We start from the raw sequence: 57,671 nt of genomic DNA on the forward strand, positions 1-57,671 counted from the left end.
AAAAGTCAAGCAATAAAATCCGTATAACTGCTATCACATAACGCTTCTTCCGTTCAAATTAAAACTATGTTTAGTGTGTTTAGTATCTAGAAAAATGATGAAGCAAACAAAGATACTAGAATGGCAACTAATAAATAGATCGCTGTCAAATTTATCTAGAAAATTCTGGAAAAAGGAATCGAAATAGTTCTATTAATGGGCAACCATTAGGTAAGTTGATTTCACGAATTATGGCTGAGAATAAAAACTATGAACATATAAGATACACTTTCGATAAATGTACTACTCACGATAAGAAAAACTTTTCCGCAAACATTTTATAATTTCTGCAACAGGCAATGTTGCTTCTGTTTTCAATATCACAAAAATATCACTCTCGAGAATGTGTAAACGGATGCATAAGCGTATATCAGCAAGAAAAATGCCAAAAAAGATCTTCTTCCCTAAGAAAAAATCGTTGGATAGAGAAAAAAAGAAATATTAAAATCACCTAAAAAATCAGGAAAGGATAAATAGTCCTATTTGATGATGAAAAGACTAATAAGAAATATACCGTTTCATTTTATGATAGTTTCTATAAAACTCGCTTTTTCCTAATGACGATGGTTATGAACTGAATCTACTTTACTTTTCTAGTTGAGCAATAGCTTGATAATATTGCCGCGATAGAGCGCCGTTTGGGAAATTTAGCAAGAACGATAGCAATAACCACCATGGTAGGAAGGTAATTTAAAAAAAGTGTGGAGGCGGCGGGAATTGAACCCGCGTCCGCAAGTCTAACTCACCTTTGATTCTACATGCTTAGCAGCGTCTATTATTTGACTGACAACTACTCGACGTGCAGAGAAAATTGACAGCGAGCCCTTTTATTTGACTTGCCTTTAAATCATTGGGCTATGATGTAAGGCAGAGCCTACATATATGACCGCTGATAAGGACCTATAAGCGAATCCTAACAACGGAAGAAGCATTATGCGTAAGCTTCTTGGAGATAATTGCTATCGTTTGCAACTATTTTTTTGCAACTGATTGATTTACGAGCCTACGTCGCCGGCTCGGCATGCGTCTCAGGTTTTAGGACCTACGTCGAAGCCTGTCGCCCCCTATGGAACAACTCTGATTATAATCAGCTAGCTAGCTTTGTAAACTACTTATAAAAACGTCTTACATATCCACGGCGTATATATAGGGTTCTTTTATTAACATATTGTAATATATATAGTTTTTCATCAGCTCTCCAAAAATGGTAAGCAGAGAAGCTGACTATGTGATAAAGTGCCCTTAAGTATGCATCGCAGCATTGATATCGAATTTCCGTATGTTGCTCTGACTAAGATCGGGCAGCGTTTTGCCAGTTCTTAGCAATGGTTTCATCAAAATTTGTCTTATCGTAAACTGTGCAGATGAAGTCAAATTTCTCTTACGAATGGAAGGAAGCTCGTTTTCTATTTCCATGAGATTGCAATACCTGATGTTTTTTACGTTCCCATTCACGGCGTTTAATAGTTTCGCGTTTATCCTGCATCTTTTTGCCTTTAGCAAGCGCAATTTCTACTTTTATATTGTTTTTATGCCAATGTAAATCAAGTGGTACCATCGTCAAGCCTCTTTTTTGAACAGCGCCAAAAAATTTTTCAATTTCACTTCTGTTTAAAAGCAGCTTACGTGAGCGCTTAGGGTCGGCTTTAATATATTCAGCCACATTGGAAGTTGGAGAAAAATGAGCCCCGATCAGCCATGCTTCGCCTCCTTTAAAAACTATATAACTATCGCGCAACTGCACCCTCCCCGCGCGAATACTTTTAACTTCCCAGCCTTTTAGTACTAATCCAGCTTCAAAATGCTGTTCAATATGATAATCGTAGAATGCCTTCTTATTTTGGGCAATAAGGTGGGGAGCGGGCTTTTTTGTGATTTGCTTGTTCATGATGTTTAGTTATACTACCGAAGCTATATGCCTAATATCAATAAAACTAAAACTGTGTTCTATAGCGAAAAACAAATGTACGAGTTAGTTAATGACGTCGCATCGTACTCAAAATTCGTTCCTTTTTGCAGCAATAGCCAAATTGACAACCATACCCCAGATGAAATACGCGCCACCCTCTCATTTTCTCGTGGAGTTCTTCATAAATCCTTCACGACATTAAACCGACTCCAACCGCATAAAATGATAGAAATCCGTTTGATTAACGGCCCTTTTAAACAACTTAGGGGATTTTGGCAGTTTGAGTCTTTGGTAGGACATAATCAATGTCGTGTTTCATTAGACCTGGAGTTTGAATTTACTTCACGATGGTTCACCTTAATGTTTGGACCACTGTTTAGTGAGGTGGTAATCATGTTAGTTGATTCGTTTTGCAAACGTGCAGATACGATTTATGGTGAAAAAAATGATTTATATTAGCGTTGCTTATGCTACTCCTGAAAAACAGATTGAGATTCCTTTAGTTGTTGAAGAAAGCTGTACAGCTGCTCTTGCTATTAAACGTTCCGGTATTTTGCAACAATTTTCAGAAATTAATTTAGCCACCGCGATTGTCGGTATTTATAGTAAACGTACTGTGCTCGAGGCAAATTTGGGTGATGGAGATCGCATAGAAATCTATCGTCCTTTATGCATTGATCCTAAAGAAGCCCGATTATTAAGATCGAAACGCGGGGGGCGACGAAGAAGCACCCCATTGCCTCCCAATTAATAGGCATTTTAATTTTAAATTAGAGAATCTCTCGCCCCCACATAAGAATTAGGTAAGACTATCGATGCTGCAATTTTATTTTTTCTGTACAGAAATTAGTAACTCGATTATTGCTCAAATAAATAATTAAATGAAGAGATTGCATTTTTCTGCGACCTGCTTGAAAAGTATAAACGTACACGAGGCGATCATCTGCGTAAATATTGACAAGGATGGGATCTCCAAGCAAGGAGCGTACTTTAGATTTTGACATCCCTTTATGTAGAGTATTCAATTCTCTGTCTGTAATAATATTTCCTTGTTGAACTGAAGGGTGATAAACGCAGGCTGTTGACGTAAATAAAAAATAAATGATCAGCGAGGTGATGGTGATGATGCGTCGCATAAGAAGCTCCTACTGATGTATCGGAAAATAGATTGGGATTATATCGTATCTGTTATCGAATGCCACTTATGCTAAAATTATCGGCGCCCACTTGTGAAGTGATGCGCTTTTTAAGTTAATAGGAGAGTTTTCATTGGGAGATCAAGAATTAAGAAAAGCTGGTCTTAAAGTTACTTTGCCGCGTGCCAAAATACTGAAGATATTAGAAAGTGCAGAGCCTCATCATATGAGCGCTGAAGATGTTTATCGAAAATTAGTAAACATGGGAGAAGATATAGGACTTGCGACTGTGTATCGCGTACTTACGCAGTTTGAAGCAGCAGGGCTTGTAAAACGGCATAATTTCGAGGGCAACCATTCGATTTTTGAAATTGACCAGCGAGAACATCACGATCATTTAGTTTGTGTGAATTGTGGTAAAGTGGAAGAGTTTTTCGATGATATTATAGAAAACTGTCAAGTTGAGATTGCTAAGCAATCAAAATTTAAAATGACCTATCATAATTTAACGATCTATGGTATTTGCCAAGTATGTGAGGAACGCACTTTCTAAAAATAATCGATTAAATAAGGGAATAAAATAAAGACTCTTCAAAAAAATATGATTTTTCCGTTGAGGTTTTTATCTCTAAATTGATGTTGTCAATGAATCATTATGTGCCTTAACCTTAATTAAGTCGTTTCTATCAGGTTAGGGAAAGAACGATAATAATTTAATCTTCCTGAGAAAGATATAAGGATAGGCAAATGAGCTTGAATCCTTTCTTATTCATTTATATCTTTGTTTTATAACGGTTAATTTTGTTAGAATGTATAAACTTATACTACTCTCGTTAAATAATAGCAACAATGAAACCCTAAAAATCCATGAAACTGCGAAATAGTTGGACAGCTGTTAGTTAGGAAAAAACGCAAGTGATGAAAAACAACGTTCCTACAAAAAGTAACCCCCATAAAAAACGCTCTCAGAAGCTTCATCTAAAATTTTCCTGAAAATTGTGCGGCTTTATACTACTTTATCAAAAAAGAAAATGGTTTGTATTTTTTGGTACCTCCGCCAGTTTACTCTTCGAAAATTAAAAATAAAACAATCTTATTCATTTGTTTGTTCAGTTACCTAGTTAAGATTAGATAGATTTTCACTTGTAGACAATACGACGAATAATATTGCTATCTTCCGAAGTGCGGCATCAAGCCATGTTTTTTACTTCGATATCGTCGAAATTGTAAAGCACAAGCCAATGTTAACACCGATTAACACCGGTACGAACAAGGATGTTGGAGCCCACTAAACAAACGGGCGTCAATAATAGCGCCTTCCTCTCACCTGTTTTTCTGGTGAGTATATAAAATTTAGATTAGACATAGAGAGCATCCTACACCTTCGGGGTATACTTTTCCCAATCTAGTTTACGACGTAATATGTCGTAGTAATTGTAGTCTCGGGGATGAATTAAGCGCAGTGAATGTCGGTATTTGTTGATATGAATACTCCCTTCTGGCAAGAGAGGCACGCGAGGCTGTCCATCGTGACTAATGTACGGTGACACATCATTTTTGTGTGAAATATTTATTTTTATTTTGCTATTACCATCTATTACAATAGGGCGACTGCTTAATGCATGGGGAAACATGGGGACTAAAGCGACAGCGTCTAGTTTGGGATGCAAAATGGGTCCACCACCCGATAATGCATAAGCAGTTGAACCTGTAGGCGTGGCGACGATCAATCCATCAGCGCGTTGATGACAGACAAATTCATCATTAATATAAATATCAAATTCAATCATTTTTGCGATATCGCCTGGTAATAACACGACATCATTGAGAGCAATTCCTTGTGCGATTATTCTGTTACTATGTTTGGCCTTCATATCCAATAAGAAACGCGTCTCTTCTTTGTAATTTCCTTTTAAAATATTTTCAATTTTTTAAATTCATTAGGTGGGATATCTGTCAAAAATCCCAGTCGTCCGCGATTAATGCCTAATACTGGAAGCCCTTGTGGGACCGCAATCTGCGCTGCATTTAATAAGCTGCCGTCACCACCAACTACGATTAGCAAGTCTATTTTTTCTTTTAATTGTTCTGCGGGGATAATGGGTAACTGATGCATTTTAATCGTGTGAGCCACATTCTTTTCGAGAATAACTTCTTTTTCAAAGAAAGCAGATAATCAACAAGCGCAGAGAGTGTTTCTGGCACTCCATTAAATCCTTCGCGCCCCATCAAAGCGATTCGATTAAATGATAGCTTTTCCATAACGCCTGAGGATAACTATTTTATCATGAGAATTCTACATTAAATAAAATAATTAGCTTATCCCTTCATTTCATTCTGTTACTTACGGTAAAAGTCGGTAAGGTAATTGACTTCTAATAGTATCTTGGCTTCTAGGTAAAGCCATTAAGGGCAAAATAAAAATTTTTCAAAAAAAATTTACTTTCCTTCTCAGAAACTCTATTTAAAATAAATGCATGTTTTTATCTGAAATTAATTAAAATGCGAATAGGTGTAACACTATAGGAGAATAAATTGGGATAGAACAAAGTTTATATGATTGCAATTATTTATATGATTGCAATTAGATTTGATCTTTGGTTATCTTGACGATTAATTTTTTTATTTTTTAAATTTTTTTCGAAATTTAATCTGTACTCACGCCTCTTGTGAATCTCTGAATTAGTTTTTATAAAAAATGACGATAAAAATAGTCAATCGTTCGATCAGTATTTTGCATAATATCAACTCCTGTTATATTGTTGACATAAGTACAAAAAGAATAGGCAGCCATTTATACTTGGGACTGAGATCAGCAACTTGGAATAAAATTTGGATGAGATAATCTAAAATGTTATGCAAAAAAAGCTGCTTATTTTGTCGGAGTATTTATAGGTTTATTTGAAAATGATTCGGTTTAGTTTTACTAATTTTGGGAACTAGATCTTAAAATGCGATAATTGGTAAGAATTTTTTAAAAAATTTTATAAAAATATTTATCTTGATGTTAGAGAGTCTTAGTTTAGGCATAATATAGTTAGCACTACTCTAGTTGTACTACGCCGAGGGAGCAGCGACATATAAGCAATAGTTTTTATCATTTGCTTAGTTGAAAATTTTTATTTTATTATCGCCAGTTTATTTGTTGCCATAGTGGTAGCCGTTTGTAATATTTAGTTTTAAAGCTTAATTGAGACGATAAACGAAAAGGTTCAAAAGTGTTTTAGAAAAGAAAATAAGATAGAAACTTTTTTCTGGGAAGATGAATTATAGATCGGAGACTGAGAGCAAAATAAGCATGATAGCCACTGAAAAAACGGCTACTACGTTTATATTTATAATTCATAATGAATACCGGGTGCTAAAAAATTACGATATTGTTTTTTGCTGCAAGGGCAAACAGAGTAACGTGATTCATTACGAGATGCCAATTCTCAGATTTTGAAACAGCAGAAATTAAACAGACTACAAAAATTCTCTACCGACTTTGAGAATGAGATAATACGCTTCCGAGATATGGGTCTTAAAACAGCAGGTGCTTTTTTATTTGTGGATATTATTTAGTTATTATTGAGATCCAGATCTAGTCAGATTATGGTAGATAAGAGAACTACTGAAACAGGATAATTAAGTAAGCGGTAGCAGACTTACTTGAATCAGATGGATGGATGGATGTAGATTTATGGCGAAATTTTACAGAAAACCAAATTTTATTGTAGTATTTAATGCTTGACGAGCGGAGAAATAAGAATGAGTAAAAATGATAAAACTATATCTGAACACAAGAATAAGTGTGAAAAAAAGATTGAAACAGAGGAAAAGGAGGTCAAAGTAGAGGAGGATACTCAGCCTGAAATAGAGTCTCCCCTAGAAGAGCCTGAGTTGCCCAGCCGTGAGAAATTGGAAGAACAATTAATTGATTTGGAACACAAAGTAGAGGAATATAAAAATCAATTCCTTCGTGCCAAAGCTGAAATAGATAATTTACGTAAAAGAACGGAGCGAGAAAAATCTGATGCGATAAAATATGGCACAAGTCAATTGCTCACTGACCTTCTTCCTGTCGTTGACAGTTTAATACATGGCCTCAAAAGCCTTGGATCACAAGATCCGTGCGCTAAAAATATGCGAGAGGGTATGAGCTTAACATTAGATTTACTTCACAAAATATTAGTCAAACATGGTGTCGAAGTTATTGATCCTCAATCTGGTGATTTTTTCAACCCTGAATTCCATGAAGCCATGTCGATTCAAAAAATTCTCACTGCAAAAGCTAACACCATCGCTCAGGTTATACAAAAGGGTTATCGACTCAATGGTCGAGTTTTGAGAGCAGCAAGAGTGATAGTTGTTGGTTAGGTAGGCCCATAAGTGTTGTGAACGGTGTTAATACAAGCTTATTTCTTGCTGTTTCTGAATTTAGAAGCAGATGCTTGGGAGCAGTCCTTGTCAATTCGTTAAGGGATTAATGACAACCGGTTGGAGGAAGTAACTCTCTTGTCAAATCGATCGATAAAGGTGTTTCCTGTGGGTGTTTTATTCTAAACGAATCAACATTGGTAGATCTTTAGGTATTTTTATGCGAAGTTATAGCATTAAAAAGAACTCTCCAACTTTATCAGCAGTTTAGTAATAGGAGAGTAAAGATGTGATTGAGAAGAGTCATGTGCTGCAAAGAATCCAGATAGAACTTAAAAAAATCTTCTTCCTAATCCTAAAAATTGAAAGTATAAGATATGCGCGCAATAAAATTAAATGATATACTACTTTTTCCGTCCTACACTAGAATGCTACATTGTTAGAATACTCCCTTGAAATCCAAAACACCGTCCCCACTTACTTTCTTATGGAAAAGAAGGCAACCTTAGAATCTTATTTTTGAGAGGAAAGAGAATGGCAACTATCGGTATTGACTTAGGCACTACAAACTCCTGCATCGCGTTGATGGAGGGCGGAAAAGTGCGTGTGATTGAAAACTCCGAAGGCTCTCGTACCACGCCGTCGATTGTCGCCTATACAAAAGATGGTGAGATATTGGTGGGGGCATCGGCAAAACGCCAAGCAGTAACCAATCCCGATAGGACTTTGTTTGCCATCAAACGATTAATCGGTCGTCGTTTTGACGACAGCATTGTGCAAAAAGATATTAAGATGGTGCCTTACAAGATTGTCAAAGCGAATAATGGTGATGCTTGGGTAGAAATCACCAGTAAGAATGGAAAAGCCGAAAAATTAGCACCTCCCCAAATTTCAGCACAAGTTTTAATAAAGATGAAAAAGACAGCTGAAGATTACCTTGGTCATGAAGTTAAAGATGCAGTGATCACTGTGCCTGCTTATTTTAATGATTCCCAACGACAAGCCACCAAAGACGCTGGCAAAATTGCGGGTCTTGACGTCAAACGGATTATCAACGAACCCACCGCGGCCGCTTTGGCCTATGGTATAGACAAGAACAAAGGTGATCGTAAAATTGCGGTTTATGATTTAGGAGGCGGTACATTCGATATTTCTATTATCGAAATTGCCGAGGTGGATGGCGAGCACCAATTTGAGGTATTAGCCACCAATGGTGATACATTCTTAGGTGGTGAAGATTTTGATTTACGCTTAATTGAATATTTAGCCAGTGAATTCAAAAAAGATGCAGGTATTGATTTACACAGCGACCCCTTAGCTCTGCAACGTCTAAAAGAGGCAGCAGAAAAAGCGAAAATTGAACTCTCTTCAAGTCAGCAAACTGATGTGAATTTGCCATACATTACGGCGGATGCTTTTGGCCCAAAACACTTAAATATCCGTGTTACCCGTACGAAACTCGAATCGCTTGTCGAAGATTTGATTGAGGGTACGATTGAGCCGTGTAAAACTGCCATTAAAGACGCGGGACTCAAGGTTTCTGAAATCGATGACGTGATTTTAGTGGGCGGCCAAACCCGTATGCCTAAAGTGCAAGAAGCTGTAAAAGATTTCTTTGGGAAGGAGGCACGCAAAGACGTAAACCCTGATGAAGCTGTTGCAATTGGCGCTGGAATTCAAGGAGCTGTTTTATCGGGACAGGTAAAAGATGTATTGTTGCTCGATGTCACACCGTTATCTTTGGGAATTGAGACTTTTGGTGGTGTGATGACAAAGCTTATCCAAAAAAACACTACGATTCCAACTAAAGCAAACCAAGTATTCTCAACGGCCGAAGATAGCCAAACAGCCGTTACTGTACACGTATTGCAAGGGGAGCGTGAAATGGCATCAGCGAATAAATCACTGGGTCGATTTGATCTCACTGATATTCCGCCAGCGCCTCGTGGTGTACCGCAAATTGAAGTGACTTTTGATATCGATGCAAATGGTATTTTACATGTGTCCGCAAAAGACAAAGCGACTGGAAAAGAACAATCGATTGTTATTAAAGCATCGAGTGGTTTGTCTGAAGAAGAAGTGCAAAAAATGGTGAAAGACGCGGAAGCGCATAAAGATGTCGATCGTCAATTCCATGACTTGGTTAATGCACGAAACCAGGCAGACGCCATGATTCACGCTACAGAAAAATCTATGAAGGATCTCGGTGGTGAAATCACTTCAGAGGAAAAGGACACCATTGTAAAGGTCATAGAGGAACTTAAAGAAGCGATGAAAGGCAATGGGAAAGAAGCTATTGAAGAAAAAATAAAGGCATTGACGGAACATTACTCGAAACTGGCTGGGCGTGTTTATGCAAAAAAAGGGGGGCCACAGCATCAGGTGTGTCTAGTTCCGAGGCTACTGCTGGAAGCGAAACTGAGGTCAAAGATGGAAAGAAAGAAGATGTCGTCGATGCGGAGTTTGAAGAAATTAAGGATGAAAAGAAAAAAGACGAAGAGAAATGACAATCCTCGTCATTCCTCCGAAAACGGAAATTCAGGATCTCTCCAGTGTCGTTAATTATTTCCATTCGATCCTAACCGCGGCGTGGAGTGACGAGCTTAAAAATCTGGAAAACGAAAATAGTCATGCCATCAAAACGCGATTACTACGAAGTCCTCAGCCTCAGCCGAAATGCGACCGAAGCTGAAGTAAAAAAGGCTTTTCGCCGTTTAGCTATGAAATACCATCCCGATCGCAATCCAGGCGATAAAAATGCTGAAATGAAATTCAAGGAAGTACGAGAGGCTTATGAAGTGCTTTCTGATTCTCGCAAGCGAACCTCCTACGATCAATTTGGCCACGCTGGCGTCGAACAACCGTTTGGTGTGGGAGGCGGCGGTGGAGGTCAGAGTAGTGGATTTGGTTTTGGAGATCTAGGCGATATTTTTGGTGATATATTTGGAGATATTTTCGGTGGTGCCCGTGGGCAATCCCAAGAGCAACGTGGAGGATCAGATCTCGCGTATGATTTAGTCCTATCGCTTGAAGAAGCCGTTCACGGTATTACTCAGACTATAAAAGTTCCTACATGGATGAAGTGTGATATCTGCAATGGTAAAGGTGCTAAAAAAGGAAGTGAGCCGGTTCGCTGTCAACGGTGTGGCGGAACAGGTCAAATGCGTATGAAACATGGTTTCTTACAAGTACAACAAACTTGTTCTATTTGTCGAGGCATAGGGCAGGTTATTAAAAATCCTTGTCTCGATTGTCAAGGACAAGGCCGCCGTCGGCAAACGAAAACCTTATCTGTTAAAATTCCCCCTGGTGTTGATTCAGGAGATCGTATTCGGTTAGCGGGCAAAGGGGAAGCAGGATTATTTGGAGGTCCTCCAGGCGATTTATATGTTCAGATCCGAGTCAAATCACATCCTATTTTTCATCGGGAAGGAAACGATTTGCATTCGGAGGTTCCGATCAGCTTTGTAACTGCTGCGCTAGGTGGCACAGTGGAGATTCCAACGCTTGATGGTACCGTTAAACTAACTATCCCTGCTGAGACGCAAACTGGAAAACAATTCCGCTTACGCGGAAGAGGTGTAAAAGCTCTTCGCATTGGCACTGTTGGCGATTTAATTTGTCACATCACCATCGAAACCCCGATAAAATTAAGCTTTGAACAAAAAGAATCGCTTAAACAATTTGAAGACCTGCTAAAAAAAGATGAAAAAAACCATAGCCCATGCACTCGCAGTTGGTTTGATAGCGTAAAAGATTTTTTTACGGCTAAATAATAAAAACGAAAGAATGATCTTCAGCTCATTATAAATTCGATCAATTTGAGTAGTCTTATTAAGTTTAGGAGAAAGTTCTGATGCCATAATATTTTCAATTTACTTTAATCGTTCCTCAGTCTAATTAATTACGCGACTTGATCTCGATAGGCCAAAATTTTTACGGAGCATATAGTCTAATGTCAAACTCCTTTTATAGGCAGGGAGAGATTTATGCCAATTAGGATGTTTGACTACTCAAAATTTTTTCTTCCCATTTTCTCCAGAATCGCTTATCCTGGGGCATATTTTATATCTTGGATTTCTAAATAAGAGGTACTTTTGCTACGATGGGTGATTTAAATCTACTCAATAAGCGAAAGCCGGCGGTTTTAGCATTAGCTGATGGCAGTTTCTTTTTTGGCAATTCTATTGGAACTGAAGGGAGCACGGTGGGAGAAGTGATCTTTAATACCACTATGACAGGTTACCAAGAAATTTTGACCGATCCCTCTTACGCAGAACAAATTGTTACTTTCACCTATCCGCATATTGGCAACGTAGGTGTTAATTCTAACGATCTAGAATCTTATAAAATTTGGGCAGCTGGCCTCATCATTCGTGAATTGTCTCCTACTGTTAGCAACTGGCGCGCAGAACAATCACTAGATGATTATTTAAAAGCAGAAAGAGTAGTGGCTATCGCTGGTGTTGATACACGACGTTTAACTCGTCTAATTCGTGAACAAGGGGCATTACATGGTTGCATCATAGTATCTGAGAAGATAGACGCTTGCGAAGCGCTTCAACGAGCGCGTGCTTATGCTGGCTTAAAAGGGAAGGATCTCTCTAAATCCGTTTCGACAATAGAAGTAAAAGCATGGATTGGGGGAACTCTGGATCTTGCCTCTACAGGAAAAGCACTACTGAAAAACCAATATCATGTGTTAGTTTATGATTATGGCTTGAAGCAGCAAATCGTGCGATTGCTTACTGATATGGGTTGCTTAGTGACTATTGTGCCTGCGCAAACCTCTGTAGAAACAGTACTTAATCTAAAACCAAATGGTGTGGTATTGTCCAACGGACCAGGAGATCCTGCGGCTTGTGGTTATGCCATCGCAACCGTCCGGCAGTTTTTAGAAAAAGAGATTCCTCTCTTAGGTATTTGTTTAGGCTTCCAATTATTGGCGTTAGCATGCGGCGGAAGAACGGAAAAAATGAAATTAGGCCATCATGGAGCGAATCATCCCGTTCAAAACACAACGAATGGTCGTATTTTTATTACCAGTCAAAATCATAGTTTTTCGCTGAATGAAATAGATTTACCAGAAATATTGCGAGTAACCTATCGCTCTTTATTTGATGGAACACTACAAGGAATTGCGCATAAAACTAAACCTGCAATTGCTTTTCAGGGGCATCCAGAAGCTAGTCCAGGACCTCAAGATATGCGGTGGATTTTTGAAGATTTTATTCAGTTGATGAAATGCCGAAAAGAACAGATATAAAAAGTATATTAATTATCGGGTCAGGTCCCATTATAATTGGACAGGCTTGTGAATTTGATTATTCAGGAACTCAGGCTTGCCGTGCCTTGCGCGAAGAAGGATATCGCGTCATTTTAGTGAATTCTAATCCAGCGACGATCATGACTGATCCAGATATTGCCGATGCTACTTATATCGAACCTGTTTATTGGGAAACAATTGCGAAAATTATCAAAAAAGAAAACCCAGATACCTTATTGCCAACTATGGGTGGACAAACCGGATTAAATTGTGCACTTGATTTGGTACGCGAGGGCATTTTGACAGAACACAATGTGGAATTAATTGGTGCTTCCCGCGAATCTATTGATAAAGCTGAAGATCGCGCCTTATTTCAAAAAGCCATGGAGAAAATTAGTTTAAAAACGCCACGATCGGGTCTTGCTCATTCGATGGAAGAGGCCTGGAAAATTTTAGGCAAGGTTGGATTTCCTGCGATTATTCGTCCTTCATTTACGTTGGGTGGAAGTGGGGGCGGCATCGCATATAATCGTGATGAATTTCTGGAAATTTGCATGCGCGGTCTAGAATTATCTCCCACGACAGAAATATTAATCGATGAATCTATTGTAGGATGGAAAGAATTTGAGTTAGAAGTCGTACGCGATAAAGAAGACAATTGCATTATTGTTTGTAGTATAGAAAATCTCGATCCCGTCGGTATTCACACGGGTGATTCCATTACAGTGGCTCCTGCTCAAACGTTGACTGACAAAGAATATCAACAAATGCGTGACGCCGCGATCGCGATCTTACGTGAAATTGGTGTAGAAACTGGTGGCTCTAACGTACAATTTGCAATTAATCCTGACGATGGTCGTTTGATTGTTATTGAAATGAACCCGCGCGTATCACGTTCGTCCGCATTAGCTTCTAAAGCTACAGGATTTCCTATTGCAAAAATAGCTGCAAAATTAGCCGTCGGATATACTTTAGATGAATTACAAAATGAAATTACTGGCGGCCGTATGCCGGCATCGTTTGAACCCACCATTGATTACGTCGTCACTAAAATTCCGCGATTCAACTTAGAAAAATTTCAACCAGCAGTGCCACGTTTAACTACACAAATGAAATCTGTCGGTGAGGTGATGGCTATTGGCCGTACTTTTCAAGAATCACTACAAAAGGCTATTCGTGGTTTAGAAATTGGGGTTTTTGGATTAGAGCCAAAAATAAGAATTGAAACTCTGGAAATTAAGGATACGCTTCGTGAACAAATTAAAAAAGAATTACGTTTTGCCGGACCCGATCGATTATGGTTTATTGCCGATGCGTTTAGAATGGGTTTTAGTGTAGACCAAGTTCATGATGATAGTAAAATCGATCGTTGGTTTTTAGTACAAATTGAAGAACTTGTCCGACTAGAAAAAATAGTATCGGGTAAATCGCTGAAAAAGTTATCTCATGATGAATTTTTTCATTTAAAACGCAAAGGATTTTCGGATAAGCGTTTAGCTCAATTATTAAAGACTACCGAAAAACAAGTGCGTCGCTATCGGCATAAATTAAAAATTCATCCTGTCTATAAACGCGTGGATACTTGCGCTGCGGAATTTGCAACTGACACTGCCTATCTTTATTCCACTTATGAAGAAGAAAATGAATGTGAACCGACCAAAAGAAATAAAATAATGGTTCTGGGAAGTGGGCCCAATCGGATTGGGCAAGGGATCGAATTTGATTATTGCTGTGTTCATGCCGCATTAGCCATGCGAGAGCTTGGCTATGAAAGCATTATGGTGAATTGTAATCCCGAAACCGTTTCGACCGACTTCGATATTTCTGATCGATTATATTTTGAGCCGTTAACTTTAGAAGATGTTTTGGAAATCGTTGCCATTGAAAAACCTAAAGGTGTTATTGTACAACTTGGCGGGCAAACACCTCTAAAATTAGCAAAAGCGTTGGCAAAGGTGCGTGTGCCTATTATTGGTACAAGTCCAGATTCTATTGATCGCGCTGAAGATCGCGAGCGTTTCCAGACTCTTATTCAACAATTAGGGCTGCAACAACCGCCCAATGGTATTGTTCGGAGTGTTGAAGAGGGGATGCGTTTGGCAAACGTTTTTGCTTATCCACTTATTGTTCGTCCTTCTTATGTTTTAGGAGGAGAGACTATGAAAGTAATTTATAGTAAAAAGAATTGGTTCGCTATATTACCAAGGATGTCATCTTTTCTAAAGACGAACCATTATTGCTAGATCGTTTTTTAGATGATGCCATTGAAGTTGATATCGATGCGATATGTGACGGTAAAGACATTCTTATTGGCGGCATCTTAGAACACATCGAACAAGCGGGTGTTCATTCCGGGGATTCTTCGTGTACTTTCCCCCGCATAGCTTAAGCCAAGAAATTCAAAATCGATTGCGAGAGCAAGTGCGCTTAGTTGCTAAAGAACTCGAGGTCGTTGGATTAATTAACGTCCAATTTGCGATTCAAGGAGATGAAATCTATATCCTTGAGGTGAATCCACGTGCCTCCCGTACCGTCCCTTTTGTTGCTAAAGCAACAGGCTTACCGTTGTCAAAAATAGCTGCGAGATGTATGGTTGGCATCTCTTTGAAGGAACAAGGTTATACGACGGAATGTATCCCCCTTATTTTGCAGTGAAAAAACCGGTTTTTCCTTTTAACAAATTTCCTGGAGTCGACCCTATTTTAGGCCCTGAAATGCGTTCAACGGGTGAAACTATGGGTATTGCTGAAAATCTAGGTCATGCTTTTGCAAAAGGGCAATTGAGTGGCGGAGATATTCTTCCTTCCAGCGGTAAAGCATTTATTAGCGTTCGTGACGCAGACAAAGGGCGTATACTCAAAGTGGCGAAAGCCTTAGTCGACCTGGGATTTGAAGTGGTATCTACACGTGGAACCACAAAAGTTTTACAGGCAGCTGGGATTCCCTGTACTCTCGTCAAGAAAGTTACTGAAGGACGTCCTAACATTCTCGACATGATTAAAAATGACCAAATTAGCTTTATCATCAATACAACTGAAGGTGAACAAGCCATAGAAGATTCTTATACCATCCGTGTCAGCGCGGTCCAACACAAAGTCTGTTATACCACTACCATGTCAGGGGGTGAGGCCACTGTTTTAGCTCTTCAAGCACAAGGTTCCAGTGATGTTTATCGACTCCAAGATTTACACCAGCGCTGCACCAAACAACCTTGACACCTTAGCTTAGTGTGATTGAGTAAGGCGGATATGAGGCCAGACAATGAAAACGATAGCTCCCATCACGATTAACGGCATTACCAAACTACGATTAGAACTTGAGCATTTAAAAATAGTAGAACGTCCGAAGATTATTATGGCTATTGCTGAAGCACGTGCCCATGGTGATCTTAAGGAAAATGCTGAATATCATGCTGCCCGTGAACGCCAATCCTTCCTCGAAGGTCGGATCATGGAAATCGAAAAAACATTAGAAAATTGTCAAGTTATTGATATATCTAAAGTCTTTAATGAAGGAAAAGTCATTTTCGGTTCAACGGTCACCTTATTGAATTTAAAAACGCAAACTCAGGTCACTTATCAAATTGTAGGAATTGATGAAGCTAATCTAAAAGAAAATAAAATCTCTGTCACTTCCCCAATAGCGCGTGCCCTGATCGGCAAATATGCTGAAGAAGTCGTTGAAGTCAATACTCCTTTAGGATCGGTAAAATATGAAATTGTGGATGTAGAATATCTTTAATGCTAGTGTAAATTCACTTAAAAAAGAAAGTATGATTATAAAAAAATAAGGCATATAAAAGTCCACGATGAAAAAAATCGAGATTTTAATTTGGTAACAGGGCATACTCACTTTACGAAACTTTTTATGAGGGATTGTACTATGACGGCAATCAATTTTAGGGAGTGAAAGCATCTTTTGAGCGGTGATCATCTGAAAAGCAAATTGCGTTTAGGATACTAAAAAAGAAAATCTAGGAACAGTTGAAAGCAGCAAAAAATAATAAATCGATACCAATAAGATGCAAACCCATTACTCATCAAAATGACATATCGTCAAGTGGGGGGTACCTTAACTTTTAAAAAGACCGCTCTCCCCTGCCCGCGCGGGCGGGGAGAGCGAAGACGTTGCTAAGGTGTCTATTAACAAAATTTATATAATTCCATTATAAAATCCAGCCCTAAAATTTTTCTATCAAACAAGTAAAATGGTAGCGAGTTTGATTGCTCAAAGTGCCAACGCCAATATGATAAGCTTGTCATCCATGTATAATCAACCCAATTTTTAACGCTTTTTTGTTGATATTTTGGTAATTTTTTGTAAAGAATCGTGAGACAAGCAACACTATCGATGCCAATGCAATCTCAAGAATAGTGGAAATAATCAAACTTGAGAGAATTTCCATGATTCCTGAGATGAAAACTATTTTTTCCATTTTATATTACAGCCTTGACTAGCTTTTTGATCAGGGTTTATGGGTTTTCCAGCAAGAAGGTTATCGAGCGCGCAGCATAAATCTTCGCCTGTTACCGGCACGTTTCGACCGGGGCTCGAAGCATCGAAACGGCCACGATAAACGCAAGCGAGATTTTTGTCGTAAATATAAAAATCAGGCGTACATGCAGCCCGGTAAGCTTTTGCAACTTCTTGAGTTTCATCAAAAAGGTAAGGAAAGGAATAACCAAGCCTTTTTGCAACCTCCTTCATTTTTTCAGGAGAATCTTCCGGATAATTTTTGATATCATTGGAATTAATAGCAATAAATTGAATGCCATCAGATTGATATTTTCTAGCAACTTCAGCTAGTTTTCGCTGAATATGCTGGACGAAAGGACAGTGATTACAAATAAACATAATCACCGTTGCTTTATCTGATTTTAATTGGTCAAGTGACATTATTTTGCCGCTCACCGCATCGGATAATTTAAACTGAGGTGCTTTTGTCTTCAAGTGAATCATTGTGGAAGGGGTTAATACCATGATTTTCTCCTTTAATTTTGTTGTTACCTTATAACTTCAACCGCTTTTAGCTGAATCAGTAATTGTTTTTTATCGATCATGTTCGATTAAATTTGCAGGGATGAGCTAAGAATCTTCTATGCACACCACCTTTAACGAAACATAATCCTGCATATTTTCCTGATTAATGCTGATAGTTGGGCAAAATCGCATTTCTGGAAACATGCTGAAGAAACTGCGCAAAGTTTTCATTCCGCTGTTTAAAATAGCCGGAGCAAATTCAATGAGCAAAAAACTATGTTGGACTCCTAATGATAATTCAGATGGAATTTTAATCGCGGGCATGGGGCATATGTATATATAAGGGATACTTATTTTTAACGCAGCAGTAATCAATTTAGAGGAAATGCCACAAATCATTGCAAAATCAGCACCCGCTATACCCGCTATATATTCGGATAATTTATTTCTTATCGTTTGAATAACACGAAGAAAAACGGATGCGCGTAACGCGATTTTAAGCGTTTTCACACTACCATCAATCAACTCTGTAGCGAGAAGCATGGCATGCTTAATGTCATTTAGTTCGATGACAGGAGCAATAGAAACGCGCGCAAGAATATCTATATCCATTTGCCATCAGATTGTAATACTTAACCGCGCATTAGCACAAGAGTAAAGGTTGCTTCTTAGTCTTATACCTGCTGACTTATCGATAGTGCGCAGGTTGCCATAGTTCTCTTCTGCCTGAGAAAGGTTATCTCAATGTAAAAGATAAACATGGTTTCAGCGTTGATTTTGAGAAAAACTCGTTATAAATATTTTTATGTCCGATAGTTATCTTTGGGCTTCTGAATAAAATGCAGAGAAATAAGATAAAAATACCTATTGCATTACATTAAATTAAAATTTAACCTAAAGACAAGATATTGCTCTGGTTCCTCTCTAAAAATGACGAAAATTTCGCCAGACGACTCGCTTACGATCGCCATTTCATGATTTCTTAATGGCAAAGAACTCAAATTTGTCGTTAAGACCCATTTGTTGAAGTGATTGTATTTATAAAAAACATTCCTTGAGTTTCTTTTTAACTAAATGGTTTTTTAGGGTGATATAATCCGGCATTCCATTTTTATATGGGGGATAAGCCTCACCCTGAATTAGGGGTTCTAGATAGGCGCGGCAAGGTTCAGTAATATTAAAACCATCATCAGAAATATAATCACGTGGCATTTTACATTCGACATTAGCGACAATTGATAATGGGACTGTGCCGATGTTCCATCGGTAATCAGGAATATTTTTTTCGCGTTGGATTGTCAGCATCACATCAGATTGCCCGGCTAGTGCATATTCCACTGCCGCTTTCCCTAACGCATAGGCCTGATCTAAATCTGTTTGCGAAGCAATATGTCGTGCAGCACGTTGCAAATAGTCGACTACAGCCCAATGGTATTTAAGATCGAGATTTTTTTTAATCAGTTTTGCTAGGATAGGGGCGACGCCACCTAATTGTTCGTGGCCAAATGCGTCATGTAAACCTGATTCAGAAATGAAATGACCATCAGGATAGCGAATCCCTTCTGAGGCCACAATGACGCAATAGCCTTGTTTATCGACGAATTCTTTGACTTTGGTTAGGAAAGCTTCCATTTGAAAAGTTACTTCAGGAAATAAGATAATATGAGGAGGATCGTTGTATTGTCGTTTTCCCAATGCTGCAGAGGCAGCAATCCAGCCCGTATGCCGACCCATGACTTCTAAAATAAAGACCTTAGTGGAGCCCGACGCCATGCCATAAACGTCAAGTGCTGCTTCTTTTGTAGAAATAGCAACATATTTAGCAACCGAACCAAAACCGGGGCAATTGTCCGTAAAAGGCAAATCGTTATCGATGGTTTTTGGGATGCCGATACAGACTATTGGATAGTTCATCATTTTACTTGATTGTGAGATTTTATGCGTTGTGTCTTGCGAATCACCTCCACCATTGTACAAAAAATAACCAATATGGTGAGTTTTAAAAACTTCAATCAGACGCTTGTACTGACGACGATCTTTATCAATGTCACTGAGTTTATAACGACAAGAACCAAATGCGCTAGAAGGGGTATGACATAAAGCAGCAATAGCTTCAGGATATTCTAAGCTCGTATCGATAAGATCTTCTTTTAAGGCACCGATAATCCCATTACGTCCAGCCAATACTTTGTTGATTCGAGGAAAATTTTTTCCAGCTGTTTGGATAACCCCACAAGCAGTAGCATTAATGACAGCCGTTGCTCCGCCTGACTGGGCATAAAAAATGTTTTTTTCGCTCATGTGTTTTATGTCCCTTAAGTTTTGGCTAAAACACGAAAGTTATTACATGGAATGAAGTTGATGTCAAAGGAAAATCCATCATATCCTATCTCCATGTCCTGTCTCCATTATCTTGAATCCTCGTTATCCCGCAGACAACTCTATAAGTCAGTGACTCTATCGGCTATTTTTCGTAAAACTCCGCTAATTATTGTTTGGTAATTTTTTTCAGGATAGAATATTCTTCTGTAATCTGCCGGGCTAATGTCTTTTACCCGATTTAGTTGCCAAAATTTTTTCTCTTTTTATGTTTTCAACTCCACATAAAAGCGATTTTAACAATCAATTAGCTTAAATGACTAGTCGCTCTCATTTCAAAAAGTGGTAGCCCGAAAAGTAGATTATTTTTACCTTGATAGCATTTAATTTTTATAAATTTTTTTCTAAATATCTGAGCGATAAGGCACCTAAACAACTTTGACTTCTATTATATCCATAATTTGAGAAACTCCCAACAAAATGAGTAGCTTGGAACAGTAAATTTGCGCATTAAAAAGTTTTTTCATTTCTTTTTCTATTATCAATCTGAAGATGGCAGAAATGGTAATATCATCAGCTACATGCTTTGCACATCACATAGTTGTCTTCGTTTCGGCTCAATCGAGTAGAATCGTGTTCATTGTGCATGTTTAGGCGATTAGTTAATACATTACTATATGAATTATATGAATTTATAGATTATTTACCACTCCAAAGATTATTGATTTTCAACCCAATTAATATGTAGGGAAAGTGACTACAATGGAGACTCAAATGAAACGATACCAAAAGCAACTGTTCAGAAGCAAGAGCTCTCCCTCAGTTAGAAAAGAACTAGTAGCAGAAAAAGAAGATAAAAAGATTGAGCAAAAATGAAGTTTTTCCTTTTTTGTAGCATTTCAGAAGGATTTTCAATTTTCTGATAGCGACTTCAAGCAATGGAAATTTCAGAAATTGATAAAATTGACATAGGACAAAAGTTGAATATCCTAGGTATCAAAATATTATACTAAGGTGAGAAAATCCAGCGACGTATGCTATTCGAAATTTTTTATAAGATTTAGAGTGTATTGAAGGACTATGCCGGTGATATTAACAAGATCCAGATAGATGTCTCAATAATCTATCTATTTGTAAGACAAGAATCTTGTTTGCATAACAAAACAAAGCGAGGTAATTTCCCTCGCTTTGTTGATTCTTTATGATAAAGAATACATTAGAAGTGAGACGAGCCTCTACCGCCACCGCCGTTGCGACCGCGGCCGCTACCGCTGCTACGACCACCGCCACCGACTGGGTTATCCCGTGCGATGTTGACTCGAATTTTACGCCCTTGCATTTCTGTTCCGTCTGCAAGTAACGCGGCTTGTGCTGCGTTTTGGTTAGCAAAAGTAACAAAAGCAAAGCCTTTAGATTTGCCCGTATCGCGATCCATAATTACTCTGGCATCTTCGATGTCGCCATATTGGCCAAAGAAGGATTGAAGGTCTTTAGCCGTCACATCGTATGACAAGCTCCCCACATAGATCTTATTTTGACTCATCGTCATTTTTCCTCAGTTGTAGAAACAAAAACGCTTTCGCAAGAATGTCAGGAACTGTCACTCGAAGAGAAAAAGGTCCGTAACGAATCCATGCTCTGCAGACAGCATTGTACGATAAAATGGGGAAAAAAATACTCTTTGGACAAAAAAGTGTGGCTTCTTTTAAGCTATTCCCTTGAACCTCTCTCTGTTTGCTTTTCATAGTACTCATGAATTCCGTGCATATTACTCTCCTTGATAAGTGACGCGGATTTTTAAAGAAAAGAGTGGATTAAAATGCGATATAATACCTGTCCATGAAGGGAATATATCTTGATAATAATGCCACTACCCCCGTTGCGCCAGAAATAGCTCTGGAGCTTTTTTCTTATTTTTCAAAATATTATGGGAATCCCTCGAGTTTACATCGATTAGGCGTTGAAGCAGAGCGGGCAGTCAGCAAGGCACGGCGCTGTTTAGGTAGGCTGTTGCGGGTAGGCGAACAGGAGATTGTTTTTACATCAGGAGGAACGGAGAGCGTTAATTTAGCAATTAAGGGAGCAGCTCAGGCAATGAAGCGATATGGAAATCACATTGTTACGTCGCCTACAGAGCATAATGCAGTTTTAGCTAGCGTGTCTTCTTTAAAGCAGTTTGGGTTTTCAGTTGATTTTGTTGAGGTGGATTCAACAGGAAAGGTTATACCTGAAGTGGTATCTGATTTAATAAAGTCGGATACAATTCTCGTCGCTATGATGCACATTAACAATGAACTAGGCACAATTAATCCTATTAATAACATTGCTCGTGCAGTAAAAGCAAAAAATAAACAGACCCTCGTTTTTTCGGATGGGGCTCAAGCCTTTGGAAAGCAGGAAATTGATCTCACTGATATCGATCTTTATTCAATCAGTGGCCATAAATTTCACGCATCCAAAGGTAGCGGGGCCTTATATATTAAAGATAAAACACCTCTGCAACCGTTGATTTCAGGTGGCGGACAGGAAAGAGGACTCCGTTCTGGCACTGAAAATGTAGAGGGTATTATTGGTTTAGCAAAAGCAGCTGAGTTGGCCTATAGCCAATTAGCTAATCTTCAGGAACATTGGCAAAAATTGAGAACCTATTTTATACGTGGATTAAAGGCACTTCCTGATGTTGTTATTAATTCGCCATATGATGCCTTGAGGAATACAATCAATGTCTCTTTCGGTTCAATTCCTTCAGAGGTAATGATGTATTCCCTTGAAGAAAAAGGTGTTTATGTTTCTGCAAGTTCAGCATGTGGTAGTACGAAACGAAAACCAAGCCATGTCCTAAAGGCGGTTGGATTACCGGCTAAACGTATTCAATCGGCTATTCGGTTCAGTTTTTCACGATATAATACCGATGAAGAAATTAGGTATACATTAAAGTGTCTCAATGAAATACTCGATAATTTAAAAACAATTATAAGATGAAAAAAGTTATTCTTATTAAATATGGTGAAATTGCACTTAAAGGAAGAAATCGCCATCAGTTTGAATCATTGATAGTGGAAAATATTCGTCTTGCAACTGGTGAAAATACAATAGCTGTTGAAAAACAACGTGGTCGATTTTATCTACATTTAACTGAAGAAAAACAAGTTTTTCATTATAGCAAAGCGTTGAAGCGGGTTTTTGGTATTGTAGGATTTGCTGTAGCTGATCGTCTGACGTTGCATACTAATCTCGAGGCAGTTGAGAAAGCAGTTTTGCAACGTATTGAAATATTAGGATTAAATTCACTAAGCTTTCGAGTTGATGCACGGCGTGCTTCAAAATTATTTCCATTGGACTCAATGGAAATAAACAAAAAAATAGGTGCGATAGTGCTTTCCCGTTTTCCTCATTGGAAAATTAATTTAAATAATCCTGAGTTGTCACTTTTTATTGAAGTGCGAGATGAAGGAATATTTATTTATAGCAGTGAGGATTATGGAAAAGGGCCTGGTGGGTTACCAGTTGGTATAGGAGGAGGTGGCTTGTTGTTATTGTCAGGTGGTATTGATAGCCCGGTGGCAGGATGGACGTTATTAAAACGGGGTATGGCTATCGATGCTATTTATTTTCATAGTTTCCCTTACACAGGAGAAAAAGCAAAGGAGAAGGTAATTGATCTCGCTCAGATTTTGACGCGCTGGAAGTTGCGGGCTATTCATTTGTATGTTCCTTATTTTACTCATGTACAAGAAACTATTAATAAAAATTGTCCTGAATCAACATGGACTATTCTTCATCGGCGTTTTATGATGCGCGTTGCTGAAAAAGTTGCAAAATCCTCGTATCATGCGTTAATAACAGGAGAAAATTTAGGGCAAGTAGCAAGCCAAACTATTCAAAATATTTCGATTATTAATAAGGTGACTGATTTACCGATTTTACGTCCTTTAATCAGTTTTGATAAGCAAGAAATTATTAAAATAGCTCAGAAAATAGGGACGTTTCGTATTTCTAATCGACCTTATCAGGACTGTTGTACATTATTTGCGCCTAAAAATCCAGAAACAAAAGCGAAGGAAAGAGAAATCCTTAAAATAGAAGAAAAATTGCCCTCTGATGCTCTCATTAGCGAGACATTAAAGAAGATGAGAATCATTCGCATTGATCAATGAGATTGTGAGGTAGCTTTTCTATGAACATAACCTCCCCACAGGCGGTTTTGCTTTTACACGTGGAAGAGCAAAACCGCAGTAGGAACGACACCTAACTGACTTTTTTGGTCAATCATTTTTTATTTGATCTTACCACTTTGTTATAGGTGAATCACTATACCTCTCCTATAATTTTGTAGGAAAAGTGTTCCTTTTTACTAATCAATTTTTAAATTTTTATTCCTCAATCTCTATTTTTTTCGAAGTGCTCATAGTCGCTTTGGGAACGGTGATTTCCAGAACGCCATATTTGCTTTTTGCTTTGATATGTTCTGGATCTACCGATTCAGGTAGACTGAACCACCGCATAAATGAACCTTTGGTTCGTTCTACACGTAAATAATTTTCATCTTTTTCTTCGGCTTTTGTCTCTTTTTCGCCTTTAATGGTTAAGACATTATTTTCCATCGAAACTTCGATTTCTTTTGGATCTACGCCGGGGACATCGGCACAAATAAGATAATGAGAACCTTTATCTTTGATATCGATACTAGGAGACCACTCGCTGGGGAAGGTATCCCACAATTCACTTTCAGTTGCCCATCCGAAAGGCTCAAATAAACGATTGATATCCTGTTGTAAATGACCTAAAAGGCTACTGCGAGGTTGTTTTTGGATGATTTTAGTCATTTTTATCTCCCTAAGTTAACTGGATGACCATATAATGGGGCATAAAGCTGAATATTGCAAGTTACGGAATCTCGCGGTTTCCTTTTTACTATGCTAGGATGCTAACCCAGCCGAGTAGGCGCCCGTAGCTCAGTTGGATAGAGTAGCCGGCTTCGAACCGGTTGGTCGGGGGTTCGAATCCCTCCGGGCGCGCTATCTTTCTAATAAACAATTCGTATTTTGTGAAGAAATGAAAGTGTGTGTGTGATCAGCTAAAACAGGGTTTGTAATGGGGAAGATATAGATTGGTTGTCGGCGCAATAGATACAAACACCATTAAGAGTAGTATATAAAAAGTGGATGTAATCCTAATAATTCAATGAAAAAATTCTATTTTGTCGGATTAATTGCCGTTACTAATTTCCATTCTGGCATTATGGCAAATGGTACTGTAGCAGATTCTTGTTTAGCGGAAGCTCTTATGTCCCGCTGTTCGTGGTGAGTTATCCTGAAAAGTTCTTATTCTCAATAATATTGTGGTTTCTTAATGTTGGCAAAGCTTTTCGGTAGATCAAAGAACTTTAACTTTGGGAAACAATGAAGCGCTGCTGTATTCGAGTACTCTACAGCGGGAAATGTAGTAAATAATGAGAGTAATTTATTTAACTGATGACTTTATTTTTATATAAAATTCTATCTTTTGTCCCGCAAGATCTAACCGCAGCACGCTCTTTCGGCAGATAGAGTGGTACATGCGAAGCTGAATGTATTGTAAATTTATACAGTGGCACATAGGTGGATATGTAATTTATTGTTAAGGAAAAAGTAGTACTATCTGTTTATTTGGCGTTCCAATTACTTCTGAACTCGTTATTGGTTGCGAAGCAATTTTCGTACGGCAATAGGACACTGGTGGTTTACAGCAGTCCATAGAAAAAAGAAATAGATGAATGAAGGTCGGCTACAATAATTGCCTGGGCAGTCTGTTTATGTACAATATTGAAAACGTTTAGTACATTATTTTTCTCTTACCCAAATAAAGAAAAAAATAATTTTATTCTTGACTTCTTGTTCAAGACATTAAAGACTATCTTGGTTTTTGCAACTAGCGTAAGAGGTTGCTGCTTAAGCGCTTTAGAGTATTGAGCAAATGTCGCTGCACACTCAAAACCTTATGAGATATTGAGAACAGAGAAGCCAAATTTAAATGGTGTGATAATCGTATGATAGATCTCTACGATTGGGCTGGCGCGATGACAGGAAGAGTTACTTTATCACAATTGATAGGTGCAGAGGTGTCTGTGGCCGAAACGCGATCGATGGCAAAGGATTAATGTAGTCTAAATATAGGAGCCCATTGACGTTATTGAATCAATCAGGTAGTTATAGACCCTGAATGACCCACAAAATAGGGAACCTTCTATGGAAGATCAAGAGTGTTGTGAAGAAAATAGAGTGTTGCTACAAAACAATGTTTCGGTCCAGTCATCTATTGGACAGCGCAGGGAGCTCATTGCATGGATAGTTTTTTTTAGTGGTATTTCCTGTTATTGCTTTGCTTACCTCTTGCGCGTTTATCCTAGCGTGATGGAATGCGAATTAAGTAGTTATTTTGGTATTACGGCTGGAGGATTTGGATTATTAACTTCATTTTACTATTTTGCATACGCACCGATGCAATTACCAGTTGGTGTGATAGTAGATCGAGTAGGAGCGCGTCGCTCATTAATTATTGCCTCGATGATTAGTACGTTAGGTACTTTTGTTTTCGCTTATTTTAAATTATTTGATATCGCTTTAATTGGCCGTTTTATGGTAGGTTTCGGCGCTGCTTTTGCCTACGTCACTGCATTGAAATTAGCTTCAATCTGGCTACCTCGGAAGTATTTTGCGATAGCGACTGGAGCCGTGACGGGTTTTGGAATGGTGGCTGCTATTTTTACAGATATTTTTTTGACTCACAGTATAAGTACCTACGGATTTCGATTCGCAATGTATTTTCCTCTTTTTATTGGAATAATATTAATTCTATCGATATTTTTGATTATTCGAGATAAGCCCAGAGAAGAAAAAACGGCGGGCGCTGAAATAGCTGCCTTAAATTACCGACAATTGGGCAATTATTTGTGGGGTATGATGAGAAACTCACAAATGTGGCTGATTGGTCTTGTAGGCGCGCTTTTATATTTACCTTCGTCAGTATTTTTAGATCTGTGGGCAATCCCTTACTTACGATATGTACATCATTTGACGCGAGAACAGGCAGCTTGGGGTGTATCAGCAATGTTAATGGGTTGGATTTTGTCGAGTTTTATCAGCGGTGCGCTTTCTGATATTTTTAGGACACGTCGAATACCTTTGTTAATTGGTTGTTCGTTGGCGACGATTGTGTCTAGTATCATTTTATTTTGGCATGGGTTGTCCATTTGCTTTTTGTACCCTTTACTATTCGTTTTTGGTCTTTGTTGTGGTCCCCATCCTTTATGCTTTACACTGAGTAAAGAAAACAATCCACATAAAATCTCTGGCACAGCTATTGCATTTATAAATTTTGTTATTATGATGGGTGGGTTTATCTTCCAACCGATAGTAGGTGACGTTTTAGATTGGTTATGGGATGGCCGTCTCGAAGATGGCATTCGCGTTTACAGAGCGCACCATTATATCATCGCATTAAGTATTATACCAATTGGATTATTTATTGCGAGTATTGTTACTTTATTTGTCAAGGAAACTTATCAGCGGAATAATTAATACATCACGAAGTTTTGTGCCCTTGATTGTAAATTATTATTCTGAATTGAGAGACCCATTCATTCTATGCTCAGAACACTCTCTCTAAACTATTTTATGTCCTGCAGCTCAGAATAACAGAGGAGGTTAGTTGTTGCCTGACTAGAAGCAAAAAATTGTCTGTAGTTATAGGGTTGGCAGGTTTGCCTTGGCTTAAGCACCGCTTAGATGAGTTCTTTATGTTGTTGACAATGCGACGCCCTGTGTTAACGCGCGGATTAGTGGCGAAAACTAACCAACTGGGAGAGGAGCTCTATCGGTTTAGATAACAGCTGCGCTATGAAAGATATTAAATACCTACTTTTTGACTTGGATGGGACACTTACCGACTCTAAAGAGGGAATCACTCAATCCGTTCAATACGCGCTTGAAAAAATGAATGTAGAGCCGCCGACGATGGATGCACTTGCATGGATCATTGGCCCACCTTTAACCGATGTCTTTTCGAACTTGCTTAATACTGATGACAAAAAGCAAATTAAAAAAGCTATTGATTTTTATCGAGAGCGATATGTGGATCGTTGTGCTATCGAAAATAAACCTTATGATGGCATTCACTATACTTTAGAAAACTTAGTAAATTACGGCTATAAACTTTATCTTGCAACCTCAAAACCTTGGAAATATGCGGGCAAAATTCTTGATCATTTCAATATGCGTGACTATTTCACTAGTGTTCACGGTTCAGAATTAGACGGGACGCGTGATTATAAAGAAGATTTAATCGGGTATGTGCTTAACATACATAATTTAAGTAATACAAAAAGTTTGATGATTGGTGATCGACACTATGATATCCGTGGTGCTAAATTTAATAAAATGCGTTCCATTGGTGTAACTTATGGTTATGGCAGTCTTAAAGAAATCCAGTCAGCTGAACCAGATGCAGTTTGTCATGATCATCATCTGATTTTCCAAACTATTATTAAAATAAAAACTCTGGCTAAGATCGTTTAGAATTGGAGTCTTTCATCAGCGACCCTATCGTTTAATGCTGATATCGCATAAATAAATGCGATTACCATAAAAATCAAAGAAAAATTAATATATTTTCCGAGTACAACACAAAAGCTTTAAAAACCAAGAGGTCTATCGTAGCACCGCGGAAAGTATAATGAAATAAAAAGAGGTTCGGAGAATAGTCCCTAATTCCACGAAAACTAGGGTGAGCTATCACGCAATAAATGTTGTTACGAATTGAGAGGCATAAACAGCTTGTTATTTTTCGGAGTTTTTTGTCAATCCGTGTACATACTGATTGCGCTCAGTGAGTTTAGCAAGAATTATTTGGTAAAGTGTACTTCTTGATAGTTTACAGGAAATTGTTACTACGTTATTGTTGTTGCACCAGAGACGTACTACTACCTGGAAAAAAGGAAAATTTTAATGAATGGTTGAACGATTGTTACTTGATTTTTGTAATAACCATGATCTGATTTTTGTAATAACCATGATCTGAAGTATAATCTTTAATATTATGAAAGCTGATTGTAAAGATCGGAAATGGTGGATTTTAGTCGCAATGGCGATAGCTTTGTCATTAGTTTTCATTGATCAAACGGCAGTTTCTATTGCATTGCCGCAAATGCAACGAGACCTTAATACAAGTAATCAGATACTACATTGGATAATTAATGCTTATCTTTTAAGTCTTGCAGCAGTTGTAATCTTTGGAGGAAAACTGGGAGATTTATTTGGACATCGCTATACTTTTTTGATAGGAACTATCATTTTTATTTTGGCATCTCTTTCTTGCACAGTGGCAGAGTCTGGTATGTGGATTATTATTAGTCGAGCTATTCAAGGTATCGGCGGCGCTTTTATGATCCCTGCAACGGGCGCAATTGTTATCAATGCGTTTTCGGAGGAAGAACGTGTTAGAGCAATGGGTATTTACATTGGTATTGCTTCTATAGCACTCTCTGTAGGCCCATTATTGAGCGGTGCATTAACTCAATTTTTGAGTTGGCGTTGGGTGTTTGGCATTAATCTTCCTCTAGCTTTATTTAGCATCTCATTAACGCTTAAATTTATTTTAAAAGAGGAGGAGCGCACGGAAATAGTTTCAATTGACTGGCTAGGTTTTATTTTACTTGCTGTTTGCGTGACTTGTTTTATCTTAGCATTAATGGAGGTTTTTGATTTTGGGTGGGCCTCGCTGTTGATCTGGAGTCTCTTTGCAATTAGTTTTCTAGCGGCAATAGCTTTTATCATGGTAGAAAAGCGTTTAAAAAATCCGTTAGTTGAGTTAGATATCTTCAAGAATCGACTTTTTACGATGACGGTTTTGATGTTGATTATCATGCGGGCGACATTTATTTCTTTTATTTTTTGGATGGTTTTTCTGCAAAATGTGATAGGATTTTCTCCTGGAATGGTGGGACTTTCAGTGCTTCCTGTCACTTTACCACTTATTTTAGGGAGTCGTTTTTCCAGTTATCTTGGCGATCGTTTTGGGCCGCGTATGTCGATTAGTTTTGGAGCTGCGTTTGTTGTTGCCAGCATGCTGTGGGTTGGCATGACTTCCTGGACTCATAATTATGTCTATATGTTCCCAGGCTTTCTTTTATTAGGGCTTGCTACACCGTTGGTAGTTTCAAATTCAATGGTGACAGGAGTGGCTGCAGTAGAAGCTCATCAAAGAGGAGTGGGTTCCGGAATTTTAAGAGCTTCTCGGCAATTAGGAAGCTCCATTGGACTTGCTATTATCGGGTCAGTAATTTCTTATGTTAATCAGATAAAAATTTCTAATTGGCTTTCTCATGCGACGGGCTCGCTGGCACAGATTCATGGCTCTCAAATTAATGGCATTCTAGCGGGTACAACTTCTTCGAGACAGGTTGTCGCTCAATTATCTCCTCAGGAAGTGAATGTTATTCATGCCGTTGCGGTACATGCTTATACGTTCGCTTTTAGTAGTGGAATGTATATGGCTGCACTTATTGCCTTTATTGGCTTTTTTCTGGCGCTTCAGATTCCGCGGTGTCAAAGTGCGGATTAATAGGTTTCTTTTTAGCAGTGCGATGCCGTTCTTGAAGTGTAATATCAATGTATTTGTCTGTGACTGTACTTGAGCTGTGCCCAGCGTCATCTCGAACATGTTCGCGAGGGCGGATTTTTACATCATCAGAAATGCCAGTATGTCGCAGCCAGTGAACGGTAGCTTCAAGTAGTGTTTCTGATTCTTCTATAAAATCGTCTCTTTTTAATTGTTTAATTGCCTGATCAAAGCAATATTGGACAATTTTTCGAATATAATTAGTGCTTTGAATATAGCCTTTCCCTCTTATTCGTGGTAGTAGAGGAGAATTATCGGCTGGGGATGGAAGGGACGATAAATTAAGATATCTACGCCATCGCTTTAATGCATATAACATAGCTTCGCTAACCGCGATTTGACGCTGTTTATTTCCTTTACCTATGGTCATAAACCACCAGTCGCTATTGCTGTCCAGAAAAAATTATTCATCATCGGTATCCAGCGAGAATTAGCTGCAAGTTCTGAGATTCGTAAATACATTGAGTAGAGTGCAGAAACAATGAAAAGGGTGCGTTCGTGGATATTGGGACTTGTACTAGCGAGATTTTCTGCAGTTCTAATGACGTATCGCCACTGTAGTTCCGATAAACGCCTGATTTTTGGTTGTTCCTGAACTCTACGAATAAACTTACTTTTTTGGCGGATAAGTGCTACAGGGTTAGCATGAACGTATTCTTCCTGTAATAAGTAATTATAAAAGCTGCTTAAAATAGCAAATAATTCTTTTAAAGTTCCTTGAGATAATTCAAAATTTTCTATCTTCGGTTTTTCTCCTTTTCGATGATGAGCTTTAGAAATAACAGATACAAAAGGGCGCCAACATGGATTAGGAAGGCGTACCCCTTCTTTTTCAACAAAGCGCGGAAATTTTATTATACTAATCCAGTGCTTAGGTGGATTTTGGCAGAAGACTATAAAGGCCTCTATGTCATGACGTTTTATGTCAGCCAATGTTTTTTTTGCAACTAAGCTGCACCAATGCAATAAACGCTCTACTTCTCTCCGATAAGAATTGAATGTACCAAGATTACCAGTATAACACTTTAAAAACCCTAGTGCTTTTTCAATATCTTGATAGCAATAGCTGGGATAAAGATAAAATGAAGAAAATATTCTTGTCTGATTAATCCATTTCAGCGAGTCGAATAATGGCAGTGGTGAATTATCAAAAGTCATAATCTCATTATTTCTATATTGAATTGTCTTTTAAAGAAGAAAAATTTCGCTAGGCTCATGATAATGGTGATTATAGTAATAATCACCATTATTTTATTAAGCCCCAACCTCATACTTTCTCGACTCACTGATGATGATGATGTATGATGATGAACTGAGTTACTTTCCAAATAAATTTAAGTCGCTATTGTGTTAAACTAAACAATAGAAGAATTGAGATAATATCATGATAAAAAACAATAAAATTAACTGGTCTAATACTCTCTTCATCATCCTAACGACCATTGGAGGTATCGCAGGAACCCAAATTTTAATAGTTTTTGGTTTAATTCGTTGGCCAACTTGGATTCTCGCTGCCGGAATGTTCATTGTTTGCGGGCTATCTGTGACAGCGGGGTACCATCGATTAGCAGCACATAGAAGTTATCGAGCGATCTGGCCGGTCCGATTTTTTTGCTCTTTTTGGAGCTGCAGCCTTTGAAGGCAGCGTGTTAGAATGGGTGACTGATCATCGTAATCATCACCGTTATACAGACACCAATCAAGATCCTTACAATATTAAAAAGGATTTTGGTATGCTCATATCGGCTGGCTGTTTACTTTAGATCCCTCTAAGCGTGATTTTAGCAATGTGCAAGATTTATTAACTGATCCAATTTATCGTTTTCAACATCGTTTTTTCCCTGTTATTGCAGTCATCATGGGATTTGGATTACCAATGGCAATAGGAGCTTTATGGGGCGACCCGCTGGGAGGTTTGATTGTTGCTGGTACTTTGCGGATTGCTTTTCTTCATCAATCGACCTTTTTTATTAATTCACTTTGCCACATGTTTGGAAAACGAACTTATAAAGGCTCTTCTGCTAAAGATAATTGGGTGACAGCACTTCTTACATTTGGCGAAGGATTCCATAATTTTCACCATCAATTTCCTATTGATTATCGAAATGGAGTACGATTTTTTCATTTCGACCCGACAAAATGGTTAATTTACTTATTATCTCGTATAGGTTTTGCCTCAGACTTAAAGCGCGTTGAACGATGTCGAATGATCAAATATCGTTTACACATTGATACCAGACGATTGGCTTTTATTTCTGAAGAAATAACAAAAATAGTAGTGAAGCCGATTTATGAAAGAATCCATCATTTGCTAGCTCAGCTTGAAGAACTGGAAGGGAGTTACACTATTTTGAGATTAGAAGATTATAAAAATTACCTCACTGAAACACAGAAAAAATTAAGAGCCACTCGGCATGAGCTTAGAGCCTTTCTTCTAGAAGTAATTCAATGAGGCTTAGTTTATAGGACGACTACACCTTTGAGATAACGACGCTACTCCTACTAATCTTTCTAAACGAAATATAGCGACTTCTCTCAAGCAAACCCATAAACAAGAGTTCCTGTTGTGCGCAATAAGGTCAGGCGGCAGTGAAGCACTTATCTAGTTTTTAAGGCGCAAGACGAATAATTCTCCATTGGTGATTTTCTTTCACATAACAAAAGCGATCATGTAAACGATGATCTTTCCCGATCCAAAATTCTATTTGATTGGGAATTAAACGAAAACCACCCCAATATTCAGGGCAACACACCTCATTTTCGAATTTTTCCAGATATGTTTTATAACGAGAAATTAAATATTCGCGACTAGGAATTTCCTGACTTTGCTCTGATACCCAAGCGCTAATTTGGCTTTCATAGGGTCGTGTTGCAAAATATGTTTCTGACTCTTCACGTGTTAATCGTTCAACATGCCCTTCCCCTCGCACTTGCTTATAAATATTGGGCCAATAAAATATCCAAGCGGCATGGGGATTTTCTGTGAGTTCGAGCGCTTTCCGACTGTGATAATTGGTAAAAATAAGAAACCCACCTTTAGTAATGTTTTTATATAAAACGGTACGAGCCGAAGGCTTACCTTTTAAATTTGCCGTTGCTAAAACCATGGCATCAGGATTACTCACTTTATTTCTTCCAGCTTCATCGTACCATAGTTTAAACTGCTCTAGTGGGTCATTTAAAAGATCAAGTTGAAACATCTATCCTCCTCGTCATCGGTATTGCCTAATTGTGAAATAATCTTTCCCCTCTTGCCATTTTCTTTTACTTAAAGAAATTGTTTGATAATGGTATGTACATAAACACGCGAAATCATCAATTTAGCAAAAATTTTTCTTTATTTCAGTATTGCATAAGATGTATGTGCTATGCTATACCTGAGTTTGACGGTGTACAAGAAATACAAACTGTTATTACTTTTGCTCCACCTGAAAATTATGAGAGGAAAGAGGACGACGCCATGCCGTTTAAATTTCTTATTTTTGCATTGGGTTTATGTGTTTTTAGCGCTTTTACTATCACATTAGCAGGAAATGCTCCTGAATCTGACCAACAAATTAACAAACGAATTAATTACCTGAAGGTGAAGGCACAAATTAGTGGACCGAGCACTGAGCGGAGTGCTCAGCAAAAGCAAAAGAAAACTCCTTCTAGAATGACTAGTTGCTATCAAGCGAAAAAATACAATAACAGACAATACCAGGAGTACCATACTTCTTCTTCATTAGGTATCGGGCCTTATTTGAATAAAGATGCAATCTTTGATGGATCTAAATTGATAATCAATGTGCCCACTGTTCGAGAAGACTCTCGATTACTGGCGCAACAATATCAGCTTATACAGGAATGCCATGAGTTAGATATACCTACACCCGACTTGCCACGACTGACTTTAACTGGAAAGCTGGAAAGTCAAATTTCTTATGGGAGCGCTTATACCGGCGGCCTACAAAAAGATAATATTTTTAACGGCGCTGAATTGGATGCTTATGTACAAGGTAACTCTTGGGTGTCAGGTTATATGGCATTAGATTATGCTCCTGATGAGCACCGATACGGTTCTCGACTCTTCATGAACAGAGCTTTTATTGCCATCGGAAATTTAAGTCAATTTCCTTTTTACATAAGCATTGGGCAAGTATATATACCCTTTGGCCGTTACAGTAGCCTCATGGTAACTGCTCCAGTGACCCAAGCGCTGGGACGCACTAAAGCGCGCACTTTAACCTTTGGCTATTATCAGAAAATGGGCAAGAACAATAATGTACTCCATACAGAAGTATATGGCTTCCAGGGATTAAGCAACAATAATAACCTTGCACGTAGCAATCAAAACAATGAGTGGGGAACAGACGTTGGTTATGAATTTGACAATGGTTGTCGTCTGAGTGGTGAAATAGGTGCTGGTTATATTTCCAGCTTCGTAGATTTCCAAGAGATACAAGATAAGATGTTGTTAAACATAGAAAATATAAGACATCATGTTCCTGCCTTGAATGTTTATGGCACTCTAGCTATCAATCCGGTAGTGTTTTTCACGGAATACGTAGGGGCGATGAGAAGCTTTGATGTCAACGACATCATCAGTATCAGTTTTACCAACCAGGGAGCACGACGACGTCCAACAGCTTTTCATACCGAAGCAAGCTATAGGTTCAGAACAGGCTCTAAAACCAGCTCCATTGGCGTTGGTTACGGTCACACTAGTCAAGCATTGGCTCTCGGATTGCCTCAAGATCGCTACAGTATTTTCTATAACATAAATATTTGGAGAGATACAAACTTGGCGCTAGAATACCGTCACGATATAAATTATCGTGACAGCGCTATTGTTTCTTTAACAGGAAACCCCCCCCCCAATGCCGGACGCTGTACCTGTTAATGTGGTGACTGATTTTGGCAAAATCGACAATGTGGTGACAGCGCAATTTGATCTGTTCTTCTAAAAAGTGTGCCGAAACAGTGAATTGATCCGTGTCATCTCAGAGGGAATTGAGAACTAATATGGTTGGGGCTCTCTCATGAGAGCGCTGATTAAAGCAAGAAGCTTCGGCTGTGCGTAAAAAAGCCATTATGCAAAGCAAAGATAATTACTCCGATTTGTTTTGATCTCACGGGTGAGGGCGGGCGGCGGCCAGAGGCAGAATTGAACTGCCGACACAAGGATTTTCAGTCCTCTGCTCTACCGACTGAGCTATCTGGCCACTACAGTAGATTTATAGTGCTTGAGCTTTCTTTTTAAGTCAATATTATTTCTCATTAGAGTTTCCGTCCGGCCCATACTTCGCTTTCTCACTGTCCGTCCCAAAAAGAAATCTTTCCATTTCTTCTCTCAGAAATTGGCGAGATTTAGGTTCAATTAAGCTTAAATGATATTCATTAATAAGCATTGTCTGATGATTAAGCCATGCTTGCCATGCTTGTTCGGAAATATATTCATAAATTCGTTCTCCAAGTTCACCAGGATAAGGATAGTAATCAAGACCCTCAGCTTCTTTGCCTAATTTTTTACAGAAAATGCGTCTTTTCATACTAGCGAAATTCGTTGTGTTAGTCTATTCAGTAAACGGGCTACCGGGGCTGAAATACCTCCGGGCAGTGCCGAGCCTCCCTTATACCACATTTGCGGCTCACATTCTATAATTTGAATTTTTTTATTTTAATTTGTAGCAAAACCGGTTTAATTTCCAGTTGAAAATGAGTAAATCTGTGAAAAAGAGAATCCCATTGTTCCTGTACAGTCGCTTTAATACTAAGCTTTCTTTGACACCAGGCCTCTATATTTTCGTTTATTGGGCATTCAGGGAAGCCCCATAACCCCCCCAGATTCCTACCGGCGGACGCTTCTGAAGCAAAATATCTCCTTCAGCATTTCTCAACAATAACATATGCATAGCTTGTTTAGGTCGGTTAGTTTTGGCTTTTTTAGCAGGAAATTCCATTTGACGTGATTGCTGATAGGCAGAACAACCCGTTTTTAAAGGACATAAAACACATTTTGGTTTTGTGCGTGTACAAATCATTGCACCAATATCCATTATCGCTTGATTGTAATCCCGGACATGATTTTTAGGTGTGTACTTTTCGGCGAAGTGCCATAACAAATCAATCCCGGTTTTTTGGTTAATAGGAACATCAATAGTACAAAAACGGGCTAACACGCGTTTTACATTGCCGTCCAAAATAATGGCATATTTGTTCATTCCTAATGATAAGATAGCACCTGCTGTTGAGCGGCCGATGCCAGGCAAAACGGATAATGCTGTTACAGTTTTTGGAAAATGACCTCGATACGTCGCATGAATAATTTGAGCTGTTCGATGTAAGTTACGGGCACGCGCGTAGTATCCAAGACCTGACCAGTGAGCAAGAACGTCATCAATTTTTGCTAACGCCAGCGCTTTTATGGTTGGGAAGCTTTTCATAAAGCATTGGAAATAAGGAATCACCGTAGAAACTTGAGTTTGCTGCAACATAATTTCTGAGATCCAAACACGATAAGGCGTGATATTTTTCTGCCACGGAAGATCATGGCGACCGCGGTGTTCAAACCAATTCAATATCGCTGAAGCAAACTGTTTCGAGTGCATATTTCGTCCATTGACATGTTTGGTATTTAATTTTAAAGGATTGATTGTCTCTTTCCTAACCAGGATTTTAACTATACGGCCTATTTGATAATAAACATACTGATCGCTCTGAGTAAACTTTTAACTACATAAAGCTCTCCGGTTTTATATCAAGCGGGTGATGGGGATCGAACCCACATTATAAGCCTGGGAAACTTACGTTCTACCATTGAACTACACCCGCAAAAGTTCATAAGGATGCTACCTAATTTGAAATTAAGAATCTAGTGATAACCGAAAGGAGGTAATAAAAGTGTAATATATGCACACGTTTCAAAACGTGCAAGAAGGAAAGTGATATTTTTTATTCAAGTAATGAACGATTGAATTCATTAAATTTTCATCTTCGCTGTTAAACCATTTTGATTCTGGCCACCGTCTTAGCCATGTAAGTTGACGTCTAGCTAATTGGTGCGTAGCAACAATGGCTTTATGACGCATATCTTCCAAACTGTATTCTCCACTGAGATATTGCCACATCTGTCGATAACCTACTGTGCGAATAGCTGGAAAATCAGTATGTAAATCATTGCGTTGATAAAGTTTCTTTACTTCTCCTAAAAAATTATTTTTTAGCATCTGATCAAAACGTTCCTCAATACGCTGATGCAAAAATTCTCGATCCTTCGGAGCAATAATCAGATTGACAAAATTATAGGGCAATGCATTAAATCGATTTGCTATTTGACAATATGATAAAGGTTGTCCGGTTATTTCATACACTTCTAAGGCCCGTTTCATGCGTTGAGCATCATTTGGGTTAATACGTGCAGCTGACGCTGGATCAATTTTTTTAATTTTTTGTAAAGCACGGGCCAGCCTTTTGTATCTGCTTTTAGCTGAATTTTTTTCGAATATTCTCATCAGCAATAGGTAAATCAGAAAATCCCCTCTGCAGTATACTAAAATACAGCATGGTCCCACCCACTAATAAAGGGATATGATTTTTAGCATGAATAGCTTTAATTTCTCGTAAAGCGTCTTTATAAAATTGACCTACGGAATAAGGACGTGAAGGATCACAAATATTAATTAGACGATGTGATATTTTGCGAAGCACTTTAGCTCGTGGTTTAGCTGTACCAATATCCAAGCCACGATAAACCATGGCAGAATCTACACTGATAATCCCTAATGGAAATTGCCCCGCTAACATAATCGATAAACTAGTTTTACCACTGGCAGTCGGTCCCATCAAACAAATAACAAGCGATTTTTCTTTATTCATTTAGCGGCCCCCCTTCGCTTAATTGCGAATTTTTGTTCTGCAAGCCAGGTTCCCGGTGGGGGCTGTGAACAAAATAATCTCGAATACCTTGCATTAGAGCAGAAGCAATTCGTCGTTGATATATACGTTTTAATAAACGATGCTCTTCATAAGTATTTGAAATAAAACCAGTTTCTACTAAAAGCGAAGTGATATCCGGAGATTTTAAAACGACGAAAGCAGCTTGTTCAACACAATGATGATGCAAGGTTAACGTTGAGTTAAGCGCGTGAATAATTTGCTTTCCAATCAATAAGCTTGCGTGAATGGTCGCTGTTTGAGATAAATTAATTAATACGGACTTTAATAAGTTATTTTTATCAGTCAAATTCACTCCACCTATAAGCTCCGATTCATTTTCTTTTTTGCTAACCATCGCGCTGCTTCACTAGTAGCACCACGTAAAGATAATGCAAACACCGAAGCGCCCTGAGCCTTATGATCTTTGTACGCATCTGCATGAATAGCAATAAACATGTCTGCTTTATAACACCTGGCAATAGCTAACCGCTGACGCAGAGTTAAATAATAATCGCCATTTCGTGTTAAATAAGCTTTAAATCCTGGCTGTCGATTAATGTCCTTTTTCAAATCATGAGAAATTTTTAACACGATGTCCTTTTCGTGAACTCCTCCAGGACCTATTGCTCCCGGGTCGCAACCACCGTGTCCCGGGTCGCAACCACCGTGTCCCGGGTCAATGACTACAATGACATCTTGGGATCGATAAGGTAAAATTTTATGGAAAGGTGTTTTGTTTTTTGATTTCAAGTTAGACCTACTTAAACAATCATAGGTATCACTAGGTTTTTTAGCTAAAAGATAAATGACTAATTGGGGAGAATTTTTGTGGTTACCTTTTAATACAAATGCGTTGATCTTTATTGGATATTTTAAGTCAAAAACCATTCTTAAAATGTTATCTTTATGAATTGCGGTTCGTATATCTTTGATGGGAGTTTGTTTAAATAATTTGGGTGGGAAAAAACAGGCGAGATGCGCGTTTTGAATATCGAAGACCAAACGGTTAGGATTAGTTAAGGTGAAAAAATGATAGCGGGATGGGGAAGTCGTTTTAAAAATTAATTTATAATATGCAATATTAGAATAAAATTGCAAGCTATTAATTTTATTGATATTAGTGAGTGCTCCTAACGGGAATGCTAACCATAAGTATAAAACAACCCAGTATATTCGCATAACCCTACATTAACAATACCTACATGTCTTTGGCAAGTTTTCCTTTCCTTACATTTTATGATTCTGAGAAAGGAATTATTTTTTGTCAAAGTCTGTGCTCAAATTACAAGAGGGCATAACATTTACATTCACAAATCTTTTGTTGTCCATAATATCAATTTCAATACAAAAAATTGGTGGTGGTAGGAATTTTCCCGCTTTTTCTGGTGATTCTATCAAAAGAATAGAATCTTTTTTTAAATAATCACTTAAACCTAAATTCCAACATTCTTCTGTGTCAGTAAGCCGATATAGATCCACGTGCACTACATCAAAAGCTTTCAACTTATAGACCTCAATTAAGGTATAACTCGGGCTTTTAACAAAACCATTATAACCCAACTCCCGTAAAAAACCACGAATGAGCGTGGTTTTCCCAGCACCTAGTCCTCCAGTTAAATAAACAACATCTCCTGATTGGCAATAAGAAGATAACGCTTCACCTAAATCTAACATCGCCTTTTCGGTTGAAATAATTTTTTGTATAGATTGTAATGTCAATGCCGTTTACTTCGTCGGATTAACTAACAATCTTAAATGGGGTAATAAATCGGACGCCAATAATCCACGTTCTCCGCCTTCTTCCGCAGCACAATCTGCTGCTAATGAGTGAATGAAAACTCCAAGCTCAGTCGCCTTCAGTAAGCTTAATCGTTGCGCTAATAATCCGCCAATTACACCACTTAAAATGTCACCCATTCCACCAGAAGCCATCCCTGGATTGCCAACTGGGCAAACATAAATGATTTCGCTATCTCCTTTGATGAGCGTTCCTACCCCTTTCAGCACAACGACACCATGATATTTATTTTGCAAAGCAGTAACTGCTTTAAAACGGTCTCGTTGTATATCCTGACAAGTTACACCTAATAAGCGGGACGCTTCACCAGGATGTGGCGTTAATATCCAATCATCTCTTTTGAGTGGATGTTCTGCCAGGAGAGTTAAGCTATCTGCATCAAGTACTTTAGGAAATTTTTTATCTAATAATTTATTTAATAAAGATTTTGCCCAGTCAGATGTTCCTAAACCAGGACCTACTACAAGCACCATCGCCCGATCAATTAACGGATCGAGATCGTTAGCTTCAGCTACTTGATGACACATTAATTCAGGACGTGATCCACTAACGACAGAAACATGCTCTGGACGTGTAGCGACCGTAACCAAACCAGCGCCCACCCGAGCAGCCGCCTCAGCAGCCATTCGCACTGCACCACCCATTCCATAATCGCCACCGACAATTAACACGTGCCCATAAGTGCCTTTGTGGGAATCTCGCTCTCGCCTTGGTAATAAAGAGCGCAGATTCTGCCATTGCAATAAATAGGTTTTAGGTTGAACTCGCAGAAATAAAGAATCTGAGAAATTTAGGTCATCCAATAACAATTTACCACAATAAGCAGGAGCCTGATTTGTATACAACCCCCGTTTCAATCCAATAAAGGTTATCGTTAAATCTGCTTTGACAGCACAACCTTGAACTTCTCCAGTGTCTGCGTTGATTCCAGAGGGAACATCGATTGCCAACTTTGATTGAGAGGCTTTGTTGATGGCTTTAATAATTTTCGTATAAGGACTTTTTACTTCGCCAGACAGTCCGCTTCCAAGGAGTGCATCCACGATAACATCTCCCTTAAAATGAAGCACTTCAGGAAAGGGTCGAATCGGCACTTGGCAGGTTTTCGCAGCTTTCGCTGCGGCGCCACGCAATTGGGTCGTCGATTCCCCAACCAAATAAGCAGTCACTTTCAAACCATACTCATGAGCCAATTGAGCAATAACAAATCCATCTCCTCCATTGTTGCCTTTCCCACAGCAAACAGTAATGACTTTAACTTGAGGCCAGCGCGCAATAAGGGCATCGAAAGCAGCTTTCCCTGCTCGCAGCATTAACTCATCATCATCAACAACCGATGCCTCTATCGCTAAACGTTCTAAGTCACGAATTTGGCGACCATGATAGAGTGGTATCATATCTCCATTTAATCACATTCAAGTATAAAGTCAATTTTACGACTATCAAGATCGACACGAGCCACAACTACCCGGATAGAATCGCCAAGCCGATATACCCGGCCACTTCTTTTACCTCGCAAGAGATGATGAACATGATCGTAATGGTAATAATCGTTTTTTAACGCGGTAATATGCACGAGGCCTTCGATATAAATATTATCTAGTTCTACAAAAACACCAAAACCCGTGACGTCTACAATACATCCATCAAAAGTTTGCCCTACTTTGTCTAACATATACTCGCATTTTAGCCAATCTACCGCAGCTCTGGTAGCTCTATCAGCACGCCGTTCCGTCATTGAGCAATGCTCGCCTAAACTCGTCAAAGTTTGTTCCTCGTAGTAAAACTTTTCCGAAGATTTTTTCTGTAGTATGTATCTAATACCGCGATGAACAATCAAATCAGGATAACGGCGTATAGGTGAAGTAAAATGACAATAGTGTTCATACGATAAGCCAAAGTGGCCAGAATTCTCTGGAGTGTAAATAGCCTGGCGAAGCGAGCGGAGCATTACCATTTGCAGCAAACGAGCATCAGGCCTTTTTTCAATGCGTAATAGCAATTTGTTATAATCCATTGGCGTTGGCTTATCCCCCCAGTTAAACGCAAGCCGAATCCCCGAAGAAACTGTTTGAGATCGTGCAGTTTTTGTTCGTCTGGGCCTTCGTGAACACGATACAAGGTTGGAGTGTTTTTTGTCTGTAAAAAATGCGAAGCCGTTACATTTGCCAGCAACATACATTCCTCAATAATACGATGTGCTTCATTACGAGTGACTGGTAAAATACGCTTAATCTTTCCTTTCTGATTAAATTCGATGCGGGTTTCTGTTGTGTCAAATTCAATAGCGCCACGCGTAATACGCTGCTTCGATAGTTTTTGATACAACTTATACAAATTTTTAATATCTGACAGTATTTCCTGATGTTTTGTTTGTTCGCCACGCAACATTGCTACTACCTGATTGTAAGTTAATCGTGCATGAGAATGAATGATAGCCTCATAAAATTGATAACGACTAACCTGACCTTGTCTCGTAACATGCATTTCGCAAACAATCGATAAGCGATCTTTGTGAGGCTTAAGCGAACATAAGCTGTTAGATAATACTGCAGGCAACATGGGAATGACTTTTGCCTGAAAATAAACAGAATTGCCGCGCAACCGCGCTTCTTTTTCAAGTGCACTCTCTATTTTTACATAATGAGATACATCAGCAATGGCTACATAGAGCTCCCAACCATCTACGTTAGGTTTGCAATAAACAGCGTCATCAAAATCTTTTGCATCTTCCCCATCAATAGTCACAAAGGGCAAATGTCGTATGTCCTTACGCCCATCTTTATCGCGGTCTGACACTTCTGCAGAAAACCCCAGCGACTCACGCAAAACTTCATCTGGCCATCGATGAGGAATTTCGTAAGCGCGAATGGCCAGTTCAACTTCCATACCTGGTGTTAAACGATCTCCCAATATTTCAATCACGCGCCCCATCGGTTGGCGTCGTCTACTTGGCTGTACAATGATTTCAACAACTACAAATTGGCCAAGTTTTGCTTTATCTTCTTTCCCTGGTGGGATCAGAATATCTTGCGTAATTAATTGATTATCAGGATCGACAAAAGCGAGCCCCCCTTCTTCTACGTAACGCCCCACTACTTGGTGGGTATTTCTTTCTAGAACTTCAGCAATAGCACCTTCGCGTTTACGCTCCTGAGGATTGCTAATACGAACTAAAACAATGTCGTCTGTGAATACCGTACGCATCTCGCGACCTGGTAAAAAAATATCACTAGAACCATCATCCGGAATTAAAAATCCAAAACCGTCGCGATGCGCCTGAACACGACCACGAACGAGTTCCATTTCTTTAACCAACGCATAACTGCCTCGCCGATTGCTGATCAATTGACCATCGCGCTCCATCGCAATTAATCGTCTATTCAACCCTTCTCTTTCTTCCGTCTGCTTTAAATTAAATGCCTGAGCTATGTGCTTAAAACTCACAGGTCGATTAATTTCTTTTAAATATTGAATAATAAACTCGCGACTCGCGATTGGATGTTCATACAAATGAGCTTCTCGTTCTTGGTAGGGATCTTTTTTTGATAAGGTTTAATCACTAGGACCTCTTAGCTCGTTTCAACAACAAATAATAACCCACTTAAATAGTTTTTATTAGAGATCAACCCATACCGGAGGATACCACTCACAATTTCGGTAAATGAAACGTTATGGTCAAAATTAAGTTTAATAAAATAAATAGTACTCTTTCCCTAAGTGCTCATTAATTAATTGCATGCACCCATCTTCTCACTTCTATTCATATCATTCACCTCCTTTCAACAACATGTTGATATACCATTTCTAATACATAATTAAAGAAAAGAAAGGCGGGTTGTTCAAGCTTTATCTGTGTTTTGGATAAAATCAAATCCGCAGCTTCAGTAAAAATACTAGGACAAACCAATTCATGGCTATGTTAACATTGCGAGCCTGTGGCCCAAAGAAGAGATACAAAGTGAGCCATGATTGACTATAATCTTAATTGATCTCCAATTGGTGCAGAATTACTAAAATATCACATACCTACCCCTTATCTTTTGTATTTTTCCATTCGATGAGCTTCGCTGTCAATGAGAAACTATCATGTGATATTATATTATCCTTAAAGATCTATAATAATAGCCCTGGTAGCACAGTTGGATAGCGCAGTCCCCTCCTAAGGGACAGGTCACAGGTTCAAATCCTGTCCGGGGCACCAGATTTATTATATAAATAAATGAGAAAAGACATGGGGATACGGATAGAGTCTGATAGCATGGGCACGATTGAAGTACCAATTGAAAGATATTACGGTGCACAATCGCAGCGTTCATTAATTAACTTTGCTATTGGTCGCGAAACAGCACCATTCGAATTAATTCGCGCTTTTGGTATTTTAAAAAAAGCAGCTGCACTTACTAATACTGAGTTAGGTAAATTACCTCAAGAAAAAGCGAGTTTTATTTTACAGGCAGCTGACGAAATTATTAAAGGCAAACTAAATGACCATTTTCCGCTTAAAATCTGGCAAACTGGGAGTGGTACGCAAACGAATATGAACGTGAATGAAGTCATTAGTAATCGCGCCATTGAACTAGCAGGTGGAAAATTAGGCAGCAAAGACCCCATTCATCCTAATGATCACGTTAACATGTCGCAATCTTCAAATGACACATTTCCCACTGCCATACATATTGCCAGTGCTGAAATGATCACTCACCAACTTCTTCCAGCGGTAAAAATGCTAGGTAATGCATTAGAAAAAAATCGAATGATTTTATCGATATTATTAAAATTGGCCGAACACATTTACAAGATGCTGTTCCTTTAACATTAGGGCAGGAATTTTCTGGGTATGTTGCACAATTAAATCACGATCTGGAGGCTATTCATCAAACTCTGCCAGTCCTTTATCGGTTAGCGCTTGGCGGAACAGCTGTGGGCACAGGTCTTAATGCCCATCCCCAGTTTGCTAAAAAGGTCGCAAAACACATCGCCAAATTGACAGGACTTCCTTTTTATTCAGCGGATAATAAATTTTCTGCACTCGCAGCACATGATGAAGCTGTGCTCATCAGTGGTGTTTTAAAAACTCTTGCTTGTTCATTGATGAAAATCGCCAACGATATTCGCTGGTTAGCCTCAGGGCCACGTTGTGGAATTGGGGAAATTTCTATTCCTGAAAATGAACCCGGTTCCTCTATTATGCCTGGCAAAGTCAATCCTACTCAGGCTGAAGCGATGACAATGGTATGCGTACAAGTCATGGGAAATGATGCAACAATTACTATTGCCGATTCACAAGGTAATTTTGAGCTGAATGTGTTCAAACCCGTGATAGCTTATAATTTAATACAGTCAATTTACTTATTAGCTGATGCTTCTCGTTCGTTTAACGATCATTGTGTGGTTGGGATCAAACCAAACAAAGAAAAAATTGAAGCCTACTTGCATAATTCCCTCATGCTCGTTACGGCACTAACCCAAATTATTGGCTATGACAAGGCTTCACAGATTGCAAAAAAGGCCTATGAAGAGAATACCAGCCTTAAAGAAGCAGCATTGCAATTAGGCTATTTAAAACCGGAAGAATTTGATAAAGCAACTGATCCAAAGAAAATGGTCAAGCTTTAGACGAGCTACAAGCGGTTTCCTATCCGTTCCCACCGGACGCGATAATTCTGAGAATCCCAACTCATCCAAATTACTATAGCATGGCCAATAAAATTCTGAAGTGGCACAGCTCCCCATGAGCGACTATCGTCGCTGTCATCACGATTGTCACCGATCATTAAATATTGCCCTTTTGGCACAATAAAACCTTTAAAATCTTGGGCTGGTCGATCAGGTCGAAGAATAATGAAATGTTTAGTATCGTCTAAATCCTCTTCATATTCCTCGGCTTTCCATGTATTACCATCATCCCCAATTTCCAAAGTGTCTTTGATAAATTTTTGAGGGACTTCCTTTCCGTTGATATAAAGCACTTTATTTTGATAGCTAATATGATCCCCCGGCAAACCAACAACGCGCTTAACAAAAGTGACCACGGGATTCACTGGCCAACGAAATAACGCAATTTGCCCTCTTTTGGGTTCAGTCACATCAATGATTTTTTTATTCCATAGCGGCAAACGCAAACCGTAATCATATTGATTAACCAAAATTAAATCACCAGGTACGATAGTAGGCTCTAAAGAGCCTGTCGGTATGCGGTAAGGTTGAAATAAAAAAGAGCGAATAATTAAAACAACTAGTAAAATAGGAAAGAGGGAGCGCGCACAATCGATAATTATAGGAACCTCGACTTTTTTAGCCTGGGGAATTTTTTTACGCGATGCCAAATAATATCAACAAAACAAATAACGCCAGAGAAAATTGTCAGCAATGCGAGAATGTTAAGAAAATTAAATATCATAGTTCACTCTCAAACATTCGGAATAACATAAATAGCTGTTCCTCGAAAAACATACGAAGATAATGCCACTCGCACCGCACCAGGTATAGTATGCCCAAACAACATCACAATTACACCATTAGCCCCAGCTTTCGCAGCTATTTCTCTCACGTATTGCTGCAATTGGGCTTCCCCTTCTGGGGTTGCCCCTTTCGAGTAAAATTGCACATTAATGTAACCTATTTTTTTATACGCGCAAGGCGCTGTCACCGGATTATAAAAATTGACTTCACTGGGAACGAATGACATCTTTGAAGGAGCTACTGTTAAAAAACACCACGTGGGATAATAGGAAATGAAGGTACTAGCAAATAGACAATAACAATAGCAACCGAAGCAAGCGCAACACTAACGAGGCTGCGCTTCATAGCATCTGAATTCAAAGGCGGGATCTCCTTAATGGAAACTGCGAAAAGCTTATTTTACTAAGCACTCTTCTTTCAAAAGCAAAAAGATTTCATTTTACTTTATCACGAGAAAATAAAGAATCCAAGCACTCTTCTCAAAGAAAGTCAAAATTAAAGACCACACATCTAAATAATCAAAAGAACTGAAATCGGAAAGCAGCAAATTTAGCGAACATGGCGTTTCTGAGCGTAGATGTATCAATAAATAGAGAACGCATGATAAGAAGCACGCGCGATTCAGAAAAGCCTTACGACTGAGAGATGCTATACCGATTTGTGTCGAATTTCACAGCTTACAGAGAGATTGCTAGGGGTCGTTATGGAATCTCCGCTGCTCCATTAGCGGTATATCAAGTTAAATCCACCTTTTCTGAACAGAAATTTGACTGGGACACTTAATGTCGATAGCACTATGATGGCTAAATAAAAAAATTTTAAAAATTTCATCACCCGTTCTCTAAAGAATATTTAAGTTAGATACCTTTGTTTCTTTAATTAAGAAAAATGATGATATAATCGTTTGTATGTCAGAGATATTGCGTCGCCTGTGGGAAGAGATCATGCCGATCATTGATGTGATCACCTTTTTTATTTTATTCATCTTTGGGCTATGTATCTTTTCTTACTTTTTGGTCGTCGGCGCTATTATCGGTTTGATCCTATTTACCATCACTTTTATTGATCTAAAAATAGACAAACATAAGAGGCCAAAAGAATCTCCTACTCAGCAAAATTATCGAATATAATGAGATCGAAGAAAAACAATTTTCACGCACTATCTATCATACTGCTTTCGTGTGGATAGTGGCAATCAGTGTTCTGATAACAATATCCCTTTACGAGATGAATCTGGATACCGAATATACAAAAAGCTGATGAGCCATCTTATCTTCATAAAAAATTTAATTCGCCGTATGCGAAATATCGAATTGACCGCTCTTACTACTTCGCACTCCCACCATTTGGTGGTGGGGATGTGCGTAGCATACACCCGGAAATTTCATAAACGGCCTATTTAATGCTTTACTCAATTAGTAACTTCAATGCTGGCATAAATGGTTGTTTTAAGTCCTTGGCCACACCTGCATGAGTGATATGACCTCGACAAACATTCAATCCATTCATTAAATGAGGATCGTCCAATAATGCCCTATGATATCCTTTATCTGCCAACGCGATAACAAAAGGTAATGTTGCATTATTTAAGGCCAAAGTTGATGTCCTTGGAACAGCACCTGGCATATTCGTCACACAATAATGAACAATACCATCAATCACATAGGTAGGTAATTTATGCGTGGTTGGTTGACTGGTTTCAAAACAACCTCCTTGGTCAATCGCCACATCCACTATTACTGACCCTGAACGCATACGTTTTAAGATGTCTCGTGAAACAAGCCTCGGTGCGGATTGACCAGGCACCAAAACAGCACCAACCACCAAATCTGCATCTATTACATATTGTTCAATACTGCCTTCTGTCGAATAAACCGTATTCAAATGACCACCGAATTGGGAATCGAGTTCCTGTAAACAACGTAGAGATTTATCCAACACAGTTACCTGAGTCTTCTTACCCATAGCCATTCGAACTGCATTTGTGCCCACTACGCCGCCTCCGATAACAGTTACCTTTCCAGGATAAACGCCAGGCACGCCTCCTAATAAAATGCCACTCCCTCCGGATGGTTTTTCCAGACAATGTGCGCCTGCCTGAATCGCCAGCCGTCCCGCTACCTGGCTCATTGGGGAAAGTAAAGGCAATCCGCCTTCTTTTGAGGTCACTGTTTCATAAGCAATAGCGATACAACCCGACTTCATTAATGCCTCAGCTTGTTGAAGATCTGGCGCTAAATGCAAATAAGTAAATAAAATTTGTTCTTCACGCAAGAGATTGTATTCACTCAGTTGTGGCTCTTTAACCTTGACAATCATTTCAGCCTGCTGAAAAAGCGCTCCTGGTGTGTCAACGATAACCGCGCCAGCGGCGCGGTATGCTTCATCTGTGAAATTAATGGCATCTCCAGCATTCCGCTCCAGAATCACTTGATGACCATGGCTCACTACTTCTCGAACACTACAAGGAGTTAATCCCACTCGATATTCTTCAGTTTTTACTTCTTTTGGAATACCTACTAGCATACTTTTTCTCCAAAAATTATTTTTAATAACCTCTATTAGAAAATGTCTTTTCCCATTTTGATAATATTTCATCTAAATCTTAATCAAACCATACGGTAATTTAGAAAATCGGTACATCAGGATCTTCATTGATTTCGATAATCATTTTCTATATAGCTCCAGATATACCCCGGTACAATAAAGTTTTTGAGCAATTACTTACCTCGTTTACTATTTCGCGAATCAGAACTGATTGAATTATTATTATGGCTAGACTAAATGTCGTGCTTCTTACCGTAATCACTTGTTTTTTCCTGTGAACACATGGTCGCAATCACTTTACCAGTGTAAAGTGGATGACGATGGTTTTTTTCATAAACAACTTCAATAATATTAATGAGTTGTGATACATCTAACCTTGTAGCAACGTGAGGCAGGATATTTCCAGAACGTGCTGACCGCCGTCAAATAATTACATTCTTCTATGCAACGTAAAATAAATCGATAATACGTTTGACGCTAACTAGAATTGTCATGCAAAGATCTCATGAAAAAAATAGGTCATTTCAATCCAGGAGCGTTTATCAGCTAATACATTGAAAACTATACCAAAATCATGATTTTTAGCTTCAGGATTGGTAAAACCATGCATAGTCCCACCAAAAATATGTAACTGCCAATCCGCCCCAGAATTTGTCATTTCTTTTTCAAAAGCCAGTACCGCATCCGATGGAACCATCGGATCATCATACCCTTGTAATACTAAGATTTTTGCTTTTATTTTTTTGGTAGGTATATTTTCAGGCGATTTTAGAAGGCCGTGGAAACTAACTACCCCTTTTAAATCTATTCCGCTTCGTGCTATATCGAGTGCGCAAAGACCGCCAAAGCAATAACCCATCACCGCTATTTTATTGGAATCCACTACACGAAGTTTTTTTGCAGTTTCCAAAGCAGCGAACAAGCGACGTCGCAATAGGACTCGATCATCTATAAATGGCTTCATCAGCTTTCTATTAGTTTCAATTCCATCGCCCAATACGCCTTTTCCATAAACATCTATCGCGAAACCTACGTATCCCATTTCTGCTAATCGCCGTGCCTTTTCTTCCACAAAAGCATCTCGCCCTCCCCATGCATGTGCAATCAAAACCGCAGGTCGTTTTTCCCTAATAACATTATCATAAGCAGCATATGCCTCCAACTGAGTATTGCCGTCTCGGTAGTCGATAGTTTCTGTATACATAACCCCCTCCTTTATATATCCTCACCACGCATCATCAATTGCGAAAACACAAGAATACATAGATACTACACCGCTTTCATTAAGCCCACAAACGCCATACTTTTTATTTCATAGAATAAAATCTATAGCTCAAATTGATGGAATTTGACGCCTTGATTTTTGGTGTAGATCCGTCTGTTTGGGTGCAGCTACTCGCCTAGTACAACGTAATCAACCATGTTATACTGTCCCAGAAAAGAGCCACAGCAGTGAATCATTATTTATCTGGTGTCTTCATATTCTGTAAAAAACGATAATTTTCATTTGTTAACTACAAAAGTTTATACTTTTCCCTCTTGAAAAGCGATAAAAAATAGACTGCTGGATTTTTAGATGTCGGCAAAATAAAATAAACATGTATGTCCAGCAGCCGGGAATGTTAGTGCAGACGCAATTTTTCACACTAATTCTCTGCAACCCGCGCAAAAGTTAAAAAATTACTCCGCAACCTTTAAGCATTCCTATATTTATAAAGAATTAAAGTCGGTCCATAAGTAATATAAGACTTGTTTTTGGAAAGGCTTTTGGTGAATCCAGCATATAGCCTCTTTAGACTAGTTTATTTTGCACGAGAAAGTCTTTTAGGCTTTTCATCATTCAGCAGACTATCGCACTCTCGTACTCTAAAATCTGTAATGGAATGTTGGAAAATTGACTATCATAAACCAGATGTCACCTACCCTTGATCAATCTTAAGTATATTTAACTAGAACGTACTATCGCGAAAATGAGGCTGGCTATTTAATTGTCAACAATCCTGGAACAGAAGTTGAGCACTATTGCAAAATATACTGCCTCCAGAACTGTAATATTCACCAAGAGATTAAATAATCTTATCAAAGGCTCTGTAATGGCTAAAATCGCAACCTTATGTCCACGTAAAATAAAGGCACCTAAAGTCTGAATAAGAGGCGGAAGTGATGGCTCGGTTCTTTAGGAAAAACATTATTTTTCCCAAAAATCGTTTTTTTCCATAGCTGCTCAACTAAAGTAGATATATAAAGCTCAAAAGAACGCAAATTCAACGCGTTTTTTATTTGATCAGCATTCAATTGCTTTACTTCCTCAAATGCCTTTCCTTCTCCCCAACGACAAGCATATTCACATGCTGCCGTTGTGATTGGCGAACCATATGACTGAAATTTAGCTTCTCTTATTTTATCGTTTTTAAAACGCAAATATAGTCGGTACAAATAACCCTGCAAAGCACTACCTACTTCACCATAGCACACATTCACACTTTTTCTATTGAGAGTACCCGCATGTCGGATATCAAAAAAATAATTGATGACTTCTTTAGAGTAGCGCATGTTTAAATGAGGAAATGATGTCGGCTCATAACTTTTTCTTTACAGCGTCCCAAATTGGGGATATTTGACGTAAACGATTTACTTGTTCAATGATATGTAGTACAGCTTCGTCTATTTCTGCTTCAGTGGTGAATCGTCCAAAACTGATACGAATAGAATTATTCGCTTGCTCTCGGCTAAGACCCATAGCGGTTAGCACATGTGAAGGAGTAGATGCCGCGGAACTACAAGCTGAGCGATTGGAAATCGCGATTTTTTGCAAGCTAAGAAGTAAAGAAGCTCCTTCGACGCCATCAAAATAAATATTGAAACAACCAGGAATTCGAGGAGCTCTTTCTCCATTAATATGGACACCCTCTAATCGAGTGAGCCCCTCCAAAAAACGATCACGCAAGCCATTAATATACTGCGTATCTTCTTTTAAACAAGCTTTTGCCAAATCAAATGCTTTTCCCATTCCCACAATTTGATGCGTTGGTAATGTTCCAGATCGCAATCGTTTTTCGTGGCCGCCACCGTGAATCAAAGGTGTTAAATGCACACGTGGTGTACGACGGACATATAAAGCACCAATTCCTTTAGGACCGTAAATTTTATGCGCCGAAAAAGACATCAAGTCTACAGGCAAATTTTTTAAATCGATTGGAATTTTGCCCACGCTTTGCGCCGCATCTACATGAAACAAGATGCCATGATCTCGAGTAATTGCACCAACGCTATTGATAGCCTGAATAACGCCCGTTTCATTATTAACATGCATTATTGAAACCAATACCGTATCAGGCCGAATAGCTGCCTTTAAATGATCGATGTTTACTAAACCACTGGGTTCTGGATCTAAATAAGTGATTTCAAATCCGCGAGAAGCTAGATAAGCACAAGTATCTAACACTGCTTTGTGCTCCGTGCTCAAAGTAATCATGTGCTTACCCCGGCGTTGGTAAAAATCTAGAGCACCCTTGATAGCCAAATTATCTGATTCCGTTGCACCTGAGGTCCATATAATTTCTCGCGAATCGGCGTTTACCAAGCTTGCCACTGATTCCCGTGCGTTTTTGATCAATTGTTGAGCTTCCCAACCATACTGGTGGTTTTCCGAAGCAGAATTACCAAAAACTCCTTCTTTTTTAAACAGAGGAGCATCTGGTCAACGATAGCAGGATCCAGTGGCGTTGTTGCCATATAATCCAAATAAATAGGTGGGCTCATGGTTTGCGTCCAATTCTATAAAACCAAAAGCAAAGCGCTAAAAATATAATCAAACCGAAGATAGTTGCAATTGGAACAAAACGAGGGCCAGCAATAGATAGGGCATTCGCGCTACCAATTATGGCAAATGGAATAGCCAAAACGACACCCATCAAAGCGCTCCCGGCTACCATCCCACACGCCATCAGTACACCTCGTTGATGATATTGGGTTACGGCTTGTTCTTGTTCAGAGGTGCGCTTTTTTCGCTGCCATGGTTTTTTGACTAAAAAGCTAACTATACCACCAACAACTACCGGTGTGATAATTTCAGGAGGAAGATAAATCCCTAATCCAACAGCCAAAGCTGGTAACCGAAAATTGCGCCGCTTCAAGCATTCATCAATAAAAATAATGATAATAGCCACTAAACCGCCGAGAACAATCATTTTCCAATTCAGATGCCTCATTAACACTCCTTGAGTAACTGCAGCCATTAAACCAGCTTGTGGAGCGGCCAGCATTTGGGTGGGGTCCATCCCTGGGCGCGGATAAACGCCCCCATTCCGTAAGCATTAAATAAAAGTTGGAGCACTGGGCCGATAACCAATGCAGATACACCTACTCCCATTGCCATCATAAATTGTTGCCGCCAAGGCGTGGCTCCTAGCATTTGTCCTGCCTTAAGATCCTGTATACTTTCACCTGTAATCGAACCAATGCAAGCAAGAATCGTAGCAATAATAATCACTGCGGAAGAGAAATAGCGCGCATTTAGAGAAATATCGGCACGAAACAGCAGTAAAAATAAAAAGGCTAATAGTAAGATAGCAGTAATTAATAAACCCGATAATGGATTATTACTGGAGCCTACCAACCCACAAAAATAACTGGAGATAGTCGCCAACAAGAATCCGATTACTAAAACAAAAATAACTGAAATTAAAGTCACTAACCATAGGTAATTACTAGCTATTATGATTACATCATGAAGATAATGAAAAATATAAAAAAACAACAGACATGCTAATACCAGAACACCGGGAAGAATCCAGATTGAAGGCATGTCGGCTTCAGTACGCAGTGGCCTTCCAACTGTTCCCTCTAAGTCTTGACGGCGGAAGCCAACAAAAGAAAGATGAATGCCTTTCGAAATAGGCTTAATCAACCGAAAAAGCGTCCACACGCCGCCGACTAACATAGTTCCTACGCCTACAAAACGAAGATGAGTATCCCATAGTTGGGTCGCAGCATCATATGCTGAAGTAATATTCGTCGCTAACCCATAATACAAACCAATAAATGGTAAAATAATTAACCATCCTATAACCGCACCTGTTAACAAACTCACGGCGACCTCAAAACCCACAATATAGCCAGCTGCTAATGTTGCTGGAGTCAAGCCCAACGCAAATCCAAAAATCGTTTTTCCTGCATACACCCATAATTGCAAATTATCAGCAACAACATTCAAAGCGGTTTGCGCAAAAGCGACGAGACTCCCCAGTAATCCGCCCTGAGCCAACAATTTCAATCCCGCGTCTCCCTGGACACTGGCCTTAAGCACATTTCCAATGGCAGTCGCTTCCGGAAAACGAAGCGCTGGAAGATGCAACATAATTCGACGCAAAGGGATTGAAAATAAAACACCTAATAATCCTCCTAAGAAAGTAATAATTGCTGTTTCACTATAAGAAAATCCTTTCCAAATATGGAGAAAAATCATAGCTGGCAAGACGAAAGCGATTGCTGCAGCTACTCCTTCACCAGCTGATGCCGCTGTTTGTGCCAAGTTACATTCTAGAACATTATGCTGTTTAAAAAGACGCAAAATACCCAACGCAAATACAGACGCAGGAATGGATGCAGAAATAGTAGTGCCAATTTTTAAAGCAAGATAAGCATTAGCTGCTGATAAGATAATTGCTAATAAAATAGATAATATAATCGCCTTTGTGGTAAGCTCAGATAGCGTTGTTGATGCTGGAATTAATGGTTCATTATCTAAATTTTTAAGTTCATTCACTGATAAATATTCCTTGATGTAGTGTATTTTGTTCACATTTATATATCTTCCCCTAACTATTCTCGAAAAATAGGAATTCAGAAGCTAACAATCAGTGACTCTTCTCATTAGCTCCCTATTTCGCGGAGATGACAAGCACTAGGTTCCCCTTAGTTTTCAAATTCATTCTATCAATAATTCCTTCGCTTATGAACCACACTTGAAACACTTCTCAAAACATCGAATTCCGTTTCGTCAATTTATATACGATCGAATAGATGATTCAAACGATTCCTTAACATTTCTAGTGAATTAGTATTAATAAATTTAAGTTTTATTTATGCGAAAAAACCCAGCATCTTTCCAACCGTAGAACTATTTTCTAACGGTTCCATAGTTTTTTCCAGTAATTGTGTTAGACAAAGATGGTGACATAGTTAATGACAAAGAAAAAGTTTTTTATTGATCCTCATCGGTTGTCTATTCGCCCTGATCAAAAACAAAGTCTATCTTTACTTCTCTAGATGCCTACTTATAGCGTTTCAGAATAAGCGTTAGTTTTTAGTACTGCCGCCTTGCAAGATTACATCTTGTAAGTTTCTTCCGAAATCATCGGCTTATAACACCGCTGTTAAAATAGTAGGTCTACGTCTAACTAACTAACGAGCTACGAGCCATCACTTGCTTATGAGGAAAAATCTAAGTTAAATCAGATAACTTAAAAACTGACATTCTTCATCACATGCATTATAAGCATTGATATCACTCAGTTACCAAGATGACTCGCATTAGCCGAAACGATTCACATATTCCCAAACGACGGATTCGACTTTTGTAGATCTTACATCCCCCATGGTATCATTTGGCGTTTGTGAATCTCGAGGTAACTGAATGAATCCTATGCTCAATATAGCTATCCAAGCAGCACGCCATGCAGGCCGTATTATCGTGCAATTTGTAGATAGATTGGATATTGTCAACATCAATGAAAAAAAACGTAACGACTTTATAACCCAGGTCGACGAATTATCTGAACAAGAAATTATTCGAACTCTACAAAAATCTTATCCTAATCATAGTATATTAGCTGAAGAATCAGGACTTCAAAAGAAAAATGAAGAGTATATTTGGATCATTGACCCTCTCGATGGAACCACCAATTTTATTCATGGTTTCCCGCAATTTGCCGTATCGATTGCATTAAAATATCGCAATAAATTAGAAGTTGCTGTTACCTATGATCCATTGCGCCAGGAATTATTTACAGCTGTTCGTGGAAGCGGTGCGCAATTAAACAGCCGTAAAATTCGGGTCAGTTCATGTCAGAAAATAGATGCTGCATTAGTTGGAACTGGTTTTCCGTTTAAAGAAAAAGAATTTTTCCCCATTTATCTTCAAACATTTAAAGCTATTTTCCCAAAAACAATCGGAATTCGTCGTGCTGGGTCTGCTACGCTAGATTTAGCTTATTTAGCCTCAGGACGTTTGGATGGTTTCTGGGAAATGTCATTAAAACCATGGGATATAGCTGCTGGCGTTTTGTTGATTACAGAAGCTGGTGGCTTTGTAACTGATTTTTATGGAAAAAATGATTATATGGAAAATGGAACACTTATTTCAGGAAATTTAAAAGTTCATAAATCACTGTTAGAAACTATTTCAAAGATAATTATTGCGAACAGACATAATTTGCCTTGACCGTGTGTGTATCCTGCACCTGAGGTAGATTTCAGGATATATCTATGAAATTCCTTTTGACTTTGTGTTTCTAGAAATGGAGTTAATAATTGTAATTTACCGATCTCAGATCTTTTTTGATAACGCAGTGGATAAGCCCATATTCGATTGTCTTTCATTTAGTGTAAATAGTTTATACATCGTCAAAGATAAATTCATTTCTTTAAATAGGGGCAGCAGTAAAACTCAAGATATTAGTTTTAATCCTAGTTTATCACAGTGCGATTAAACTCTGGCGGTTGCTGTCGTTTATTGCATCAAAAGCGGAGGCTTAGGAGGGTAATTTTAAACCAGTGATCAAGAAATCTCACATCAAGGCAAATCGTCTTCAATCTCATTAGGTAAACGCAAAAGATGCTGACGATCTAGTTTAAAAGCTACTACTAAAGAACCCGCGACATAGATTGAAGAATAAGTTCCGATAGCAATCCCAACAATCAATGCCAAAGAAAAAGGGCGCAAGATCTCTCCTCCAAAAATAAATAAAGTAATAACTACCAACAAAGCTAATCCTGATGTTATAACAGTCCGTGAAAGCGTCTGGTTAATAGATAAATTGATAATTTCTGATGGTGTTCCGCAACGTATCCTACGGAAATTTTCCCGAATACGATCATAAACGACAATTGTATCATTCAAAGAATACCCGATGACGGTCAACACTGCAGCTAAGACAATTAAATTAAATTCAATGTGAAAAAAAGAAAAAATACCCAAAATAAAAATAGGATCGTGAATTAAGGCAATAGCAGCACTCAACGCAAACCGTAATTCAAATCGTAACGCGATATAAATCA

39 protein-coding genes, 4 tRNA genes, 1 other RNA gene and 11 pseudogenes (1 of these 55 only partly in view) are annotated in these 57,671 nt (G+C 38.7%); 23 read left to right on the plus strand and 32 right to left on the minus strand.

The annotated features are described in order from the left end of the window. Window positions 1-738 precede the first annotated feature (738 nt). Both ssrA and smpB read right to left on the minus strand, forming a co-directional pair. Window positions 739-1,104: a transfer-messenger RNA gene (ssrA, locus tag LG660_RS00980) on the minus strand. A 316-nt stretch (window positions 1,105-1,420) separates the two neighbouring features. Beyond that, entirely contained in the window at window positions 1,421-1,927 is a 507-nt protein-coding gene (gene smpB / locus LG660_RS00985; protein ID WP_258267528.1) for an SsrA-binding protein SmpB, read from the minus strand. Window positions 1,928-1,954: 27 nt separating this feature from the next. Here smpB and LG660_RS00990 point away from each other — a divergent pair, with 27 nt between their 5' ends. Together LG660_RS00990 and LG660_RS00995 are read left to right on the plus strand one after the other, a co-directional pair. Further along, window positions 1,955-2,407: a type II toxin-antitoxin system RatA family toxin gene (locus LG660_RS00990; protein ID WP_258267529.1), complete on the plus strand. Its 453-nt coding sequence runs from the start codon at window positions 1,955-1,957 to the stop codon at window positions 2,405-2,407. After that, complete coding sequence (locus tag LG660_RS00995; protein ID WP_258267530.1) at window positions 2,394-2,699, plus strand: RnfH family protein; 306 nt, start codon at window positions 2,394-2,396, stop codon at window positions 2,697-2,699. The genes LG660_RS00990 and LG660_RS00995 overlap by 14 nt, the downstream gene beginning before the upstream one ends. 58 nt (window positions 2,700-2,757) lie before the next feature. Here LG660_RS00995 and LG660_RS01000 read toward each other — a convergent pair whose 3' ends face one another. Beyond that, a complete protein-coding gene (locus LG660_RS01000) occupies window positions 2,758-3,084 on the minus strand; it encodes an outer membrane protein assembly factor BamE (RefSeq protein ID WP_258267531.1) in 327 nt (108 codons plus the stop codon). Window positions 3,085-3,217: 133 nt separating this feature from the next. On the opposite strand from LG660_RS01000, the gene fur reads away from it, so the two are divergent. Then, window positions 3,218-3,637 carry a ferric iron uptake transcriptional regulator gene (gene fur, locus LG660_RS01005; protein ID WP_258267532.1) on the plus strand — a complete coding sequence of 140 codons (420 nt, stop codon included), beginning with the start codon at window positions 3,218-3,220 and terminating at the stop codon, window positions 3,635-3,637. A gap of 823 nt (window positions 3,638-4,460) precedes the next feature. On the opposite strand, the pseudogene LG660_RS01010 reads toward fur, so the two are convergent. Next, a pseudogene (locus LG660_RS01010) lies at window positions 4,461-5,346 on the minus strand (NAD(+) kinase). A 1,482-nt stretch (window positions 5,347-6,828) separates the two neighbouring features. Here LG660_RS01010 and grpE point away from each other — a divergent pair. The 6 genes and pseudogenes from grpE (at window position 6,829) to greA (ending at window position 16,450) form a co-directional block, all read left to right on the plus strand. Beyond that, window positions 6,829-7,443: a nucleotide exchange factor GrpE gene (gene grpE, locus LG660_RS01015; protein WP_373566701.1), complete on the plus strand. Its 615-nt coding sequence runs from the start codon at window positions 6,829-6,831 to the stop codon at window positions 7,441-7,443. A 534-nt stretch (window positions 7,444-7,977) separates the two neighbouring features. Next, window positions 7,978-9,950, plus strand: a pseudogene (dnaK, locus tag LG660_RS01020) (molecular chaperone DnaK). 123 nt (window positions 9,951-10,073) lie between these two features. Next, window positions 10,074-11,219 (plus strand): molecular chaperone DnaJ, encoded by a 1,146-nt coding sequence (gene dnaJ, locus LG660_RS01025; protein ID WP_258267697.1) that lies wholly within the window; start codon window positions 10,074-10,076, stop codon window positions 11,217-11,219. A 329-nt stretch (window positions 11,220-11,548) separates the two neighbouring features. Further along, complete coding sequence (carA, locus tag LG660_RS01030) at window positions 11,549-12,709, plus strand: glutamine-hydrolyzing carbamoyl-phosphate synthase small subunit (RefSeq protein WP_258267534.1); 1,161 nt, start codon at window positions 11,549-11,551, stop codon at window positions 12,707-12,709. Next, a pseudogene (gene carB, locus LG660_RS01035) lies at window positions 12,688-15,924 on the plus strand (carbamoyl-phosphate synthase large subunit). The gene carA and the pseudogene carB overlap by 22 nt, the downstream one beginning before the upstream one ends. A gap of 46 nt (window positions 15,925-15,970) precedes the next feature. Then, a complete protein-coding gene (gene greA, locus LG660_RS01040; RefSeq protein ID WP_258267535.1) occupies window positions 15,971-16,450 on the plus strand; it encodes a transcription elongation factor GreA in 480 nt (159 codons plus the stop codon). A 681-nt stretch (window positions 16,451-17,131) separates the two neighbouring features. On the opposite strand, the gene LG660_RS01045 is transcribed toward greA, so the two are convergent. From LG660_RS01045 to LG660_RS01060, 4 genes are all read right to left on the minus strand, one after another. After that, window positions 17,132-17,689, minus strand: a complete 558-nt coding sequence (locus LG660_RS01045; protein ID WP_258267536.1) for a thioredoxin family protein — start codon at window positions 17,687-17,689, stop codon at window positions 17,132-17,134. A 105-nt stretch (window positions 17,690-17,794) separates the two neighbouring features. Beyond that, window positions 17,795-18,301, minus strand: coding sequence for a beta/alpha barrel domain-containing protein (locus LG660_RS01050; RefSeq protein ID WP_258267537.1), 507 nt, complete (start codon window positions 18,299-18,301; stop codon window positions 17,795-17,797). Between the two features lie 426 nt (window positions 18,302-18,727). Next, a complete protein-coding gene (locus LG660_RS01055; protein ID WP_258267538.1) occupies window positions 18,728-19,990 on the minus strand; it encodes a 6-phosphofructokinase in 1,263 nt (420 codons plus the stop codon). 1,234 nt (window positions 19,991-21,224) lie between these two features. Next, complete coding sequence (locus LG660_RS01060) at window positions 21,225-21,509, minus strand: RNA-binding protein (RefSeq protein ID WP_373566694.1); 285 nt, start codon at window positions 21,507-21,509, stop codon at window positions 21,225-21,227. Between the two features lie 338 nt (window positions 21,510-21,847). Here LG660_RS01060 and LG660_RS01065 point away from each other — a divergent pair, with 338 nt between their 5' ends. Both LG660_RS01065 and thiI read left to right on the plus strand, forming a co-directional pair. Then, window positions 21,848-22,990, plus strand: a complete 1,143-nt coding sequence (locus LG660_RS01065) for a cysteine desulfurase family protein (protein ID WP_258267540.1) — start codon at window positions 21,848-21,850, stop codon at window positions 22,988-22,990. Then, entirely contained in the window at window positions 22,987-24,165 is a 1,179-nt protein-coding gene (gene thiI, locus LG660_RS01070) for a tRNA uracil 4-sulfurtransferase ThiI (protein WP_258267541.1), read from the plus strand. The genes LG660_RS01065 and thiI overlap by 4 nt, the downstream gene beginning before the upstream one ends. A 216-nt stretch (window positions 24,166-24,381) precedes the next feature. Here thiI and LG660_RS01075 read toward each other — a convergent pair whose 3' ends face one another. Next, window positions 24,382-24,834: an Hsp20/alpha crystallin family protein gene (locus tag LG660_RS01075; protein ID WP_258267542.1), complete on the minus strand. Its 453-nt coding sequence runs from the start codon at window positions 24,832-24,834 to the stop codon at window positions 24,382-24,384. 118 nt (window positions 24,835-24,952) lie between these two features. Here LG660_RS01075 and LG660_RS01080 point away from each other — a divergent pair. The 6 genes and pseudogenes from LG660_RS01080 (at window position 24,953) to LG660_RS01105 (ending at window position 30,607) form a co-directional block, all read left to right on the plus strand. Further along, window positions 24,953-25,026, plus strand: a tRNA-Arg gene (locus tag LG660_RS01080). Between the two features lie 166 nt (window positions 25,027-25,192). Then, window positions 25,193-25,315 (plus strand): hypothetical protein, encoded by a 123-nt coding sequence (locus LG660_RS01085; protein ID WP_258267543.1) that lies wholly within the window; start codon window positions 25,193-25,195, stop codon window positions 25,313-25,315. Between the two features lie 920 nt (window positions 25,316-26,235). Continuing rightward, complete coding sequence (locus LG660_RS01090) at window positions 26,236-27,567, plus strand: MFS transporter (RefSeq protein WP_258267544.1); 1,332 nt, start codon at window positions 26,236-26,238, stop codon at window positions 27,565-27,567. A 155-nt stretch (window positions 27,568-27,722) separates the two neighbouring features. Further along, window positions 27,723-27,875, plus strand: a complete 153-nt coding sequence (locus LG660_RS01095; protein ID WP_258267545.1) for a hypothetical protein — start codon at window positions 27,723-27,725, stop codon at window positions 27,873-27,875. A gap of 4 nt (window positions 27,876-27,879) precedes the next feature. Then, a pseudogene (locus LG660_RS01100) lies at window positions 27,880-28,563 on the plus strand (HAD family hydrolase); the annotation flags it as partial. Between the two features lie 520 nt (window positions 28,564-29,083). Next, the gene (locus LG660_RS01105) at window positions 29,084-30,607 is read left to right on the plus strand and encodes an MFS transporter (protein ID WP_258267546.1); all 1,524 of its coding nucleotides are present in this window, start codon (window positions 29,084-29,086) and stop codon (window positions 30,605-30,607) included. Here the strand turns inward: LG660_RS01105 and LG660_RS01110 are convergent. After that, window positions 30,555-31,822, minus strand: a pseudogene (locus LG660_RS01110) (tyrosine-type recombinase/integrase). The gene LG660_RS01105 and the pseudogene LG660_RS01110 overlap by 53 nt on opposite strands. 226 nt (window positions 31,823-32,048) lie before the next feature. Here LG660_RS01110 and LG660_RS04385 point away from each other — a divergent pair. Then, window positions 32,049-33,116 (plus strand): annotated as a pseudogene (locus tag LG660_RS04385) (acyl-CoA desaturase). A 157-nt stretch (window positions 33,117-33,273) separates the two neighbouring features. Here LG660_RS04385 and pdxH read toward each other — a convergent pair. Beyond that, a complete protein-coding gene (gene pdxH / locus LG660_RS01120) occupies window positions 33,274-33,864 on the minus strand; it encodes a pyridoxamine 5'-phosphate oxidase (protein ID WP_258267548.1) in 591 nt (196 codons plus the stop codon). 161 nt (window positions 33,865-34,025) lie between these two features. Here pdxH and LG660_RS01125 point away from each other — a divergent pair, with 161 nt between their 5' ends. Further along, on the plus strand, window positions 34,026-35,546 hold the full coding sequence (locus LG660_RS01125) for an LbtU family siderophore porin (protein ID WP_309137052.1): 1,521 nt from the start codon (window positions 34,026-34,028) through the stop codon (window positions 35,544-35,546). 249 nt (window positions 35,547-35,795) lie between these two features. On the opposite strand, the gene LG660_RS01130 is transcribed toward LG660_RS01125, so the two are convergent. From LG660_RS01130 to rnr, 12 genes and pseudogenes are all read right to left on the minus strand, one after another. Further along, window positions 35,796-35,868, minus strand: a tRNA-Phe gene (locus LG660_RS01130). 45 nt (window positions 35,869-35,913) lie between these two features. Next, window positions 35,914-36,195, minus strand: a complete 282-nt coding sequence (locus LG660_RS01135) for an oxidative damage protection protein (RefSeq protein ID WP_258267549.1) — start codon at window positions 36,193-36,195, stop codon at window positions 35,914-35,916. Window positions 36,196-36,301: 106 nt separating this feature from the next. Next, the gene (locus LG660_RS04390; protein WP_373566702.1) at window positions 36,302-36,490 is read right to left on the minus strand and encodes an NUDIX domain-containing protein; all 189 of its coding nucleotides are present in this window, start codon (window positions 36,488-36,490) and stop codon (window positions 36,302-36,304) included. After that, the gene (gene mutY / locus LG660_RS01140) at window positions 36,454-37,254 is read right to left on the minus strand and encodes an A/G-specific adenine glycosylase (protein ID WP_258267550.1); all 801 of its coding nucleotides are present in this window, start codon (window positions 37,252-37,254) and stop codon (window positions 36,454-36,456) included. The genes LG660_RS04390 and mutY overlap by 37 nt, the downstream gene beginning before the upstream one ends. 152 nt (window positions 37,255-37,406) lie before the next feature. Continuing rightward, window positions 37,407-37,477, minus strand: a tRNA-Gly gene (locus LG660_RS01145). An 89-nt stretch (window positions 37,478-37,566) separates the two neighbouring features. Then, a pseudogene (miaA, locus tag LG660_RS04395) lies at window positions 37,567-38,488 on the minus strand (tRNA (adenosine(37)-N6)-dimethylallyltransferase MiaA). 25 nt (window positions 38,489-38,513) lie between these two features. After that, window positions 38,514-38,936, minus strand: a complete 423-nt coding sequence (locus LG660_RS01160) for an N-acetylmuramoyl-L-alanine amidase (protein WP_258267553.1) — start codon at window positions 38,934-38,936, stop codon at window positions 38,514-38,516. Beyond that, on the minus strand, window positions 38,900-39,760 hold the full coding sequence (locus LG660_RS01165; protein WP_258267554.1) for an N-acetylmuramoyl-L-alanine amidase: 861 nt from the start codon (window positions 39,758-39,760) through the stop codon (window positions 38,900-38,902). The genes LG660_RS01160 and LG660_RS01165 overlap by 37 nt, the downstream gene beginning before the upstream one ends. Window positions 39,761-39,835: 75 nt before the next feature. Then, complete coding sequence (gene tsaE, locus LG660_RS01170) at window positions 39,836-40,300, minus strand: tRNA (adenosine(37)-N6)-threonylcarbamoyltransferase complex ATPase subunit type 1 TsaE (RefSeq protein WP_258267555.1); 465 nt, start codon at window positions 40,298-40,300, stop codon at window positions 39,836-39,838. A 6-nt stretch (window positions 40,301-40,306) separates the two neighbouring features. After that, on the minus strand, window positions 40,307-41,776 hold the full coding sequence (locus LG660_RS01175) for an NAD(P)H-hydrate dehydratase (RefSeq protein ID WP_258267556.1): 1,470 nt from the start codon (window positions 41,774-41,776) through the stop codon (window positions 40,307-40,309). An 8-nt stretch (window positions 41,777-41,784) separates the two neighbouring features. Beyond that, window positions 41,785-42,117 carry a S1 RNA-binding domain-containing protein gene (locus LG660_RS04500; protein WP_507136697.1) on the minus strand — a complete coding sequence of 111 codons (333 nt, stop codon included), beginning with the start codon at window positions 42,115-42,117 and terminating at the stop codon, window positions 41,785-41,787. Between the two features lie 126 nt (window positions 42,118-42,243). Next, a pseudogene (gene rnr / locus LG660_RS01180) lies at window positions 42,244-43,745 on the minus strand (ribonuclease R); the annotation flags it as partial. Between the two features lie 761 nt (window positions 43,746-44,506). Between rnr and LG660_RS01185 the strand changes: the two are divergent. Next, window positions 44,507-44,583, plus strand: a tRNA-Arg gene (locus LG660_RS01185). A 36-nt stretch (window positions 44,584-44,619) separates the two neighbouring features. Then, a pseudogene (gene fumC / locus LG660_RS01190) lies at window positions 44,620-45,998 on the plus strand (class II fumarate hydratase). A 5-nt stretch (window positions 45,999-46,003) separates the two neighbouring features. On the opposite strand, the pseudogene lepB reads toward fumC, so the two are convergent. Further along, window positions 46,004-46,782, minus strand: a pseudogene (gene lepB, locus LG660_RS01195) (signal peptidase I). A gap of 9 nt (window positions 46,783-46,791) precedes the next feature. After that, window positions 46,792-47,070, minus strand: coding sequence for a hypothetical protein (locus tag LG660_RS01200; protein WP_258267557.1), 279 nt, complete (start codon window positions 47,068-47,070; stop codon window positions 46,792-46,794). A gap of 682 nt (window positions 47,071-47,752) precedes the next feature. Here LG660_RS01200 and LG660_RS01205 point away from each other — a divergent pair. Next, window positions 47,753-47,974 (plus strand): hypothetical protein, encoded by a 222-nt coding sequence (locus LG660_RS01205; protein WP_258267558.1) that lies wholly within the window; start codon window positions 47,753-47,755, stop codon window positions 47,972-47,974. Window positions 47,975-48,251: 277 nt separating this feature from the next. Here the strand turns inward: LG660_RS01205 and ald are convergent, their stop codons facing one another. From ald to LG660_RS01235, 6 genes and pseudogenes are all read right to left on the minus strand, one after another. Next, the gene (gene ald / locus LG660_RS01210; protein WP_258267698.1) at window positions 48,252-49,370 is read right to left on the minus strand and encodes an alanine dehydrogenase; all 1,119 of its coding nucleotides are present in this window, start codon (window positions 49,368-49,370) and stop codon (window positions 48,252-48,254) included. Between the two features lie 511 nt (window positions 49,371-49,881). After that, the gene (locus LG660_RS01215; protein WP_258267559.1) at window positions 49,882-50,595 is read right to left on the minus strand and encodes a dienelactone hydrolase family protein; all 714 of its coding nucleotides are present in this window, start codon (window positions 50,593-50,595) and stop codon (window positions 49,882-49,884) included. A gap of 932 nt (window positions 50,596-51,527) precedes the next feature. Further along, window positions 51,528-51,944, minus strand: a complete 417-nt coding sequence (locus LG660_RS01220) for an iron-sulfur cluster assembly scaffold protein (RefSeq protein WP_258267560.1) — start codon at window positions 51,942-51,944, stop codon at window positions 51,528-51,530. Window positions 51,945-51,969: 25 nt separating this feature from the next. Further along, window positions 51,970-53,153 (minus strand): annotated as a pseudogene (locus tag LG660_RS01225) (IscS subfamily cysteine desulfurase). Beyond that, window positions 53,150-53,656, minus strand: a complete 507-nt coding sequence (locus LG660_RS01230; protein ID WP_258267561.1) for an OPT/YSL family transporter — start codon at window positions 53,654-53,656, stop codon at window positions 53,150-53,152. The pseudogene LG660_RS01225 and the gene LG660_RS01230 overlap by 4 nt, the downstream one beginning before the upstream one ends. Continuing rightward, complete coding sequence (locus LG660_RS01235; RefSeq protein ID WP_258267562.1) at window positions 53,629-55,158, minus strand: OPT family oligopeptide transporter; 1,530 nt, start codon at window positions 55,156-55,158, stop codon at window positions 53,629-53,631. Before LG660_RS01235 ends, LG660_RS01230 begins: the two co-directional genes overlap by 28 nt. An 870-nt stretch (window positions 55,159-56,028) precedes the next feature. Here LG660_RS01235 and LG660_RS01240 point away from each other — a divergent pair. After that, window positions 56,029-56,835 carry an inositol monophosphatase family protein gene (locus tag LG660_RS01240; protein ID WP_258267563.1) on the plus strand — a complete coding sequence of 269 codons (807 nt, stop codon included), beginning with the start codon at window positions 56,029-56,031 and terminating at the stop codon, window positions 56,833-56,835. A gap of 351 nt (window positions 56,836-57,186) precedes the next feature. Here LG660_RS01240 and secF read toward each other — a convergent pair whose 3' ends face one another. After that, a protein-coding gene (gene secF, locus LG660_RS01245) for a protein translocase subunit SecF (RefSeq protein ID WP_258267564.1) crosses the window boundary here: on the minus strand, window positions 57,187-57,671 show its 3' portion. It continues 430 nt past the right edge of the window; 485 of the gene's 915 nt are visible here — the last part of the coding sequence; its start codon lies beyond the right edge, outside the window; its stop codon occupies window positions 57,187-57,189.

Origin of the sequence: Coxiella-like endosymbiont, assembly GCF_024730665.1 — a bacterium.
In the GTDB taxonomy this organism is placed as follows: Bacteria; Pseudomonadota; Gammaproteobacteria; order Coxiellales; family Coxiellaceae; genus Coxiella.

Coding starts and splice junctions, on each gene's coding strand:
- smpB (WP_258267528.1), bottom strand. CDS start 1,927: ATGAACAAGCAAATCACAAAAAAGCCCGCTCCCCACCTTATTGCCCAA.
- LG660_RS00990 (WP_258267529.1), top strand. CDS start 1,955: ATGCCTAATATCAATAAAACTAAAACTGTGTTCTATAGCGAAAAACAA.
- LG660_RS00995 (WP_258267530.1), top strand. CDS start 2,394: ATGATTTATATTAGCGTTGCTTATGCTACTCCTGAAAAACAGATTGAG.
- LG660_RS01000 (WP_258267531.1), bottom strand. CDS start 3,084: ATGCGACGCATCATCACCATCACCTCGCTGATCATTTATTTTTTATTT.
- dnaJ (WP_258267697.1), top strand. CDS start 10,074: ATGCCATCAAAACGCGATTACTACGAAGTCCTCAGCCTCAGCCGAAAT.
- carA (WP_258267534.1), top strand. CDS start 11,549: ATGGGTGATTTAAATCTACTCAATAAGCGAAAGCCGGCGGTTTTAGCA.
- greA (WP_258267535.1), top strand. CDS start 15,971: ATGAAAACGATAGCTCCCATCACGATTAACGGCATTACCAAACTACGA.
- LG660_RS01045 (WP_258267536.1), bottom strand. CDS start 17,689: ATGGTATTAACCCCTTCCACAATGATTCACTTGAAGACAAAAGCACCT.
- LG660_RS01050 (WP_258267537.1), bottom strand. CDS start 18,301: ATGGATATAGATATTCTTGCGCGCGTTTCTATTGCTCCTGTCATCGAA.
- LG660_RS01055 (WP_258267538.1), bottom strand. CDS start 19,990: ATGAGCGAAAAAAACATTTTTTATGCCCAGTCAGGCGGAGCAACGGCT.
- LG660_RS01065 (WP_258267540.1), top strand. CDS start 21,848: ATGAAGGGAATATATCTTGATAATAATGCCACTACCCCCGTTGCGCCA.
- thiI (WP_258267541.1), top strand. CDS start 22,987: ATGAAAAAAGTTATTCTTATTAAATATGGTGAAATTGCACTTAAAGGA.
- LG660_RS01075 (WP_258267542.1), bottom strand. CDS start 24,834: ATGACTAAAATCATCCAAAAACAACCTCGCAGTAGCCTTTTAGGTCAT.
- LG660_RS01085 (WP_258267543.1), top strand. CDS start 25,193: ATGAAAAAATTCTATTTTGTCGGATTAATTGCCGTTACTAATTTCCAT.
- LG660_RS01090 (WP_258267544.1), top strand. CDS start 26,236: ATGGAAGATCAAGAGTGTTGTGAAGAAAATAGAGTGTTGCTACAAAAC.
- LG660_RS01105 (WP_258267546.1), top strand. CDS start 29,084: ATGAAAGCTGATTGTAAAGATCGGAAATGGTGGATTTTAGTCGCAATG.
- pdxH (WP_258267548.1), bottom strand. CDS start 33,864: ATGTTTCAACTTGATCTTTTAAATGACCCACTAGAGCAGTTTAAACTA.
- LG660_RS01125 (WP_309137052.1), top strand. CDS start 34,026: ATGTGCTATGCTATACCTGAGTTTGACGGTGTACAAGAAATACAAACT.
- LG660_RS01135 (WP_258267549.1), bottom strand. CDS start 36,195: ATGAAAAGACGCATTTTCTGTAAAAAATTAGGCAAAGAAGCTGAGGGT.
- mutY (WP_258267550.1), bottom strand. CDS start 37,254: ATGCACTCGAAACAGTTTGCTTCAGCGATATTGAATTGGTTTGAACAC.
- LG660_RS01160 (WP_258267553.1), bottom strand. CDS start 38,936: ATGGTTAGCAAAAAAGAAAATGAATCGGAGCTTATAGGTGGAGTGAAT.
- LG660_RS01165 (WP_258267554.1), bottom strand. CDS start 39,760: ATGCGAATATACTGGGTTGTTTTATACTTATGGTTAGCATTCCCGTTA.
- LG660_RS01175 (WP_258267556.1), bottom strand. CDS start 41,776: ATGATACCACTCTATCATGGTCGCCAAATTCGTGACTTAGAACGTTTA.
- LG660_RS04500 (WP_507136697.1), bottom strand. CDS start 42,117: ATGACGGAACGGCGTGCTGATAGAGCTACCAGAGCTGCGGTAGATTGG.
- LG660_RS01200 (WP_258267557.1), bottom strand. CDS start 47,070: ATGTCATTCGTTCCCAGTGAAGTCAATTTTTATAATCCGGTGACAGCG.
- LG660_RS01205 (WP_258267558.1), top strand. CDS start 47,753: ATGTCAGAGATATTGCGTCGCCTGTGGGAAGAGATCATGCCGATCATT.
- ald (WP_258267698.1), bottom strand. CDS start 49,370: ATGCTAGTAGGTATTCCAAAAGAAGTAAAAACTGAAGAATATCGAGTG.
- LG660_RS01215 (WP_258267559.1), bottom strand. CDS start 50,595: ATGTATACAGAAACTATCGACTACCGAGACGGCAATACTCAGTTGGAG.
- LG660_RS01220 (WP_258267560.1), bottom strand. CDS start 51,944: ATGCGCTACTCTAAAGAAGTCATCAATTATTTTTTTGATATCCGACAT.
- LG660_RS01230 (WP_258267561.1), bottom strand. CDS start 53,656: ATGCTGGCCGCTCCACAAGCTGGTTTAATGGCTGCAGTTACTCAAGGA.
- LG660_RS01240 (WP_258267563.1), top strand. CDS start 56,029: ATGAATCCTATGCTCAATATAGCTATCCAAGCAGCACGCCATGCAGGC.